This window comes from Marinobacter sp. MBR-105 (genome assembly GCF_053628895.1).
The window spans coordinates 341,650-397,442 of sequence record NZ_JBRJHG010000001.1 but is presented as its reverse complement, the minus strand read 5'-3'; the positions used below and the strand labels follow the sequence as shown (position 1 = coordinate 397,442).

Annotated in this window: 55 protein-coding genes (3 of these 55 cut by a window edge); 20 read left to right on the top strand and 35 right to left on the bottom strand. The window is 57.0% G+C overall.

The window, feature by feature from the left end; translation table 11 throughout:
- Positions 1–16, top strand: the final stretch of a protein-coding gene (locus ACSSVV_RS01910) for a uracil-DNA glycosylase family protein (protein ID WP_454105477.1). The gene continues 635 nt to the left of window position 1, outside the view; 16 of the gene's 651 nt are visible here — the last part of the coding sequence; the start codon falls outside the window, past its left edge; it ends in the stop codon at positions 14–16.
- On the opposite strand, the gene glpD is transcribed toward ACSSVV_RS01910, so the two are convergent.
- From glpD to ACSSVV_RS01885, 5 genes are all read right to left on the bottom strand, one after another.
- A protein-coding gene (gene glpD, locus ACSSVV_RS01905; RefSeq protein WP_454105476.1) for a glycerol-3-phosphate dehydrogenase crosses the window boundary here: on the bottom strand, positions 1–1,487 show its 5' portion. The gene continues 55 nt to the left of window position 1, outside the view; only the first 1,487 of its 1,542 coding nucleotides appear in the window; it begins with the start codon at positions 1,485–1,487; its stop codon lies off the left edge, out of view. The genes ACSSVV_RS01910 and glpD overlap by 71 nt on opposite strands.
- An 84-nt stretch (positions 1,488–1,571) precedes the next feature.
- On the bottom strand, positions 1,572–2,822 hold the full coding sequence (locus tag ACSSVV_RS01900; protein WP_022991788.1) for an ABC transporter substrate-binding protein: 1,251 nt from the start codon (positions 2,820–2,822) through the stop codon (positions 1,572–1,574).
- Between the two features lie 196 nt (positions 2,823–3,018).
- Entirely contained in the window at positions 3,019–4,743 is a 1,725-nt protein-coding gene (locus ACSSVV_RS01895; RefSeq protein WP_022991789.1) for a diguanylate cyclase domain-containing protein, read from the bottom strand.
- A gap of 80 nt (positions 4,744–4,823) precedes the next feature.
- Positions 4,824–6,623 carry a PHA/PHB synthase family protein gene (locus tag ACSSVV_RS01890; RefSeq protein WP_454105475.1) on the bottom strand — a complete coding sequence of 600 codons (1,800 nt, stop codon included), beginning with the start codon at positions 6,621–6,623 and terminating at the stop codon, positions 4,824–4,826.
- A 72-nt stretch (positions 6,624–6,695) separates the two neighbouring features.
- Positions 6,696–7,052, bottom strand: coding sequence for a phasin family protein (locus ACSSVV_RS01885; RefSeq protein WP_454105474.1), 357 nt, complete (start codon positions 7,050–7,052; stop codon positions 6,696–6,698).
- Positions 7,053–7,197: 145 nt separating this feature from the next.
- On the opposite strand from ACSSVV_RS01885, the gene ACSSVV_RS01880 reads away from it, so the two are divergent.
- From ACSSVV_RS01880 to ACSSVV_RS01855, 6 genes are all read left to right on the top strand, one after another.
- Positions 7,198–7,518 (top strand): TraR/DksA family transcriptional regulator, encoded by a 321-nt coding sequence (locus tag ACSSVV_RS01880; RefSeq protein ID WP_113879042.1) that lies wholly within the window; start codon positions 7,198–7,200, stop codon positions 7,516–7,518.
- 30 nt (positions 7,519–7,548) lie between these two features.
- Positions 7,549–9,012 carry an SLC13 family permease gene (locus ACSSVV_RS01875; RefSeq protein WP_454105473.1) on the top strand — a complete coding sequence of 488 codons (1,464 nt, stop codon included), beginning with the start codon at positions 7,549–7,551 and terminating at the stop codon, positions 9,010–9,012.
- Between the two features lie 188 nt (positions 9,013–9,200).
- Positions 9,201–10,001, top strand: coding sequence for a C39 family peptidase (locus ACSSVV_RS01870; RefSeq protein WP_011785280.1), 801 nt, complete (start codon positions 9,201–9,203; stop codon positions 9,999–10,001).
- 55 nt (positions 10,002–10,056) lie between these two features.
- Positions 10,057–11,067, top strand: a complete 1,011-nt coding sequence (locus ACSSVV_RS01865) for a hypothetical protein (protein WP_011785279.1) — start codon at positions 10,057–10,059, stop codon at positions 11,065–11,067.
- A 39-nt stretch (positions 11,068–11,106) separates the two neighbouring features.
- On the top strand, positions 11,107–12,732 hold the full coding sequence (locus tag ACSSVV_RS01860; protein ID WP_141066863.1) for an OmpP1/FadL family transporter: 1,626 nt from the start codon (positions 11,107–11,109) through the stop codon (positions 12,730–12,732).
- A gap of 27 nt (positions 12,733–12,759) precedes the next feature.
- On the top strand, positions 12,760–13,833 hold the full coding sequence (locus ACSSVV_RS01855; RefSeq protein ID WP_454105472.1) for a MalM family protein: 1,074 nt from the start codon (positions 12,760–12,762) through the stop codon (positions 13,831–13,833).
- 9 nt (positions 13,834–13,842) lie between these two features.
- On the opposite strand, the gene ACSSVV_RS01850 is transcribed toward ACSSVV_RS01855, so the two are convergent.
- From ACSSVV_RS01850 to ACSSVV_RS01840, 3 genes are read right to left on the bottom strand one after another with little or no spacing between them, the layout of a single operon-like run.
- Positions 13,843–14,877, bottom strand: a complete 1,035-nt coding sequence (locus ACSSVV_RS01850; protein ID WP_011785276.1) for a polysaccharide deacetylase family protein — start codon at positions 14,875–14,877, stop codon at positions 13,843–13,845.
- A gap of 38 nt (positions 14,878–14,915) precedes the next feature.
- Positions 14,916–15,584 carry a DNA-J related domain-containing protein gene (locus ACSSVV_RS01845; protein WP_227501065.1) on the bottom strand — a complete coding sequence of 223 codons (669 nt, stop codon included), beginning with the start codon at positions 15,582–15,584 and terminating at the stop codon, positions 14,916–14,918.
- Between the two features lie 19 nt (positions 15,585–15,603).
- Positions 15,604–16,260, bottom strand: a complete 657-nt coding sequence (locus tag ACSSVV_RS01840; protein WP_011785274.1) for a TetR/AcrR family transcriptional regulator — start codon at positions 16,258–16,260, stop codon at positions 15,604–15,606.
- A gap of 73 nt (positions 16,261–16,333) precedes the next feature.
- On the opposite strand from ACSSVV_RS01840, the gene ttcA reads away from it, so the two are divergent.
- Complete coding sequence (gene ttcA, locus ACSSVV_RS01835) at positions 16,334–17,242, top strand: tRNA 2-thiocytidine(32) synthetase TtcA (protein ID WP_011785273.1); 909 nt, start codon at positions 16,334–16,336, stop codon at positions 17,240–17,242.
- Between the two features lie 3 nt (positions 17,243–17,245).
- On the opposite strand, the gene ACSSVV_RS01830 is transcribed toward ttcA, so the two are convergent.
- The 9 genes from ACSSVV_RS01830 to ccoN form a co-directional block, all read right to left on the bottom strand.
- Positions 17,246–17,935, bottom strand: a complete 690-nt coding sequence (locus tag ACSSVV_RS01830; protein WP_454105471.1) for a sulfite exporter TauE/SafE family protein — start codon at positions 17,933–17,935, stop codon at positions 17,246–17,248.
- An 11-nt stretch (positions 17,936–17,946) separates the two neighbouring features.
- Positions 17,947–18,183 carry a cbb3-type cytochrome oxidase assembly protein CcoS gene (gene ccoS, locus ACSSVV_RS01825; RefSeq protein ID WP_454105470.1) on the bottom strand — a complete coding sequence of 79 codons (237 nt, stop codon included), beginning with the start codon at positions 18,181–18,183 and terminating at the stop codon, positions 17,947–17,949.
- Between the two features lie 36 nt (positions 18,184–18,219).
- Positions 18,220–20,667 carry a heavy metal translocating P-type ATPase gene (locus ACSSVV_RS01820; protein ID WP_454105469.1) on the bottom strand — a complete coding sequence of 816 codons (2,448 nt, stop codon included), beginning with the start codon at positions 20,665–20,667 and terminating at the stop codon, positions 18,220–18,222.
- Positions 20,664–21,179 (bottom strand): FixH family protein, encoded by a 516-nt coding sequence (locus tag ACSSVV_RS01815; protein ID WP_014421197.1) that lies wholly within the window; start codon positions 21,177–21,179, stop codon positions 20,664–20,666. The genes ACSSVV_RS01820 and ACSSVV_RS01815 overlap by 4 nt, the downstream gene beginning before the upstream one ends.
- A 51-nt stretch (positions 21,180–21,230) precedes the next feature.
- Positions 21,231–22,664 (bottom strand): cytochrome c oxidase accessory protein CcoG, encoded by a 1,434-nt coding sequence (gene ccoG, locus ACSSVV_RS01810; RefSeq protein ID WP_023009981.1) that lies wholly within the window; start codon positions 22,662–22,664, stop codon positions 21,231–21,233.
- Between the two features lie 131 nt (positions 22,665–22,795).
- Positions 22,796–23,686: a cytochrome-c oxidase, cbb3-type subunit III gene (gene ccoP / locus ACSSVV_RS01805; RefSeq protein ID WP_023009982.1), complete on the bottom strand. Its 891-nt coding sequence runs from the start codon at positions 23,684–23,686 to the stop codon at positions 22,796–22,798.
- Entirely contained in the window at positions 23,683–23,868 is a 186-nt protein-coding gene (locus tag ACSSVV_RS01800) for a CcoQ/FixQ family Cbb3-type cytochrome c oxidase assembly chaperone (protein WP_011785266.1), read from the bottom strand. The genes ccoP and ACSSVV_RS01800 overlap by 4 nt, the downstream gene beginning before the upstream one ends.
- A gap of 4 nt (positions 23,869–23,872) precedes the next feature.
- Positions 23,873–24,481 carry a cytochrome-c oxidase, cbb3-type subunit II gene (gene ccoO / locus ACSSVV_RS01795; protein ID WP_011785265.1) on the bottom strand — a complete coding sequence of 203 codons (609 nt, stop codon included), beginning with the start codon at positions 24,479–24,481 and terminating at the stop codon, positions 23,873–23,875.
- A gap of 14 nt (positions 24,482–24,495) precedes the next feature.
- The gene (ccoN, locus tag ACSSVV_RS01790) at positions 24,496–25,926 is read right to left on the bottom strand and encodes a cytochrome-c oxidase, cbb3-type subunit I (RefSeq protein ID WP_454105468.1); all 1,431 of its coding nucleotides are present in this window, start codon (positions 25,924–25,926) and stop codon (positions 24,496–24,498) included.
- A 234-nt stretch (positions 25,927–26,160) separates the two neighbouring features.
- Here ccoN and ACSSVV_RS01785 point away from each other — a divergent pair, with 234 nt between their 5' ends.
- Positions 26,161–26,808, top strand: coding sequence for an alpha/beta family hydrolase (locus ACSSVV_RS01785; RefSeq protein WP_454105467.1), 648 nt, complete (start codon positions 26,161–26,163; stop codon positions 26,806–26,808).
- Here ACSSVV_RS01785 and ACSSVV_RS01780 read toward each other — a convergent pair.
- Complete coding sequence (locus ACSSVV_RS01780; RefSeq protein WP_454105466.1) at positions 26,781–28,670, bottom strand: sensor domain-containing diguanylate cyclase; 1,890 nt, start codon at positions 28,668–28,670, stop codon at positions 26,781–26,783. The two genes, ACSSVV_RS01785 and ACSSVV_RS01780, sit on opposite strands and share 28 nt — an antisense overlap.
- A 131-nt stretch (positions 28,671–28,801) precedes the next feature.
- Between ACSSVV_RS01780 and rlmM the strand changes: the two genes are divergently transcribed.
- Positions 28,802–29,878 carry a 23S rRNA (cytidine(2498)-2'-O)-methyltransferase RlmM gene (gene rlmM, locus ACSSVV_RS01775; protein ID WP_454105465.1) on the top strand — a complete coding sequence of 359 codons (1,077 nt, stop codon included), beginning with the start codon at positions 28,802–28,804 and terminating at the stop codon, positions 29,876–29,878.
- A gap of 9 nt (positions 29,879–29,887) precedes the next feature.
- On the opposite strand, the gene ACSSVV_RS01770 is transcribed toward rlmM, so the two are convergent.
- A complete protein-coding gene (locus ACSSVV_RS01770; RefSeq protein WP_011785260.1) occupies positions 29,888–30,181 on the bottom strand; it encodes an antibiotic biosynthesis monooxygenase family protein in 294 nt (97 codons plus the stop codon).
- A gap of 84 nt (positions 30,182–30,265) precedes the next feature.
- Between ACSSVV_RS01770 and tusA the strand changes: the two genes are divergently transcribed.
- The gene (tusA, locus tag ACSSVV_RS01765; RefSeq protein WP_454105464.1) at positions 30,266–30,511 is read left to right on the top strand and encodes a sulfurtransferase TusA; all 246 of its coding nucleotides are present in this window, start codon (positions 30,266–30,268) and stop codon (positions 30,509–30,511) included.
- Between the two features lies 1 nt (position 30,512).
- Here tusA and dsbD read toward each other — a convergent pair whose 3' ends face one another.
- Entirely contained in the window at positions 30,513–32,390 is a 1,878-nt protein-coding gene (gene dsbD, locus ACSSVV_RS01760; protein WP_454105463.1) for a protein-disulfide reductase DsbD, read from the bottom strand.
- Between the two features lie 146 nt (positions 32,391–32,536).
- On the opposite strand from dsbD, the gene ACSSVV_RS01755 reads away from it, so the two are divergent.
- From ACSSVV_RS01755 to pdxB, 3 genes are read left to right on the top strand one after another with little or no spacing between them, the layout of a single operon-like run.
- Positions 32,537–33,100, top strand: coding sequence for an elongation factor P hydroxylase (locus ACSSVV_RS01755; RefSeq protein ID WP_413540198.1), 564 nt, complete (start codon positions 32,537–32,539; stop codon positions 33,098–33,100).
- Positions 33,097–34,368, top strand: a complete 1,272-nt coding sequence (locus tag ACSSVV_RS01750; RefSeq protein WP_014421207.1) for a DEAD/DEAH box helicase — start codon at positions 33,097–33,099, stop codon at positions 34,366–34,368. Before ACSSVV_RS01755 ends, ACSSVV_RS01750 begins: the two co-directional genes overlap by 4 nt.
- Before the next feature lie 23 nt (positions 34,369–34,391).
- On the top strand, positions 34,392–35,546 hold the full coding sequence (gene pdxB / locus ACSSVV_RS01745; protein WP_454105462.1) for a 4-phosphoerythronate dehydrogenase PdxB: 1,155 nt from the start codon (positions 34,392–34,394) through the stop codon (positions 35,544–35,546).
- 62 nt (positions 35,547–35,608) lie between these two features.
- Here the strand turns inward: pdxB and htpX are convergent, their stop codons facing one another.
- From htpX to ACSSVV_RS01730, 3 genes are all read right to left on the bottom strand, one after another.
- On the bottom strand, positions 35,609–36,490 hold the full coding sequence (gene htpX / locus ACSSVV_RS01740; protein ID WP_023009991.1) for a protease HtpX: 882 nt from the start codon (positions 36,488–36,490) through the stop codon (positions 35,609–35,611).
- Positions 36,491–36,583: 93 nt separating this feature from the next.
- Positions 36,584–37,057 (bottom strand): hypothetical protein, encoded by a 474-nt coding sequence (locus ACSSVV_RS01735; protein WP_228223442.1) that lies wholly within the window; start codon positions 37,055–37,057, stop codon positions 36,584–36,586.
- A gap of 12 nt (positions 37,058–37,069) precedes the next feature.
- Positions 37,070–38,284, bottom strand: a complete 1,215-nt coding sequence (locus tag ACSSVV_RS01730; RefSeq protein WP_011785252.1) for a pyridoxal phosphate-dependent aminotransferase — start codon at positions 38,282–38,284, stop codon at positions 37,070–37,072.
- Between the two features lie 255 nt (positions 38,285–38,539).
- Between ACSSVV_RS01730 and ACSSVV_RS01725 the strand changes: the two genes are divergently transcribed.
- Together ACSSVV_RS01725 and ACSSVV_RS01720 are read left to right on the top strand one after the other, a co-directional pair.
- The gene (locus ACSSVV_RS01725; protein ID WP_023009992.1) at positions 38,540–39,025 is read left to right on the top strand and encodes a glutathione peroxidase; all 486 of its coding nucleotides are present in this window, start codon (positions 38,540–38,542) and stop codon (positions 39,023–39,025) included.
- Between the two features lie 2 nt (positions 39,026–39,027).
- Entirely contained in the window at positions 39,028–39,495 is a 468-nt protein-coding gene (locus tag ACSSVV_RS01720; protein ID WP_228223443.1) for a MarR family winged helix-turn-helix transcriptional regulator, read from the top strand.
- Here ACSSVV_RS01720 and ACSSVV_RS01715 read toward each other — a convergent pair.
- Positions 39,446–41,794 carry a hybrid sensor histidine kinase/response regulator gene (locus ACSSVV_RS01715; protein WP_023009994.1) on the bottom strand — a complete coding sequence of 783 codons (2,349 nt, stop codon included), beginning with the start codon at positions 41,792–41,794 and terminating at the stop codon, positions 39,446–39,448. The two genes, ACSSVV_RS01720 and ACSSVV_RS01715, sit on opposite strands and share 50 nt — an antisense overlap.
- 44 nt (positions 41,795–41,838) lie before the next feature.
- Positions 41,839–42,609, bottom strand: coding sequence for a hypothetical protein (locus ACSSVV_RS01710; RefSeq protein WP_454105461.1), 771 nt, complete (start codon positions 42,607–42,609; stop codon positions 41,839–41,841).
- A gap of 227 nt (positions 42,610–42,836) precedes the next feature.
- On the opposite strand from ACSSVV_RS01710, the gene ACSSVV_RS01705 reads away from it, so the two are divergent.
- Complete coding sequence (locus ACSSVV_RS01705; protein WP_011785247.1) at positions 42,837–43,847, top strand: LysR family transcriptional regulator; 1,011 nt, start codon at positions 42,837–42,839, stop codon at positions 43,845–43,847.
- Here the strand turns inward: ACSSVV_RS01705 and ACSSVV_RS01700 are convergent.
- From ACSSVV_RS01700 to ACSSVV_RS01665, 8 genes are all read right to left on the bottom strand, one after another.
- Positions 43,836–44,804 (bottom strand): GNAT family N-acetyltransferase, encoded by a 969-nt coding sequence (locus ACSSVV_RS01700; protein ID WP_454105460.1) that lies wholly within the window; start codon positions 44,802–44,804, stop codon positions 43,836–43,838. The two genes, ACSSVV_RS01705 and ACSSVV_RS01700, sit on opposite strands and share 12 nt — an antisense overlap.
- 3 nt (positions 44,805–44,807) lie before the next feature.
- The gene (locus ACSSVV_RS01695; RefSeq protein ID WP_454105459.1) at positions 44,808–45,959 is read right to left on the bottom strand and encodes a ribosomal protein uL16 3-hydroxylase; all 1,152 of its coding nucleotides are present in this window, start codon (positions 45,957–45,959) and stop codon (positions 44,808–44,810) included.
- 14 nt (positions 45,960–45,973) lie between these two features.
- Entirely contained in the window at positions 45,974–47,341 is a 1,368-nt protein-coding gene (purB, locus tag ACSSVV_RS01690) for an adenylosuccinate lyase (protein ID WP_023009996.1), read from the bottom strand.
- Positions 47,342–47,420: 79 nt separating this feature from the next.
- A complete protein-coding gene (gene hflD / locus ACSSVV_RS01685) occupies positions 47,421–48,041 on the bottom strand; it encodes a high frequency lysogenization protein HflD (protein WP_023009997.1) in 621 nt (206 codons plus the stop codon).
- On the bottom strand, positions 48,038–49,216 hold the full coding sequence (gene mnmA / locus ACSSVV_RS01680) for a tRNA 2-thiouridine(34) synthase MnmA (RefSeq protein WP_454105458.1): 1,179 nt from the start codon (positions 49,214–49,216) through the stop codon (positions 48,038–48,040). The genes hflD and mnmA overlap by 4 nt, the downstream gene beginning before the upstream one ends.
- 48 nt (positions 49,217–49,264) lie before the next feature.
- The gene (locus tag ACSSVV_RS01675) at positions 49,265–49,714 is read right to left on the bottom strand and encodes an NUDIX hydrolase (protein ID WP_454105457.1); all 450 of its coding nucleotides are present in this window, start codon (positions 49,712–49,714) and stop codon (positions 49,265–49,267) included.
- Positions 49,711–50,319: a pseudouridine synthase gene (locus ACSSVV_RS01670; RefSeq protein WP_022991057.1), complete on the bottom strand. Its 609-nt coding sequence runs from the start codon at positions 50,317–50,319 to the stop codon at positions 49,711–49,713. Before ACSSVV_RS01670 ends, ACSSVV_RS01675 begins: the two co-directional genes overlap by 4 nt.
- Before the next feature lie 159 nt (positions 50,320–50,478).
- Positions 50,479–50,790: a cold shock domain-containing protein gene (locus tag ACSSVV_RS01665; RefSeq protein WP_014421222.1), complete on the bottom strand. Its 312-nt coding sequence runs from the start codon at positions 50,788–50,790 to the stop codon at positions 50,479–50,481.
- A gap of 431 nt (positions 50,791–51,221) precedes the next feature.
- Here ACSSVV_RS01665 and clpS point away from each other — a divergent pair, with 431 nt between their 5' ends.
- From clpS to ACSSVV_RS01650, 3 genes are all read left to right on the top strand, one after another.
- On the top strand, positions 51,222–51,581 hold the full coding sequence (gene clpS / locus ACSSVV_RS01660; protein WP_011785238.1) for an ATP-dependent Clp protease adapter ClpS: 360 nt from the start codon (positions 51,222–51,224) through the stop codon (positions 51,579–51,581).
- Positions 51,582–51,599: 18 nt separating this feature from the next.
- Complete coding sequence (gene clpA / locus ACSSVV_RS01655; protein WP_022991058.1) at positions 51,600–53,870, top strand: ATP-dependent Clp protease ATP-binding subunit ClpA; 2,271 nt, start codon at positions 51,600–51,602, stop codon at positions 53,868–53,870.
- A 210-nt stretch (positions 53,871–54,080) separates the two neighbouring features.
- Entirely contained in the window at positions 54,081–55,124 is a 1,044-nt protein-coding gene (locus tag ACSSVV_RS01650) for a putative solute-binding protein (RefSeq protein WP_454105456.1), read from the top strand.
- Positions 55,125–55,186: 62 nt separating this feature from the next.
- On the opposite strand, the gene infA is transcribed toward ACSSVV_RS01650, so the two are convergent.
- Together infA and ACSSVV_RS01640 are read right to left on the bottom strand one after the other, a co-directional pair.
- Entirely contained in the window at positions 55,187–55,405 is a 219-nt protein-coding gene (infA, locus tag ACSSVV_RS01645) for a translation initiation factor IF-1 (RefSeq protein WP_014421226.1), read from the bottom strand.
- An 81-nt stretch (positions 55,406–55,486) separates the two neighbouring features.
- Positions 55,487–55,793 carry the end of an arginyltransferase gene (locus tag ACSSVV_RS01640; protein ID WP_014421227.1) on the bottom strand. The gene runs 407 nt beyond the window's last position, so only the last 307 of its 714 coding nucleotides appear in the window; its start codon lies beyond the right edge, outside the window; it ends in the stop codon at positions 55,487–55,489.

Sequence of the window (55,793 nt, the reverse complement as noted above, 5' to 3'; positions counted from 1 at the left end):
TATTGTTCCGGGTTAATGTACAGGCCCTGTTTTGTCCGCCGCCAGAGCAGGTCCTCTGGTGTGATTGCCCATTCGTGGGTCATCAGATAATCCACCTCGCGACGAGACAGGGTATCGGTAAACCAGTGGCCGAGATCGTCCATGCTCTGACAGCCTTCCAGAATCTGGTAGCTGCTGGTTCCATAGCTTCGCACAAACCGATGGATTACAGCATCGTCCAGCCAGGGGAAATCGGCCGCGAGTTCGGTGGCCAGTTGCTCCTGAGTGTTGAAGTCGCCGCCGGGCAACACGGCCGTTCGGGTCCAGGATCGGCCGGAGCCGGGGAAATAGCGACTGACCTGATCGGTCACAGCTTCGGCGAGCTTCCGGTAGGTGGTGATCTTGCCCCCGAATACCGAGATCAAAGGGGGCAGCGAGTCCTCATCATCAACCTCGAATGAGTAGTCGCGAGAGGCAGACTGTGCGGTGCCACCCTCGTCGTCCATCAGCGGCCGAACACCGGAGTAACTCCAGACTACATCGTTGGCGGACAGTTGCCGGCGGAAATATTGGTTGACGATCGACAGCAGATAGTCGGTTTCCTCTGGGGAAATCCGTGCCTGCGACGGATCGCCCACGTAATCGACATCGGTGGTGCCGATCAGGGAGAAGCGTTCCTCGTAGGGGATCACGAAAACAATGCGCTCGTCCTGATTCTGAAGAATATAGGCTTCGGTATCCTGATTGAGCCTGGGTACCACGATGTGGCTGCCCTTGACCATGCGGATCTGCTTGGGAGCTGGCATAGACAGGCTTTCACCGAACAGGCTGCTGACCCAGGGGCCGGTGGCGTTAACGACCACCTTGGCGCGGATGTTGTACTGCTTGTCCCTGTGGTGATCGTCCAGGGTGGCGTGCCATTGCCCGTTGCGGCGCTCGGCGCGGCTACAGCGGGTGCGGGTCAATATGGTTGCGCCTTTTTCAGCGGCCTTGCCAGCAGACAGTACCACCAGCCGGGCATCATCAACCCAGCCATCCGAATACTCGAATCCACGGCTGATGTCGGGTTTCAGGGGCGAGTCCGGGCCAAAGGTAATAGACCGGGAGCCGGGCAGCAGTTCGCGCTTGGCCAGATGATCGTAGAGGAAAAGGCCGGTACGGATCATCCATGCTGGTCGCAGGTGGGGCTGATGGGGCAGGCGAAAACGCATCGGCCACATGATGTGGGGTGCGTTTCGTAGCAGGGCCTCCCGCTCACCGAGTGCTTCCCTGACCAGCCGGAATTCGTAATGCTCCAGGTAGCGCAGGCCGCCGTGGATGAGTTTGCTGCTGCTCGACGAGGTGGCGGAGGCAAGGTCGTTCATCTCGCACAGAACGACCCGAAGCCCCCGGCCTGCGGCGTCCATGGCAATCCCGGTGCCGTTTACGCCTCCCCCGACCACCAGTACATCGCATTGAGTGGGGGGAGTGTGAGGGTTGCCTGAAACCAGTCCTTTGTTATTTGCCACTGCCTGAGTGCTCCTGATAATCGCCCATAACGCCTGTGATGGAACGATTATCAGGAAACTGCCTGGCCCGGTAAAGCGATCCGGTCACAGGCGGGTGGGCTTACCAGCCTCTTTGCGGCGCTGCTCCCACTCTTCGCGGGTTTGTGCGGCTTCATCACCGGGCAGGAAGTCGATGATCTCGAAGTAATCAGAGCTGAACTGGTCTGCCACCACGGTTTCACGGGGTTTGATCCGAACCACGTAGACGGTCTGGACATTCTGGTGGTCGAACTCGCGCCAGTACTGTTCGTCTTTCAGGAAGCTGTAGCGATGCCCCTCAAGGGCCCGGATAACGGCGTCTGTGTTGGTGCTGCCGGCCCGTTCGACAGCCTCCTTGTACTGGTAAACGATACTGTAGGCCGAGGCCGCGGATGATGAAGGGCGCATTTCATAGCGGCCTGAGAAGGCCTCAACAAAGTCTTTACCGCGCTGGTAGTTGTTCTCGTAGGGCAGGTTCCAGACCCAGGGGGCGGCACCAACAACACCTTCCATGATGGTCGGGCCAACCTGTCTGACCATCCCCAGTGTCAGGTTGGGCACAACGATCTGCATTTTTTCCGTCACACCCATTTCATAGGCCAGGTTCAGAGCCCGGACCATGTCATCGCCGAACAATACCATCATCAATACCTTGGCATCGCTCTCCTGGGCCTGTTCCAGCGCTGCGCGGAAATCATTGATCAGCGCCCGGGGGAAGGGGGTTTTTACACCCTGGTGCACGTCGGTGTTTTCGGTGTTGGAAAACTTTCGTACCGATTCTTCCACCGACCAACCCCAGGTGTAGTCTGACGTGATGTAGAAAAACTTCTGGTCGGCGTGGTTGCGATTGAGATACTGGCTGAGTGCTTTGGCCGTCATCCAGGCGTTGTAGGGCTCCCGGAACATATAACGATGCCCCTCGGTGCCGGTGGTGGCGTTGGAGTAGGTGAGGGTGCCGAAGTAGATGCGGTTGCGATCCCTGGCGGCTTTCCCGGAGGCAATGGCAACGGCACTGGAGACACCACCGAAAACCATCTGCGCGCCTTCGCGGTCAATCAGTTCGGCGGTATTTTTTGCGCCCTGGTCTGGTTCACCCCGGGTATTGCGAATCACCAGTTCGAGGGGCTGGCCCATAACGCCGCCGGCCTGGTTGATTTCATCTACCGCCAGATAGGCGCCAAGCCGTTGTTGAAGGCCCTGGTCCTTGTATCTTCCTGTCTGCGGGTAATTCAAACCTATCTTGAGGGTATCGGCGAGGACGGTCGTGCTGGATAATAGCAGGACAGTCGCAAAGATCAGCGCGTTCCTTGGTCTCATTTACGTTGGCCTCCGTAACGGCAGCACAGCGGGTGTGGCTGCGTTGCAAACAGTTATTTTGATTGTTTATTGGGCAACTCAAGTGTCAGCGGATACTGCCCGGGCAACAATGGGACTAAAGTTGAAGTTCTGGTAACAATTTGTAGGGGCTTGATATAAAACAGTAAAGATGGGAGTTGGGAGGGGCGGCCAGAGTTCAGGCGCTCTGGCAGACTTCTGGGTTGAATACCTTGTAACGGTTCCGGCCATCCCGCTTGGCGCGATACATGGCAATGTCAGCGCCGTTGATCAGTTCCTGTACGGTCGTGCCATCTTCGGGATACAGACTGATGCCAATGCTTGAACCCACGTTTATCGGGTTGCCGTTGATCTGATAGGGCCGTTTGTTTGCTTCAATCAGCCTGTCGGCCACGGCAAACACGTCGGATAGCCGTTCCATCTCCGGTAACAGCACAATGAACTCGTCGCCCCCCAGTCGGGCGAGGGTGTCGTCTTCCCGCAGACAGTCTTTTACCCTGGCGGTGAACTGAAGCAGCAGGTCATCTCCGACAGCATGGCCCAGGGTGTCGTTCACTTCCTTGAAACGGTCCAGATCCATAAACATCACTGCAAGCAGCATTTCCTTGCGATGGGCATGGCGAATGGCGTGCTCCAGCCGGTCTTCCAGCAATCGTCGGTTTGGCACACCGGTGAGGGCATCGTAGTAGGCTAGCTGTCGGATCTGTTCCTCGTTCCTGCGATTTTGCGTGATATCCGTGAACAGGCCCGCGTAATGTGTGGTATTGCCGTCATCGTCGGTGATTGCCGTAATGGTCAGTAGTTCCAGATAAAGCTCACCGGTTTTTCGGCGATTCCAGATTTCTCCGCGCCAGTAGCCGTGGGTTTCCAGGGAATTCCACATGCGCCGGTAGAACTCGCTGTCGTGGCGCCCGGATGAAAGCAGATCCGGTGACCGACCGATGACCTCTTCGGCAGTATAACTGGTCAGTTGGGTGAATGCCGGGTTGACGAATTCAATGCAGACGTCTTTGTCGGTCACCATTATGCCTTCAAAAGACGATTCAATGACCCGCTCCGCCAGTTGCAGGGTTCGCCTCGATTTGGCCAGGGCCTGATCCCTTTGTTCGAGGGCTTCGCGAAGATCGTCCAGATACATCTGCTCAGCGCCGGTCAGCATGTCGTGGTAACCGATCAGGCCGGTAACCTCTCCAAGCTGATTGACCACGGCAAGATGGCGGATGCGATGATCTATCAGCAGATCGCGGGCGTGAATCAGCGGGTCTTCTTCGTTTACGGTGAGCAGAGGCCGGGTTGCCAATTCATTGACCAGGGTGTTGCTGGTGTGGCGTGCAATAAACCGGACCATATCCCGCTCGGTCAGAATCCCCAAACCTTCTTCGTCGCAATCGACCACCACCGCATCGGCATGATGGCGATGCATGTAACTGGCCACTTCCGCCAGAGACTGGTCGCCCCGAACCACCAGTGGCGGGCGCGGTACGGCCGCCCGCACTTCCCGCAGTCGCAAGTAGGGTTCCAGGCCCTGGTTGAGGGCCAGGTCGGTCTGGGACAGGATTCCGACCGGTTTGCCGCTACTGTTGGTCACCAGAAAATGGCGTTTTCCGGTATCGCGTAAACGAACCGCGGCTTCACCGGCATCGAGTGTCTCGGGTAAGGACAGCACAGGTGAGCTCATCACTGTACTTACCGGCTGTTGGAATGTTTCAGGGTCTGTAAAGTCGATCGCCAGGGCGTCATGCTCGGTCCAGATACCAACAACCGTTCCGCCGTCGGTAATCAAAATGGAACTGACCGAGGTTTCGGACATCCGGGCAGCCGCATCGGCAATGGTTGTGTCCAGCCCACACTGAAGCAGGACGCCCGTGTGCATAATGCGTGATATCGGAAGCGGCTGCCCCATGGGCACTCCTGTTATTCTTGGTCGGTCTGTTGCGAAGAATTCGGTAAAAGTGAACCTTCGCTCATTTATATTGAAGTCTATCAACCCCCGGCTTCCGATGCCTTAACTTTTACGTAGCTTCCAGGCGCGTCCTCAATCGCCTCAAGCGGGCCTTCCCCGGGCTGACGGGGCTGAACTTGCTCTCCCTCGAATGTCGCCAGCCATTCACGCCAGTGTGGCCACCAGGATCCAGGGTGATGTTCTGCGCTATCAAACCAGTCATCCGGCGAGCCTGGCAATTGGTTATTGGTCCAGTACCCGTATTTTTCCTTGTAAGGGGGATTAATGACCCCGGCAATATGGCCGGAACCGGACAGAACGAATCGCACATCGCCGCCGTAAACCCCGGCGCCCCGATAAGTCGTTTTCCATTTAGCGATATGGTCCTGGCGGGCGGAAAGGAAGAAGGAAGGTACCCTGATGGCGGAAAGATCAATGCTTTCACCCGCAATCGTCAGGGCATCCGGCTGCACCAGCCGGTTATGCAGGTACATTTCCCGAAGGTAGTAGCTGTGCATTCTGGCGGGGAGGTTGGTGCCGTCGGTATTCCAGTACAGCAGGTCGAACGCTTTGGGTTTCAGGCCTTTGAGATAGTTGTTGGTCCAGTACGACCAGAACAGATCGTTTTCCCGCAGCAGATTGAAGGTAAAGGCCATGGCCCGGCCATCCAGATAGCCTTTGCGCTCCATGGTGCGTTCGATGCCGCGGATTGAGTGATCGTTAATGAAAACGCCGATGCCGCCAGGGTCTGAAAAATCCAGCAGGGTGGTCAGATAGGTGGTGCTGACGATCGGGTTACGTTGCTTTTTCGCCAGCCAGGCCATCGTGGTTCCGAGCAGGGTGCCGCCAATGCAGTAGCCGATGGCATTCATCTGTTGCTCGCCGGTCGCTTCAGTGACGGCATCAATGGCAGCCAGCGGGCCTAACTCCATGTAGTCGTCCCAGCCCCTGTTTTTCTGGGCTGGCCCGGGATTCCGCCAGGAAATCACAAACACCGTCTGGCCCTGGTCTACCAGCCAGCGAATGAAGGAATTGCGTTCGGTGAGGTCGAGAATGTAGTACTTGTTGATCCAGGGAGGAACGATCAGAAGCGGGCGCTGGGCCACGGTGTCTGTTGTTGGCGAGTACTGGATCAATTGCATCAGTTCATTCTGGTACACCACTTTGCCAGGTGTTGTTGCCAGGTTGCCGCCCACCTCAAAGGCTGAACGGTCGGTCATGGCGACGTTGAACAGGTTCGGGTTCTGCCGTAGATCGTCTACCAGGTTGCGGGCGCCGTCCACCAGGTTCATGCCCTTGCGTTCCCAGGTTATCCGCAGAACCTCGGGATTGGTCAGCGGGTAGTTGGATGGCGATAGCGCGCTCGTCAGCTGGCGGGCGTAGAACAGCATCTGGTCACGACCCGGGCCGGGCAGACCCTCCATGCCTTCAACCCAGTTCAGAAAGGCTCGGGAGTTGATCAGATAGGCCTGTTGGAGCACATCGAAGGACAGATGCTTGTGCCAGTCCTCCGCCATGAAGCGCCGGTCGTCTGGATCTGGCTCGGCAACCGGTTCCATCGGTTTGCCGGTAATTCTGGTCAGGGTATAGCGAGCCAGCCCCAGGTGTTTGCGGGCAAGATCAATTTCAGCACTGGCGAACCGCAGCGGGTGTAGCAGCAGATCCTCGGCCATGGTCCGGTAGGCGTCCGAGATTTCGCTCAGTGTGGAGAGTTTGGTGTCCTCCATCATGCCGGTGTCACCGAGCCACTTTTCCAGCTGTTGCTGGCCCTGGCGGACGTTGTCCTCAAAGGTCTTCACCAGATGGGTGGCGGTTTTGCTCACGAAATCCAGACCGAACATGGGGCTCTCCTGCCTCTGAATAAAAAAAACGGCCGGAATGAGTGCCATTCCGACCGGTTTTGGTGTTGCTTGTCAGGCTGCCGATTTGGAACCGCTGGCCTTGGCGGCTGGTGCTTTCTCTTTGGCTGGTTCGCTCGATTCCTGTTCGAAGACCTTCTGCACCTGATCACGGGTTTCGCTGAAGTAATCCTGCCAGGCTTTCCAGTCCTGGGTGAACTGGTCGCTCAGGGATTTGAGGGTCTCAGCCTGGTCGGTGGTCAGTTGCTTCAGCCCATCCAGATCGCGAACTTCGGCGACTTTTCGAGCCTGGTCCATGGCAACATCGGCATAACGACGAAACGCATCCATCTGCATCTCGGCGGCCTTGCTGAACTGGGTGAAAAGGGTTTCGTTGAGGCGGTTGGCCTTGTTGATCATATCCTGATTCATTCGTTACAACTCCTTTGTAGTGATTGTCGGAACAGGTAGTTTAGCTCAGCTTCGATGACATGATTTTGACAGGCGTCAAACCGGCTTTCACCCTATCTCCTAGTCTATAGTTAATCTGATAACAGATAGATCCGGGAGACATCCGATGGCAAACCGAAAATCCGAGCTGGAAACCCTGAAAGCAGACCTTGAAGCCAGGCTGTCCCGCTACCAGGCGCATCAGCGCCGGGAAGCGGGTGCATTGGAAAAGGATTTCGAAGAGCAGGCGAGCCAGACCCAGAACGATGAGGTAGTGGATTCCCTGGAAGCGGAAACGCGGGCGGAACTCCAGCAGATTGATCACGCCCTTGAGCGGATTGATCAGGGAATCGGCGACGAGTGCGAGCAGTGCGGTAATGACATTGACCCCAGGCGGCTTCAGGTATTGCCATATACCACGGTTTGTGTAGATTGCGCGGCAGACTGACAACCTCAACACAAAGCTACAGGATGAACAATGGCTGAAGTGCAACGCAACGACGGATCCCGTTCCGGGCTGCCGAAGAGTCAGGTAATCGGCCTGATTCTGGGGGCGGCGTTCCTCGTGGCAACGCTGGTCTTGCCTGCACCGGGCTCCATGGGCGCTGATGCCTGGGCGGCGTTGGGGCTGATGCTGTTGATGGCGACCTGGTGGTCCACCGAGGCGATACCGATTCCGGCCACAGCCCTGTTGCCCATTGTTCTGGTGCCGGCGCTTGGTCTCGGCACCATAGGACAGGCCACGGCACCTTATGCCAATCCGATCATCTTCCTGTTTCTTGGTGGGTTTACCCTGGGCCTGGCGATGCAGCGATGGAATCTTCATCGGCGTATTGCCTTGCTGACGCTCAAAGCCATGGGCGATCAGCCCAAGCGACAGATTGCCGGCTTCATGCTGGCGACGGCTTTTTTGAGCATGTGGGTGAGTAATACCGCAACCGCCATCATGATGTTGCCCATTGGCTTGTCCGTGGTAGCTATGATGGACAACTCGAACCCGGAGGGTGTTCGGAAGTATGCAACAGCGCTGCTTTTGGCCATCGCCTACTCTGCAAGCATTGGTGGTATTGCGACTCTGATCGGGACCCCGCCCAATGCTTTGCTGGCGGCCTATCTGAGTGAAAACCAGGGCATCTCGGTAGGCTTTGCCCAGTGGATGGTACTGGGGATTCCGATCACTCTGGTAATGCTGGTGCTGACCTGGTGGTGGTTGACCCGGAGGGATTTCGGGATTGGTCAGGCATCGGACAGCGGGCAGATGATCCGAGATGAACTGGCCAAACTCGGAGTCATGAGCCGGGGAGAGCGTTTGGTGGCCGTGGTATTTGTCATCACGGCAACGGCGTGGATTTTTCGCCCGCTGTTGTCTGCCAGTCTGATGCCCTGGTTGAGTGATACCGGCATCGCGATCGCGGCAGCGATCGCCATGTTCCTTATCCCGGTAGATGTCCGTCAAGGCACGTTTGTGCTGGATTGGGATTCCGCCAACAAATTGCCCTGGGGAGTACTGTTGCTCTTCGGCGGTGGCCTGGCGATGGCGGGGGTAATCAGCAGCTCCGGTCTTGCGGAATGGATCGCCGGCAGTCTGGGCGTGGCTGGTGTATTGCCAACCATCGTCATGATGGTAATTGTGGCTTCTGTAATTATCTTCCTGACCGAAGTCACCAGCAATACCGCTACTGCCGCCGCCTTCCTGCCATTGCTGGGAGCTCTGGCCATGGCGCAGGACGTCTCTCCGTTGCTACTGACGGTTCCCGCCGCGATTGCAGCCAGCTGCGCCTTCATGATGCCGGTGGCCACGCCGCCTAACGCGATTGTCTTCTCCAGCGGCCACATGCAGATTTCGGACATGATCAAAGCGGGTTTTGCCCTGAATCTGATGGGCATTGTGGTCGTCACTCTCATCACATACGGGTTGCTGGGGCTGGTGTTCTCGCTCTGATGCTCCCCGCCACTTCATGGCTTTGCCTCCGGTCTTGAACCAGTTCTCATACCGGTTCCCGGAGGCCCCTTCTGCAGCGACAGATTTGAGGCACAGTTATCTTTAAGCCAGTTGCGATTTCGGTATCGTACGGTAACAACATGTAACCCGATAAGTTGCACGTCTAATAAAAACAGGGACTTTCCAAAATGCTGCTGGTGCTGGCCGGATCCATTCTCACGTTCACCATGGTGCAGGAAGCCACCGAGGTCGAGCCATTCGATCGTGGCACGATTGTTCTGGAGCAGAAGGTGGATGCCAGCCCTGTCGAGCTTCGATGGGACACCCGGGTCGAACCCCTGGTAGAGCAGAAATTCCGCAATATCGTTCGTCAGGCGTACGACTACAGTTGCGGCAGCGCAGCCCTGACCACGGTACTCAACTTCTATGTTGGCCGGTCTCTGACCGAACGCCAGGTGATGGAAGGTTTGCTGCACTACGGTGAGAGCGAGCGCATCGTTGAGCGCCGCGCTTTTTCCATGCTTGATATGAAGCGGCTGGTCACAGCCCTTGGCTATCCCTCTGGCGGTTTCAAGGCAGAAATCGAGGACCTGATGGAGTTGGACCATCCGGCAATCGTTCCCATTGATCACGCCGGTTTCAAGCACTTTGTGGTGCTGAGAACCATCCGGGACGGGCGTGTTTACCTTGCAGACCCGGCGGTTGGCAATATTTCCTTCACCGTGGCGCAGTTTCAGGAGAAGTGGGACGACAACGTACTGTTCATTGTCTTCCCGGGCAGCGACAAACCCCTGGATAACCTTGAGTTGAAAGAGGAAGACCTGCGCTTTGTGGATGACCAGACAATGACTCTGCTGGCCATGCAGCAGATTCCAGCGTTCCACGAGTCAACGGAGAGACGCATTCAGAACTTGCTGGAACGCCAGAAGAACAATCCGGACGGTAGCGTGGAAAATACCCGCAAACAGCTCCATTACCGTCGTCATTAATTTTCCCGGTTGTTTGATCGGGCAGGAATAAAACAAAAAAAAGTAGGGAGTCAGGATGAATCGTTGGTTTGTGCGAGGTTTTATCCTTGTTTCCGCGGCTGGTCTGCTTCCGGGCATGGCCATGGCTCAGGAAGGGAATGTGGATCAGGCGCGGGAAGCACTGGCGCGTCAGGAAGGGGATGAGGATTCTACCAAACAGCTGGAGGAAGTGTTCCAGGCTGCCGAAAAGAACTACTCACTGCAGAAGAAGGGCACCCACTCCCTGAACTATTCGTTCGATTATTCCTATACCGGCGACCAACGGCTGGATCTGGCGATATCGAACGGCTCGGTGCGTAATCTGGACGTTGTTCCATCGGCCACCCATAACTTCACAAACGCCTTTTCCTACGATTACGGGTTACTGGATAACCTGACCATCGGCACCCGTGTTCCACTGGTAGTGAAGTACGACACCCAGGACGAGCTGAACGTTTACGACTTCGGCGATATCTCCTTCACCGGACGTTGGCAGCCGTTTGCCTATGTGCCTGGCAAGATGTCGACCACCTTCTTTGGCACCCTGAACAGTAAAACCGGCGTCAGTCCCTACGAAATCGACATCAACGAGCAGTTGTCCACCGGCAGTGGCTATTACTCCGTGGGCGGTGGCCTGAGTATGTCGAAGGTACTGGACCCGGTGGTGGTCTTTGGCTCGGTCAGCGCAACCTACAACCTCACGGTCGACGGTCTGGAACAGGTTCGGGGCGCCCGGCTGCTGCAGGAGGTGGAACCAGGGTTCGGCTTGTCCGGTTCTCTGGGTTTTGCCTATTCCCTTTCCTATGACATCTCTCTCAGTGTGTCTGGCCAGCTCAGCTACAGCGACGAGACGGTGCTGACCTTCTCCAACGGTGACCAGGCCGTGGCCCAGGACCAGATGACTGGCTTCCTCAGTATGTCGCTGGGCACCCGTCTCAGCGATATGACCATTGTGAATACCAGCCTCGGGATCGGTTTGACGGAGGACGCGCCGGACTTCTCCCTGGGTGTATCCCTGCCCATCAATTTCTCTGGCCTCAAAGAGTGATTGAAATCGAGGACGTTTCAAGGGAAGGGGAAGGATTTCATGGGACAAGCTAGTCACAAGCGACATCTTCTGGCCGCCGCCATGGTCGCAGGCGTTTCCTGCGGGGCCCAGGCACAGATGACGCAGAACCTGACGATACACCCGAAGGCGCTGGCACTGGGTAACGCCGTTACAGCAGATCCCCCGGGACTGATGGCCATTCACTACAATCCAGCAGGCCTGACCAAACTTGACGGGCGCCAGCTTGAGGTGAACCTCCTCAGCATCTATCTGGATATCGACGCCGACTTCTACGCAGATGAAGACTACGAGGTATTCGGAATCAGCGGGCTCGAAAAGGACCCTTTAACCGGAGAGCAGCGCGACCCGATTGCGAACAGCAGTAGTCATACCAACAACGTGGCGCTTTATGTGCCGGGTTACGGCATTCTTCGGATGCCCCCTGGCCCCGCCGTTGCGCCGTCAGCCGGCATCAGTATAAAACCGCCGGGGTCGAAGCTGACGTTCGCCAACGCTTTCTATCTGCCGATGGCGGCGGGCTTCTACCGGGATAAAAACGACCCCGGTCGCTACCAGCCCCAGGCGGCCACCCTCCAGCGGACAACCTACCTGTCACCTACCATTGGATATGAAATCAATGATGAATGGTCTGTGGGTGCGGGCATTCATCTCTCGCATTTCGGCTTTGCAGCGGACCAGTACATGCGGGCACCAAACCTGCTGATGGGGGTGGCAGAGGTTCTGCAGGATGCCTTTAACTGTGAAAGCGGTGACGAGCCCCTGCAGCCCTGGCTTGCGTTGTGCGGCGGTAATGTCGGCCCCTGGGACGATATCGGGGCCATGAGCCTGAATCTGCAGGAAACCATCTCACCCACCTACGCCCTGGGCGTTATGTGGGAGCCGACGGACTGGTTCCGCTGGGGGGCCAGTTATACCTCAGAAGCCGACATGAACCTCAAGGGGCAGTTCGAGATACAGTACACCGATGACTGGTCCGGATTCTGGCAGAGTGTGAATGGCTCTATTCTGGGCGCCATATCATCAGCCATTCTGAGCCTGCCCTCAGGTGCACCGCGGGAGGCGGGCAATGTCAGTATGGATCTGGTTTACCCACAACATTTTCAGACCGGTATCAGCGTGGATGTTCATCCCAAGCTGACCGTGAACGCGGATGTGGGCTGGACGGATTTTGCCCAGTGGGATGCCTTCAATTTCCAGTTTGATCGTAACCTCGAGTTCCTGAACGCGGCACGCATTCTGTCGCCGGACAATGCCACCTCGGATACCCTGCGCTTGCCGTTGGGTTTCAAGAGCCAGTGGAACTGGGCTTTTGGTGTTGAGTTCCATGCATCATCTCGTCTGGATCTGCGGGCTGGGGTGGAAATCCGGGACTCGGTTATTCCGGACGACCAGCGCTCGATTATGGCGCCATTCGGGGGCGCGAACCTGTACAGTATTGGCATGGGGTACAAGTGGGACAAGGACACGGAAATTGATATGAACCTGTCGTATCTGCAATCGATTGAGACCATTCCGGCCGACACCAGTTGCAACGTGAACTGCGACAACATCACCAACATCATCTATAACCCCTATGCCGACCTCACCATCAAGACTTCCCTGCGGGTGGTGATGGCAGGCTTGAGTTTCCGAACCAAATTCTGATCCTGGCAGGGCTGACAGGGGGTTGTGATGGGACTTGGCCGATACCGTGGCCTACCGGGCTATATGTTTGCGCTCGTGTTGCTGGCAGGTTGCCAGACCGGAAGCAGCGGCGTTGCCGAGCGGGAAGGCTACTTTTCCTGGGTGGATGAGCAGGGCAGGGTGCGTTATTCCCGGATTCCCGACGCCCAGCGCGAAGACATTACCCCAAGTAAGCCGGATGCCAAGTCCGTCGCCATCTCAGGCGAAGCCACCGGGTCTGAGGCTTATCGGCCGACCTCTGGCAGCGACCGGGGCGCCGCCGCAAAGCTGGAAGAAAACCTCGAATACACCACCGAGAATTATCCGGATGGTGAGGAGCTGGCGAAAAAAGGGTTTATCCGGCCTGGCCAGCGGCAACCCTATTTCACATGGCGTGATGCCGACGGCATTGTCCGTGTCAGCTATTACACCCCGGATATGCGAACCGAAGAGCAGAAACAGGCGGATCAGGCGCCGGTCATGCTTAGCGATGCCAGCGTATACCTGCCGGTCACTGTAGATGACCATACGCCGGTTGAGGGCTATGATCCCGACGCCTTTGCCATACTGGGGATTGAGGAAACGGATTCGTTTTTCCGGGTATTTGCCGAAAGCTGTTGCCAGACCCTGCCAGCCCGGGATTTCCTGCAGTGGCAGGAAGGCCGTGAGTTTGGTGTTGATTTTGAGGAAGACACGCCCCGCCACCGTTTCAGTACGGGTGATTCGCCCTATCGGCTGATTGCCCTGCCATCCAGTACCTTTGTCCCCGGGTTTGTGATGCGGCTGCGTTCCTACGCCCACAATGGCGTGCTGGTACCAAGCCTGGCATTTCTCGACAAGGACTTTCAGCCCGTGCGGATTGTGACGGACCTGGTTATGAACTACGAACCGGAAAACTGGCGCCGTCGCGGGTATCTGGAAAGCTGGGTGCCGGCGTTTCCCGGCCAGGGCGAGCGCTGGCTGGTGGTATTCACCCGCCCGGAAGACCTGGCTGGGCAAACGGTGACGGAAGCGGGCGACACGCCCAAAGCGATTCCACACGTTGAAACCGGAGAAATTGGCATCACGACATTTGAGGAGTGATGGCGACCATCAGTCTTCCGGTGCGTCCAGATTCAACCACTGCTGGGACAGCCAGTAGAAGCTGCCGTTACCCGCCGGATGGGTACAGTTGTATCGGAACCGACGGCTGTTGATGGCTTTGGGTGCCTGCACCTCTATGCTATCTCCCACCACTTCAAAATTGATTCGACCGAGTCCGGACGCGAAACAGGTAAGCCGGGAGGGGCTGATGGCATCGGTGGGCGTAAACCTCAAACGCGGCGGATTCTGCTCGAACACCCCGTCGGGCAGGTCTTTGGCCGGTACCGGAAAAGCCTTGCTCATCAGTTTGTCTTTCAGACTGCCCAATTGGCCGTAGGCATTGGCCATGGGGAAACGGGGCAGACGGGTTTTACCTGAGTATTGTCCGATAGCTCCCGATTGTTGCCCGTATCCAAGCCAGCCTCTCTCGCTGAGCTTCTGTTCCAGGGCTTGATCGAATTCGCCGTAGGGATAGGCGAACAGAGGTTCCTCCACGCCAAGACGGTTCTTCAGCTCTTGCTGAGCCTCGTCCAGGCTGCTGGTAATCCGGTTTTCCCATGCCTCTTCGGGTTCACCCCGTCTGCGTGCCAGGTGAGCGTGATCCGTACTGTGATTGGCGATGGTCGACAGCTCGTTGTCTGCCATTGTGCGGAGTTGCTCCCAGGTCATGTAACCCTTGGCGCCCACTGCGTCAGTATTGACGAAGACAGTGTATGGAAGCCCGAGCCTGTCCAGTACCGGCGCAGCAAAGGTATGGACGGATTCATAGGCATCATCGAAAGTAATGGCCACTTCATTGGTGTCAGGGTGTTCGCCGGCCAGTGCCGCCCTGGTGCCGGCTTCCAGCGGCACCACGTCAAGGTCAAGATCCCGGATCATGTTCATCTGCGCCTCAAACAATGATCGGGACGTGCTGGTCGCCGGAGGTGTACTGTCATCCACGTGGTGATACTGCAGAACCACCAGGTCGGCCTGAGCCTGTGTTCCGGCCAGCAACAGGGCACTGATCAGGGGATACGCAATCAGTTTGTTTATTCGAAGCATGGTCTTGTTTCCTGACACACGGGATCTCGTAGGATGATTTAGGCGTAATGGGCTTTCAGAACCGAGAAGGCCTGATTCAGTTGTTGGATTTCTCCGGTATCACCGCCCCGGTCCGGGTGCGCACGCATCACGAGTTTACGGAAGCGCTTCTTGACGGTAGCGAACTGCCCCGGTAATTCATCGAAACCCAGCGTCCTGGCCGCCTCGGCGGCTTCCGAGTGCTCGGGCCGGGACAGGGTGTTGCCGGCCCAGAAGTTGTCCATCATTTCCTGAATGGCGGCTTCGGAGAGAAAGTACTGTGACAGATCCAGATAGAACTCACGCAGGGCGTCGGTAGAATCCGGCAGTGCCGTTGATTCGGTGCGCGTCACCATTTGCCCGATACTGAGCCGAAGCGGAGAGATATTCAGGCTCTCGCCCTCCAGGGCAATCTGATCGCGCAGACGGTAGAGTACGTGGAACAGCAGGAAGTGCACCGGGTACAGCCGATCGGGCTCGTGAAAGTCGACGGTGCCAATCAGGCTCCAGCGCTGGCCCTGCAAGGCCCGAATCAGCTCCAGCTCGGATAGCCCGGCTGGGCCTGCGGCCCGCAGCTCGTGCTCCACGGCAACCAACAGGTGCTGGACCTGTTGCTGTAGCCAGCTGCGCTCTTCACCACGGGCTTCGGGTGAGTCATCGAATCTCTGGTTATCTGCGGAGATGGTCATGGCCATCATGGTATGCCAGTCAGCCTTCGCTTGAAAGCCTGGTCAGGGCCGGGAAGCCGCCCACAAACAGCTGGGTGGAAAACTCAGCCGCTGTTCTGGCTTCGTCCTGGGCGAGTTCCGGCTTCTGGTGTGCCCGCCTGGCCACCAGCATGCTGGTGTCGTAGGCCACGCCAAAAAACGCGGCGCAAAGATAGTCCGCATCGACTGCCGGCAGCAGCCCACGGGTCATGGCGTTGCGAACGTCTTCCTCAAGGGACAGCATGGTCAGGCCCAGAATATCTGAGCCGAACAGGTTTCTCAGGGCGCGCTGATTCTGATGGGCCAGTTCATACACCACCGGATCTTTCGCGGTGGCACTGTAGAGCGCCAGATAGGCACGGTAGACAAATTCCTGGGTTGAGGATGCAGATTGTCGCTGCTGGCTCATGTCGTTGTTGAGCGAGGTCAGGAAATCGCTGAGCAGGGCCGCGAAGATATCCTGTTTGCTGGAAAAGTAGTTGTAGAAGGTGCCGGCGGCGAGACCGGTTCTGCGGACAATGTCCCGAATGGTGGTGTTGTCGTAACCGTGTTCCTGAAAACAGTCTCTGGCCGCCCTGAGAATGGCATGACGATTTCGGATACGGTTGAGCGCGCGCTTGCCCGTGGCTTGTGGTGAAGTCAATTTCAACATATCCATGTTGCTATCCTGTCCCTGATGGTTTGTGGCGCGTATAATTGCCCGCTCACTTACCTTGTGAGCGTGAAAACGAATGCCCGAAGCAATGACTGCCAGCCCTGAGAAGACACCGGCTTCTGATTACGAACGTCGCCAGAAACTGGAGCTTAACAAATTGCAGAAACGTCTGCGCCGTGAAGTTGGGCAGGCGATTGCTGATTTCTCGATGATTGAAGCCGGAGACAAGGTGATGTGCTGTCTGTCCGGCGGCAAAGACTCCTACGCCATGCTCGATATTCTGCTCAATCTGCAGAAGAGTGCGCCAGTGCGTTTCGAACTGATTGCCGTGAACCTGGACCAGAAACAACCGGGTTTCCCCGAGCATGTCCTGCCGGACTATCTTGAGTCGATGGGTATCGAGTATCACATCATCGAGAAAGACACCTACAGTATTGTTAAGGAAAAAGTGCCTGAAGGGAAGACCACTTGCGGGCTGTGTTCACGTCTGAGACGGGGCATCCTCTACAATTTCGCCGAGGAGCATGGTGTAACCAAGATTGCCCTGGGCCATCACCGGGATGATTTGCTGGAAACCCTGTTCCTCAACATGTTCTACGGCGGCAAACTCAAATCCATGCCACCGGTGCTCCACAGCGACGATGGCCGCAATACGGTTATTCGTCCTCTGGCCTATGCCCGGGAGAAGGATATTGCCCGTTACGCGTCACTTCGGGAATTTCCGATCATTCCCTGCAATCTATGCGGCTCCCAGGAAAACCTTCAGCGACAGGTCATCAAGGAAATGTTCCAGACCTGGGACAAACAGCATCCTGGCCGTCTGGAAACCATGTTCCGGGCCCTTTGCAATGTCGAGCCGTCGCACCTGGCCGATCCGGAATTATATGACTTCAGGGAAGGGCGGCGTCTTGGCGGCAAGCGTCAGGCCGTTCAAACCGCGGAGCCCCAGCAGGATTTTGGCCGGCTGGATGTACTGAATCTCTGATCGTCAGTGATTCAGCAGGGCCTGGAAAGGCAGCGTCCAGAGGCCAAACAGGATTAACAGCAGGCCACTGAGCTTGCGGAAGCTCTGGTTGCTTTTCAGGCCTCTTATCCAGTTGGCGGCGAAGCCCGTCGCCAACATCGACGGCAGGGTTCCAAGTCCGAAGAACATCATCGTGAGAGCGGCGCTGCTGACGGTTGGTTGGAGCGCCGCCCATCCCAGTGTGCTGTAAACAAGGCCGCAGGGCAGCCATCCCCACAAGGCACCGAGAGCAAGGGCCTGGCCGCCATTGTGAACCGGCAGCAATTTGCGGGTAAGCGGCGACAGGAAGCGCCATGCCGGCGCCCCCACCCGTTCAACGTAGCGAATACCCTGCCACCATTGCCCCATAGACAGCCCCATCATGATCAGCAGCAATCCGGCCAGGGTCATCAGGGCCAATCCGGCACCTCGCCACTGGCTGGCGGCGCTGGTGCTGAGCAGGGCAATCAGGGTTGCGATCAGGGCGTAGCTGGCAATCCTGCCAAAGTTGAATGCCAGCAATAGCAGGGTCTGCCGAAAGCGGAAGCCCTGGCCGACGGGCAAGGCCATGGACAGTGATGCACTGATGCCACCGCACATGCCCAGACAATGGGTGCTGCCGAGCAGTCCTATCAGGAAGGCACTGGGGTAGCTCAGATAGAGTTCAGGCTGCATCCGCTATCCTGTCAGCCCTTGTCGGTATCGTTATCGGTTTGCTCCGCTTCGTCTTTCTGGCCGTCAGGTTTCGACTCGTTACGGCGGGCTTCCTTGGGAATCATATCCTTGTCATCGTCGTAGAGAATGCGATGAGCGGGGCCGTCCATGTCATCGTACTGCCCGTTCTTGACGGCCCAGGAAAACAGAAGGACGCCCAGCGCCACTAGGATGAGCATAAGCGGAACCAGTATCATGACAATCTGCACGATAACCTCCTGTTCATAAGTGTATGGCCCAAGGTATCAGGCTGCTTTCGGTGCGCCAAGGGTGGCCTCCGGATGCGCTGTGCTCTTGTTGGACCGGCTGAGTCGTAAGGCGTTCAGCACAACGATCAGTGAGCTCAGGGACATGCCGATGGCAGCAAGCCAGGGGGCCACCAGGCCCGCTGCGGCCAGGGGCAGGGCGCAGACATTGTAGCCGAACGCCCAGATCATATTCTGACGGATGATTTTCCGGGTTTGCTTGCTGGTTTCAATCGCGGCGACCAGGGAATTCAACTGGCCATTCAGCAGTACCGCGTCGGCTTTCAGTTGAGTCAGGTCTGCCGCTGTACCCATAGCCACTGAAATACCGGCTCCGGCCATGGAGGGCAGGTCATTCAATCCGTCACCCACCATCATCACCCGGTGCCCGTCCGCGCGAAGCTGTTCCAGTACTTCCAGCTTCTGCTCCGGTGAGGCTTCACCAATGGCTCGGTCAATGCCCAGTGCATGAGCCACCTGTTGTACGTGGCCGGAGCGATCCCCACTAAGCAGCAAGGTCTCGATTCCGGATTTCCGTAACGCTTGCAAGGCTTGTGACGCGTCTTCCCGTATCTTGTCATCCAGCCGGAAGCGTGCCAGCCATTCCTTGTCTGTCGCGAGCCAGATTTCCATGCCTTGGGCGTCTTCACCTTCTGGCGCAATTGCTGACGTGTGCTCGGCGACAAAGGCTTTGTGCCCGATGTAGACCGCCCGGCCATGGTAAAGCCCGGACAAGCCACCGCCCAGGTGGTTACTCACCTGGCTGACGGTTAGCGAAGGCTGCTCGTGGAATACCCTGGCAATCGGATGTTCTGAATGCTTCTCCAGCCCTGCGGCGATCCGGATGCAGGTGTCCTGATCCAGACTGCCGAACACCGATTGATCGGTCAGGCTGAGTTCTCCCCGGGTCAGAGTCCCGGTTTTATCAAACACCACGGTATCGATGGTGTTCATGGATTCCAGGGTGTGACCGCGAGTAGGCAGGAAACCAAGCTTTCTCAGGCGCACCGTGGCAGATGTGATCGCCGTTGGCGTAGCCAGCGACAGGGCGCAGGGGCAGGTAACCACCAGTACGGAAAGCGTGATATCGAAGGCGTTGTCGGCGCCGGCCAGCCACCAGCCTGCCCAGACCACTGGTGCCAGTATCAGCACGCGGCCAACGAACTTGCCCGCAATGCGATCGGCCATTCGGGCCACCGGCGGCTTTTCGGACTGTACGCGATCCAGAACTCGCAAGATGCCGGACAGCCGGGTCTGGGCCCCGGCATGGGTGACGCGGATGTCGAGCGGATTTTCCCCATTTACGCTGCCGGCATGAACGGTGTCGCCCGGCTTGCGGGTTTCTGGAAGGTATTCACCGGTGAGAGCGGCTTCGTTCAGGGTAGACTCCCCCGAGACGATTTTGCCATCCACAGGTAGCGTTTCCCCTGGTCGAACCCGGATCACATCACCCGGTTGTACCTGGTGAATGGCGATGATTTCTGCCTCACCGTTCAGGACCCGCGCCGCGACAGAAGGCTGGAAGCCCGCAAGGGCATTACCGCTCAGCCCGGCGCGATAGCGAGCCTGAACTTCAATGTATCTGCCCAGCAGCAGGAAGAAGGTGAACATACATACGGATTCAAAATACACTTCCTCGCCGCCGATCAACGTGATCCAGGCGCTTGCGCCGTAGGCAAGCCCGATGGCGATGGCCACCGGTACGTCCATGGTCAGATGACGGGAGAGCAGGTCCCGGCGGGCATTGGTAAAGAATGGGCGAGCACTGTAGAACACCACCGGCGTGGCAACCAGCAGACTGAACCAGCGGAAAAAATCCACAAAATCTGTGGAAAGATCACTGACCAGCTCAAAGTACAGGGGAAAGGCCAGCATCATGCTCTGGAAGGAACCGATCCCGGCCACCGCCAGACGAATGAGCATCGAGCGGTGCTCTGCCTTGAGCGCCTGTTCGGCTTCGTCTGCCTGATAGGGGCGGGCGGTGTAGCCAAGTTCGTGGATGGCAATCAGAAGGTCGCTGAGACGTGCCTTGTCCGATGCCCAGACCAGGCGAGCCCGCTGTGTGGTGTGGTTTACGGTAAAGCTCTGCACGCCTGGCTGCTGCTTCATGTGATTCTCAAGCAGCCAGATGCAGGCGGCGCAGGTAATACCGCCGATCAGCAGCTGTGCCTCCTGGCCAGCCTTGACTGGTGCCACAAAGGCTTGCTGGACCAGGGAGTGATCCAGTTCCCGGATACGATCGAGTTCTGACCGGGTCAGCTCTCTTGGCGTAACGGCGGGTTCGGTGCGAAACTCATAGAAACCGGTCAGACCCTCCTGGTGGATGGTCTGACACACAGCCTTGCAACCCTGGCAACAAAAATGCCTTTGCTGTCCCTGCAGTTCCAGGGTGATCGGGGGTTCGCCATCCGCTGGTTCTCCGCAATGGAAGCAGTTCAGGGTGGTCACCCTTGGGCGTCGCCTTCTGCGTTAATGCGTATAGGGGTGGAGGAAGGAAGCCTTACCTCACCCTTTACCCGCCAGTCGTTGTCTGGCCCCTGAAGGTCGTAGTACCAGCGACCACTGACATCCTCAAGGAGCTGGCCCCGGTATTGACCAGGAGCAACCTGGGTAAACTGGATGGTTTTATCCTGACCAGACAATGTCGGGTGATACAGGTTGAACACCAGATACGGGTAATCGGCGGCACCATTCACGGTGCTCAGATCCAGTGTTGCAGAACGACCATTCAGGCTCAGCGTACCCGCCATCTTCAGATCGGCCGCCTTTTCATCACGGGCAATGGACATATTGATGCCACGGCCCTGTTTGGAGTAGTCGTCGGTTACCAGCGAGTTGTCCATGCTGGACGATACTGTCAGGGCAGTGATTCCCCACATGATCGACGCCAGCGGAAAAATGGTCAGGAACCAGAACCACGGCTGGCGATACCAGGGGGCAGGTGTTGCGTTATCAGTCATTACGGTCTTGTCTCGGTTTATGGCTTCAGAGCCGGTTGTCGGGCCCTCTTGTTAGCGGGGCCTTGGACCAACAAACCGGCTTTCAGTTTCAAGTTTAATCAAGGAATCCGGTTGGGACTCGGCGTAGAAACGAATGTCGTTATTGGTATCCACCAGCGCTTCCGGTGGCACATCAACAACCGTGGGCAAGGAGAGGTTCTCGCCACTACTCACCGTTACCATGGTGTCTGTCAGAATACGCATGTCTTCAAGGCCGTCCACAGACAGGCTGAAGGTTTGCGGTACTTCTGACATGTTCTGGATCTTGACGGTATACGAGTTTTCCACCCGCCCTTCGCCGTTAAAACTGAACAGGGCGCCGCGATCCCGCAGTACATCCATCTTGGCCGGAACCCGGGTGGCAATGGTAAAGATCACCGCGCTGATCATCAGTATGAGCACGGCGCCGTAGCCAAAGGTACGCGGCCGTAGCAGTTTGGAAGTTTTACCCTCCAGTTCGTTCTCGGTGGTGTAGCGAATCAGCCCCTTGGGATAGTTCATTTTCTCCATAACTTCATCGCAGGCGTCGATACACAGGGCGCAGCCGATACACTCGTACTGGAGGCCGTCACGGATATCGATGCCGGTGGGGCAGACCTGAACACACTGGCCGCAATCAATACAGTCGCCCAGGCCAACTTCGGCGGGTTCGACGCCTTTCTTGCGGCTGCCGCGTGGCTCGCCCCGGTTGGGGTCATAGGAAACAACACGGGTGTTGGGGTCAAACATCACGGATTGGAAGCGGGCGTACGGGCACATGTACAGACACACCTGCTCCCGCATCCAGCCGGCGTTCAGATAGGTGGCGACGGTAAAGAAGGCTACCCAGAAATAGGCCCAGCCGTTGGCCTGTAAGGTAAACAGGTCAACGATCAGCTCGCGGATAGGGTAGAAATAGCCAACGAAGGTGACGCCAGTCGCCAGCGCAACAAACAGCCAGAGCGCGTGTTTGATCGATTTTTTGGCAAGTTTCTCTCTGGAGTTCGGAGATTTATCCAGTTTCATCCGCTTGTTGCGGCTGCCCTCAACCTTTTCCTCGATCCACATGAAAATAAAGGTCCAGACAGTCTGGGGGCAGGTATAGCCACACCAGACCCGACCGAACAGAGTGGTGATGAAAAAGAGTCCAAATGCTGAAATGATCAGCATGCCCGAAAGCAGGAAGAAATCTTTCGGGAAGAAGGTCACGCCGTACAGGTGAAATTCTCGGGCGGGCAAGTCGAAGTGGATCAGGGGCTGCCCGTCCAGGGTAAGCCAAACGAAGAGAAAGTACATGCCCATAAGCAGGGTCAAGCTGACATTCCGGATTCGCTGGAAAAAGCCTTTGACTTCCTTGACGTAGATTTTCTGTCGACTGGCGTACAGGTCGACGGTTTCTGGCTTTTTCTTGTTATTGGAGGAATCGCCGTTCGGGTCAACCTGTTTGACCGGAATCTCGTTGCTCATGGGTACCTCCCGGTGAGTGGTAAAGCTGGGAGCGGGCCTCGGAGGGTCAGCTGATCTTCTCAAGCCTGTACCCGCGGGCGCAGATACAGGGTTGAGAAGACCGGGCCAGGGCGAGCCTGGCCGGGTCGGATTCAGTTAGACAGGCTGTAAACGTACGCTGCCAGGATCTGAATCTGGTCGTCGGACAGACGACCGCCTTGTGCAGGCATCTGGTTCTGGCGACCGTTCATCACGGTCTCCTTGATCCACTCATAGGTGGAACCGTAGAGCCAGACATTGTCGGTCAGGTTGGGCGCACCCATGGCTTCCATACCTTTGCCTTCCGGACCGTGGCAGGCAACGCAGGCCTGTGCGAACACCTGGGCGCCAGCTTTGGCCGCCTCGGCATCTTCTTCGCGTCCACTGAAGCTCAGCACGTAGTTAACCACCTGATCGACTTGCTCATTGGTCATATTCGGCATGACGCCCTTTGCAGGCATATTGCCGTTACGACCCTGGGCAATGCTGTGCAGGATCTGGTCTGGTTGACCACCCCACAGCCAGTCGTCGTCGGTCAGGTTGGGGAAGCCCACCTGGCCGCGAGCGGCGGTGCCGTGACAGACCGAACAGTTGTTGGCAAACAGGCGCTGGCCGATCTTCATGGCGTCGTCGTTCTGCGCCAGTTCAGGAATGGCGGTGTCGCCGAACTGGGCATAGATTTCGCCGTATTTCTCTTCGGCAGCTGCCACTTCCGCTTCCCACTGGTTGGTGGATGTCCATCCCAGCAGACCCTTGAAGTTACCCAGGCCCGGGTACAGAGCCAGGTAGCCAAGGGAGAAGATGCAGGTTGCCAAGAACAGGTAGAACCACCATTTCGGCAGAGGGTTGTCATACTCCTCAATGCCATCGAAGGAATGGCCCATTGTCCGGTCGGTTTCAGTATCGGTTGTCTGGCTCTTGCGGGTGGCCCAGAGGAGCCACCAGCAGCCGAAAACGGTACCGAGCACGATCACACTGACCCAGATGCTCCAGAAGGTACTCATTGTTTCTTCTCCGTTTTTTCCTGTTCGAGAGTACGCTTTTCGACTTCGTCGTCATCGAAGGGGAGGTGTGCTGCCTCGTCGTTGGCCTTCTTGCGGTGGGCGCTGTACGCCCACCAGACGATTCCGAAGAACGCTGCCATTACCAGCAGCGTGTGAATGCCGCGTAACTCATTAATATCCATGGGATCACCGCTTCTCTGAAATCACAGTACCCAACTGCTGCAGGTATGCGACCAGCGCTTCGATTTCAAATTTGCCTTCGATCTCATTCGCTGCGTTGGCAATCTGTTCGTCGCTGTATGGCACGCCGAGCGTTTGCAGCGTCTTCATCCGGGACTCAATGGAACCGTGATCAACACGATTCTCGAACAGCCACGGGAAGGCAGGCATGTTGGATTCGGGTACCACGCTGCGCGGATCGTACAGGTGCTGGCGCTGCCAGGCATCCGAGTAACGACCACCTACACGAGCCAGGTCCGGCCCGGTACGCTTGGAACCCCACAGGAACGGACGGTCATAAACGAACTCGCCCGCAACGGAGTAGTGACCATAACGCTCAGTCTCAGCCCGGAACGGACGGATCTGCTGGGTATGGCACACGTGGCAGCCTTCACGGATGTAAATGTCCCGGCCTTCCAGTTCCAGAGCGGACAGAGGCTCCAGGCCTTCGACCGGCTCGTTCACCTCTTTGTGGAAGAACAGGGGCACCACTTCCGCAAGGAAACCGCCACTGATGGTCAGCACGATCAGCACGATCATCAGACCAAGGTTCTTTTCGACTATTTCGTGTCTCATCTGGTCTCTCTCCCTTACGCCGCCTGAACCGCAGCATTATCTTCTGCAACGGCGTCTTTCTGGCGTACGGTCATGTACACGTTGTAGGCCATGATCAGCATGCCGGTCAGGAAGATCGCGCCACCGATGAAGCGTACAAAGTAGCCCGGGTAGGAGGCTTCAAGCGCTTCCACGAAGCTGTAGGTCAGGGTGCCGTCTTCGTTCACTGCACGCCACATCAGACCTTGCATGATGCCATTCACCCACATGGCGGCGATGTAAAGCACGGTGCCTACGGTAGCCAGCCAGAAGTGAGTGTTGATCAGGGCAGTGCTGTACATGGCCTGGATGCCCCACAGTTTCGGGATCAGGTGGTAAACCGCACCGATACTGATCATGGCAACCCAGCCCAGGGCGCCGGAGTGCACGTGGCCGATGGTCCAGTCAGTGTTGTGGGACAGAGCGTTGACGGTCTTGATAGACATCATCGGGCCTTCGAAGGTAGACATACCGTAGAAGGACAGAGAAACCACCAGGAAGCGCAGGATAGGGTCAGTGCGCAGTTTGTGCCAGGCGCCGGACAGGGTCATCATGCCGTTGATCATACCGCCCCAGGACGGCGCCAGCAGAATCAGGGACATTACCATGCCTGCTGTCTGTGCCCAGTCAGGCAGAGCGGAGTAATGCAGGTGGTGACCACCGGCCCAGACGTATGTGGCGATCAGTGCCCAGAAGTGCACGATAGACAGGCGATAGGAGTAAACCGGACGGTTGGCCTGCTTGGGAACGAAGTAGTACATCATGCCCAGGAAGCCGGCAGTCAGGAAGAAGCCCACCGCGTTGTGACCGTACCACCACTGCATCATCGCATCGGTAACACCCGCATAGGCGGAGTACGACTTGAAGGCGGTGGCCGGCAGCGCCATGTTATTACCGATATGCAGTACAGCAACGGTAATGATGAACGCACCGTAGAACCAGTTGGCAACGTAGATGTGCGGAGTGCTACGCTTCATCACGGTTCCGAAGAACACCAGGGCGTAGCTGACCCAGACAACCGCAATCGCGATGTCAATCGGCCATTCCAGCTCGGCGTATTCCTTGGACGTTGTCAGGCCCATCGGCAGGGTGATGGCAGCAGCTACAATGATCGCTTGCCAGCCCCAGAAGGTGAACGCGGCCAATCCGTCGGATATCAGACGAGCCTGGCAGGTCCGCTGAACGACGTAGTAGGACGTTGCGAAGAGGGCACTTCCGCCAAAGCCGAAGATTACGGCGTTGGTATGCAGCGGCCGCAAGCGACCGAAGTGAGTAAAGGGCAGGTCGAGGTTGAGGGATGGCCAAACCAGCTGTGCTGCAATCAGCACACCCAGAGCCATACCTACAATACCCCATACCACTGTCATGATGGCGAATTGTCTCACCACCTTATAGTTGTATGTCAGGTTTGCATTTACTGTGCTCATAGCCTTACCAATGGGTTCAGGATGGGGAATTATGCGGAGGCAAGTATGGAGAAACGATTATTCCTTTGCAATGATCAAGATCAAGTTATGACATCCGTCAAATCCGCCGGAATCAGTAGGCTGGCCAGTAAGTTGCAAGTCTATTCAATATGTTTTTATTGACGCTTTAATGGCTTGCCAGATCCATTCTGTCACCGGGTTTGATCCGCAACAGGAGCGAGAGAGAGAAAATTGGTGAAAAGAATTAAGACCAAAGGCTACGGAAAAGATGCCAAAGCGGTAATGATACTCGCCCACGGTGCAGGCGCGCCCATGGACTCAATGTTCATGGAGTTGTTAGCTGAGGCTCTCGCAGGGCAAGGCATCGAAAGTGTGCGGTTCGAGTTTCCCTATATGGTGAAGCGTCGGGAGGATGGCAGAAAACGACCTCCCGATCGGCAGCCGGCTTTGCTGGCGGCATTTGAAGATCAGGTGTCCCTGGCCAGAGAGGAGCTTGGAAGTCAGGTACCACTGTTGGTGGGGGGGAAATCAATGGGAGGGCGGATGGCCACGCTTCTGGCTGCCGGGAAGTTCAGGGATATTGATGGCGTTGCCTGTTATGGCTATCCGTTTCACCCGCCGGGGAAGCTGGATCGTTGGCGGACTGACCATCTGGATAAGGTCGCGGTTCCTCTACTGGTGGTGCAGGGTACCCGGGACCCATTCGGTAAACCGGATGAACTGAAGGCGCAGGATCAGATCCCCGGCCTTACCCGGCTGTGCTGGCTGGACGGCGGAAATCACGATTTTCAGCCGCTGGCGCGGCAGCCAGAGCAACAGTCAGACCTGATTGCGCAGGCTGCTCTTTTGACGCGTCAGTTTGCCGACGATGCCGTGCTGTGACCAGGCGCTGACGCGCGATTGGCGAGTACGATCTGATCTCGCCCTGCGCCCTTGGCCTGATAGAGTGCTTCATCGGCTTTTCGGAACAGGTCAGATGGCTCCTCCCCCGTACCCAGTTCGGCAATCCCGGCGCTGAGTGTCAGATGGAAAGGCTTTTTGTCTGGAGCGATAAGGGCGGTTTCCCGCATGGCCTTGAGTATGCTGAGACAGAGCGTGCGCGCGCCTTCCAGATTGTTTCCGGGGAGTAGCAGGGCAAATTCCTCGCCACCAAAACGGATGGCTACGTCCCTTGGCCTTTTGACATGCTCATCCAGAATGCCCGCGATCTGTTTCAGGCATTGGTCTCCGAAATCGTGGCCCCAGGTATCGTTTACGCGTTTGAAATGATCGGCATCAATCAGGGCCAGAGTTAATGGGTTCCCGGTCCGACCGGCCTCCCTGCAGAGTTCAGGCAGAAGATTATCCATGTGGCGCCGGTTGTACAGGCCAGTGAGCGCATCGTTGAGGCTTAAAGATGCCAGTTTCCGATTTGCCTGTTCCAGTTCCCGCATGGTGTTGCGGAGCTGGGCGGTGCGTTCATGGACCTTCAGTTCCAGTTCGGTCCGAGCCTGGTGTTCCACATCCAGCAGTTTCTGGTTAAGCAGGCGCCAGCGCTGCACCAGGGCGTAATTCAGCAGGACCACCTGGCCTCCGAGAACCGCCTGCATCATCACTTCCCGGGCCTGATAATCGCCAAGATAGCCGAACGCAGCCATGGCATAGATCAGTGCCCCGGCAACCATTACCATCCAGGCCGCCAGATACCAGAATGCGGGCCTGTATCCCTGGCGCCAGCGAACGTAGGCAATAACCTGTAGCGCCACAATGACTGTCAAGGCCAGGGCGGTATTGATCAGGATGGACTTGGTATACGGGATCAGGAGCGTCAGTGCTACTGCGCCAACGGCAACTGTGGCCAGTGATTTCAGCGCCTTGACAGAAAGAGTGTCGGGGCCGACTTCCAGGAAAGACCAGCCAAATAGAGTCATCGCCAGCGCGCAAACGGCCAGGGTTAACGGAATGGAGAGGTTCGCCAGTTCTGAGCTCTCCGGCCAGAAGTATTGGTTGGCAAATCCACCCATGGCGAACAGGAACATCCCGATCGAGATTATATAAAAGGCGTTGTAGAAGTAATAGCGGGTGCCCGCACTGATGAACAATAGCAAGTTGAACGCCGCCAGTATCAGCAGGGCGCCGTAAAACAGGCCGTGTATGAGGGTGAGATGGTTGCTTTCTGCAATTACCTCGCCCGGTGTCATCAGGCCCAAGGGCACGTTCAGCGCGCCACTGCTATGCACCCGGATGAGGATGGAGTGGTTTTCGCCGGCATCCAGTGTGACGGGGAGCAGGAAATAACGGTAATCTATGCCCCTTGTGGCAAACGGGAACAGATCGCCGGTCGCCAGCGGAGGTCGGGCGTCTTCAGGCCTGTAACCGCTTTGGTAGCGGCTTTTTTGCCAGAACGTCACCTCGTCCAGCAGCGGGTAATGAAGCTTCAGGTACCAGAGACCGGATTCAGCGCTGCTGTTGCGGACATTAAGTTGAAGCCAGTACACGGAATCCGTGTGGCTGAATACCAGATCATGGCCCCGGGCTGATTTCCAGGCCAATTCAGCCGGTAGATCCTCCGGTGCGGTTGCAGCATGGGCCGGCTCACCCGGGCGGGCCGAGTAGAAACAGATGTGGTGGTTGATCGCACTTCGGGCGTCCGGGCTGGCGGCATCAAGAGCGGGACACGGTTCCATAGCCGCAAGCTGGCCGCTGAACAGCAGGCTAGCCGTGGCCAGAAAGCAGGCCGTAAGCAGGTTCCAGAGTTGGAGCATCTTCCACCAGGCGGTACGTTGGGAGGCAGAAAGTGTAGCCAGCGTGAACAAGTGCTGCCGTTAAACACGTTCAAGTTTTATCGCTGTCAGTGCGTCAGAATCCTGACAGTGGTCACCAACAAGGTTATGGAATGCAACAGATAATGCTGATGTGTCGCCCGGGGTTTGAAACCGAGGCGGGTCAGGAGTTGATGGATTCGGCGGCCGCTTGTGGTCTGTTCGGTTACTTTCAGCCGATCAGGAACGCAGGGCTGGTGCGGTTTACCCTTGGCGGGCCCGAATCTGCCTTTGAATTGATGCAGAGAATACCGCTGGGCGAGCTGGTCTTTGTGCGGGACTGGTTTCTGGTGATTGGCGATTGCCCGCTGCCGGCCAGGGACCGGGTTGGAGCCGTTATCGAGTTCCTCCGGGGCGCCGATTGGCAGGGCAGCCTGGCATCACGACTGGAAACCCGGCTTACGGAAGCCAATGAAGACCGCGATCTGGGCAACTTTGCCCGAAAATGGGTGGCACCCCTGTCCCGCGGACTCAGGGAGGCGGGCTTGCTGGCGCAGGACTCGGACAGTGCCAAAGGTGACCGTCTGGAGTTGCTGTTGCTGGATTTTGAAACGGCCGTTGTCGGGTTAAGCCTGGCCGATAATCGATCCCCTTTTCCGCAGGGCATACCCCGTTTGCGTTTGCCTGCCTCCGCGCCCAGCCGGTCTGCGCTCAAACTCGAAGAGGCGTGGAAAGTCTTCATTCCTGAAGATCGTTATCTGGACTACCTGGGTGGGGGGCGGAAAGCGGTGGATCTGGGCGCCGCTCCCGGCGGATGGACCTGGCAACTGGTACAGCAGGGCATGATGGTGACGGCGGTCGATAATGGCCCCATGAATCCAGAGTTGATGGCCACGGGGCATGTTGAGCATGTCCGGGCTGATGGCTACGCCTGGCGCCCGAAGCGGGCCGTGGACTGGATGGTCTGCGATATCGTCGACAAGCCCCGAAAAACTGTGTGCCTGGCGCTGGACTGGGTAGGCGGCAAGCTGTGTCGCTACACCGTGTTCAATCTCAAGCTACCCATGAAGAAACGTTATGAGGAGTGGCTGATCTGCCGGGACATACTGCTGCAGGGGCTGGCGGAGGCCGAGCTCAATTGCCGGCTCCGGGCCCGGCACCTCTACCATGACCGGGAAGAAATAACCTGCTTCATCGAGCGCCTGGACTGATCGCCGGGCTCACGGCATATCGCTGTGCTGGAGCACGGTAATGGCTTCATCCCGGTCCATCATGGGGGTGAGTTCCGCCATTAATTCCCGGCGTTCAGGAGAGCGGTACCAGCGATCCCAGTCTGCCTCTGAGCGCCAGTTTGCCAGTGTCATGCGATGGTTGGGGTCGCGGCAGTCGACCAGGGTCTCACCGGAGATAAAGCCCGGGGCACTGACGGCCTGCTGTAACACTTTTCTGGCCCGGTCTTCGTAGGCCGACTCCAGAGTTTCGGCAATATGGCGTTCAATAAGTACCCGAATCATGACAATCTCCCTTTATTTTCGCTGCTATAAACAATAATTTAGCACTGGATTCAGAAAAATCACGCTACTTGCAGGAGGTCACGCTTGTCCGATCATGATTATCACGCAGAACTGGACGCACGGGGACTGTTCTGTCCCGAGCCGGTCATGATGCTGCACAATCGCATCCTCGATGTTGAGGTTGGGCAGGTGCTGCGGGTGGTGGCCACCGATCCTTCAACCACTCGGGATATCCCGAGGTTCTGCCAGTTCCTCGGGCACGAACTTCTCGGTCAGCAGGAAGCGGGCGGCGAATTCCTGTTTCTGATCCGCCGCTGTCAGGACGCCTGACTCAGAGTTTCTGACCAATATTGGCCACGTGCTCCAGAAACTGATCCCGATCCATCTCGCCCAGTACGCGGGCGTTGCTGAGCTCTGACCCGCTCGCCTGATAGAACAGTATTGCCGGGGGGCCAAACAGGCCGAGTTCATCCAGCAGGGCCTGCTGGGCGGGCGTGTTGTCCGTCATGTCGATCTGCAGCATGGTGTAGGGTGACAGTGCCTGGATGACCTGGGGATCGCTGAACACATTGCGTTCCATGACTTTGCAGGAAATACACCAGTCCGCATAGAAGTCCAGCATGACGGGCTGCCCCCGGTCACTGGCATTGGCCAGCAATGCGCGGATCTGGTTCGGATCCTCAACACGCTGGAAGCTGGCATGTGATAGCTCGCCCGCCACTGGTCCCGGCGCCGCGGAGGCGACAAAGGGCGCCAGCGGCTTGAGCGGGTCGTTGGCGCCGCTGACGGCACCGGCCAGCAAGGCCAGGCCATAGGCAAACATAACCAGCCCCAGCCCCTTACGGGTGCGCTGCCAGCCAGCCTTGGCGGCATCGAATGCGCCCAGCTGTACGCCAGTAATAGCAATCAGCAGCCCCCACATGGTCAGGCTGAACCAGACCGGTACCAGGCGCTCAACCAGCCAGATAGCCACGGCCAGCAGCATGACACCGTAGAAGTGCTTCACCGTGGTCATCCAGTGCCCTGAGCTTGGCAGCAGTTTCCGGCCGCCAACGGCAACCAGAATCAGGGGAACTCCCATGCCCAGGCCCAGTGCCAGCAGCGCCACACCGCCGATCACGGCATCCTGAGTGGTGGAAATGTACAGCAAGCTGCCGGCCAGTGGCGCAGACACGCAGGGCGAGACAATAAGTGCTGAAAGGGCACCAATGCCGAAGATGCTGGCGACACGGCTACCAGTCAGGCGATGGCTGGCATCGTTGAGGGGTTCCCGAATAAAACGTGGTAGCTGGATTTCGAACAGGTCGAACATCGACAGCGCAAAGACCACGAACAGGCCAGCGAAAACACTCAGCACCCAGGGCGACTGTAGCTGCGCCTGGAGATTGAAGCTGGCGCCCAGCAGGCCGGTAATGACACCCGCCGCGGCGTAGGTTAATGCCATGCCCAGCACATAGCTGCCAGACAGCAATAATGCGTGGCTGGTGGTTCTTGTATTACGCCCGGAGACCATGGAGGAGATGATGGGTACCATGGGCAGAACGCAGGGCGTAAAGGTCAGCCCCAGACCGAGCAAAAAGAATACGCCGGCGATCATCCAGATCGACTGGCTGGACAGAAAGCCGGCGAGGCCGGTCGCGGTGGAGGTATCTGCGGGCGCCGCATTTCCGGTATCGGAGGTCACTCTGTTGGCAGCGGTCTCGGCAGCGTCGCCACCAGGGTAATAGAGGATGTCCCGGGTCTGCGGGGGATAACAAAGCCCGGCCTCTGCACAGCCCTGGTACGTCACCTGAAGCTCCGCTTCCCGGACACCGTCGGGCAGGGTGATGGGGACCCTGGCCTGGACCGGATCAAAAAAAACGGTGATCTCACCAAAGAATTCGTCTTCAGTCAGCGTGCCCGGTAAAGAAAAGCCGGGTTCGCCAACCTGTACACCATCAGTTACGGCATTGATCTGTATGCGGCTTTTATAGAGGTAATGGCCGGGGGTGATATTCCAGGCCAGCACCACAGCCCCGTTATCAGTGGTGTAATCAAAGGGCAGTGCTTCATCTACCGGCAGAAATTCGCTGTTACCAAACAGGCTGCCATTGCCGGACCCCAGAGCCTTGGCTCCGGGAGACGCCAGCGACAGACCCACTGCCAACACAAGCAGGAGATGGTAGGACAGATTTCGCGTAGAAGCACTGAAGGCCTGGACTGCTGACATGGATACGGTCATTTCCTGATTCTGGTATGCATGAAGTCGGTTCGAAGCCAGTGGACACCATGCTGTGGCGAAAGTTCCCACTGGTATTGGCCGCGTTAAAGTCGCACAATAGCCAACCGATGAATCACAATCCAGACGATCTTATCATGCTGTTCAATGACCTGTTCCGGGAATCATACCGGACGATTCTGGTCAGGGGCAGCGACGAACCGGAATATCTCCCTGTGAGCGAGCCCGAGGGCCTTGCCAGGGTAGTCTTTGCCCATGGTTTTTTTGCCAGTGCCCTGCACGAGATTGCCCACTGGTGCATTGCCGGTGAGCATCGGCGCACAATGTACGATTACGGATACTGGTACTGTCCGGATGGACGAACACCTGAACAGCAGCAAGCGTTTGAGCAGGTGGAGGTGAAACCTCAGGCCATAGAGTGTCTGTTTTCCCTGGCGGCCGGCTTCCGCTTTCACATCAGTGTCGACAACCTCGCCGGCGGAGGCGCTGCCGATGGAGATGCATTCCGCCTGAATGTGCTCAACCAGGCGAGCGATTACCTTGCCTGTGGATTACCCCGCCGTGCACAGCAGTTCTACGATTCGCTCTTGCAGTTTTACAGCACTGGTGCCCGGATAGATGAAACCTGGGCTCGAGTGAAGACCCGTCTGTTAACTGCAGAGCAGGAATACGATCAATCAAGGATACCTGAACCCCTATGACATCAGAACCAAAGCATACCGGCGATTTACGCTTCAGCGACCTCAATCTGGACAAGCGACTGCTGGATGCCATTTCCAAAATTGGCTTCGAGTACTGCACGCCCATTCAGGCAGAAACGCTGCCCTGGACCCTGGCCTGTGAAGACCTCATTGGCCAGGCTCAGACGGGCACCGGCAAGACTGCAGCCTTTCTGATTACCGCGATTCAGTCTTTGCTGGAAACTCCGATCGACGAGAAAGAGCGTTTTGCCTCCGAGCCTCGTGTTCTGGCGCTGGCGCCCACCCGCGAACTGGCCATGCAGATTGCCAAGGACGCCGAACAGCTGTGTCATTACACTGGCCACAATGTGGTTACTGTGGTTGGCGGGATGAACTACGACAAGCAGCGGGAGCAGTTGCAGAACGAAATTGTCGACATCCTGGTGGCTACCCCGGGCCGATTGATCGATTTCCTGGGCTCACAGGATGTTTTTCTGGATCAGCTCGACATCCTGATTCTGGATGAGGCGGACCGGATGCTCGATATGGGCTTTATCCCGGACGTCAAGCGCATCATCCGCAAGTGTACCCCCAAGGATGAGCGCCAGACCCTGCTGTTCAGTGCCACCTTCAACCAGGATGTCCTCAACCTGGCATCCATGTGGACCCGCAATGCCGAGTTTGTCGAAATCGAGCCGGAACAGAAGACTGCAGAACGAGTTGAACAGACCGTTTTCCTGGTGTCCGATAACGAAAAGCTGCCGGTACTGGTGAATTACCTGAAGCGGCCGGAAGTAGAGAAAGCGATTGTTTTTGCCAACCGTCGTGACCAGTGCCGTGATCTTGAAGAGGATCTTAAAAACCAGGGTGTGAAAGTGGCGTTGATGTCTGGCGAGATTGCCCAGAACAAGCGGCTGAAAACGCTTGACCAGTTCAAGAAGGGGCAGATCCAGGTGCTGGTTGCTACCGATGTGGCGGGCCGTGGCATCCACGTAAACGGCGTGACCCATGTATTCAACTACAATTTGCCAGACAATGCCGAAGATTACGTTCACCGCATTGGTCGTACTGGCCGTGCCGGTAAAACCGGAGTATCGGTGAGCTTCGCTGGTGAAGAGGACGCGTTTGCCCTGCCGGAGATTGAAAAATACATCAGCCAGAAGCTGAAGACGGCGGTGCCTGATGAGAATCTGACAGCCGCCATGGATAACCCGCCGATTACCCGCAAGCGGGGTGGTCGCCGGCCGCAGGGCAACAGCGGTCGCGGGCCCAGACCACGTCGTCATTGAGAGTCACTGGTGAGACCACTGTTATGCTGATCGTTGCGGACGAGAATATACCCTTACTGGATTCCTTTTTTGGCGACATCGGAGAGATTCGCCGGGTGAATGGCCGGACGCTGGCTCCGGACCAGGTAAGGGATGCCGATATACTTCTGGTCCGTTCGGTAACCCGGGTAGACCGGCAGTTGCTGGATGGTGCCCGGGTGCGGTTCGTTGGTACGGCCACGATTGGAACGGACCACATAGACCAGACCTGGCTCCAGGAACAAGGCATCGGTTTCGCCGCTGCGCCAGGCTGCAATGCCGTCAGTGTGGCTGAGTATGTGCTCTCGGTATTGTCCCTGTACGCAGAAAAGCGGGGTATTGAAGACTGGTCATCCCTGACGGTAGGGATTGTCGGGGTGGGTAATGTCGGTGGTGAGTTGGCCCGAATGCTGGAGCGGCTGGATTTCACGGTAAAGCTCTGTGATCCGCCCAGGCAGGAAGCTGAAGAAGAGCACGCAGAGGAGTTTGTGCCGCTGGCCGGGGCTCTGGAGTGTGACGTTGTAACCTTGCACACGCCGTTGACGCGAACTGGAGACCATCCCACCAACCGGATGATCGCGGGCAGCGAGCTCGCGGCGCTTGGGCAGGATCAGTTGTTGATCAACGCCGGCCGGGGCGAGGTGATAGACGGAGAGGCATTGCTTGCCCGGCTTCAGCAGGCAGACGCGCCCACGGTGGTGCTGGATGTCTGGGAGCATGAGCCCAGAATCAACCCGGATCTGCTAGACCGGGTGTGGCTGGCCACGCCCCACATTGCCGGCTACAGCCTGGAAGGCAAGATGCAGGGCACGGAGATGATCTACCAGGCCCTGTGCCGTTACCTGGGGCTGCCTGTGCGCAAGAAAGCCGGACAGTTTCTGCCGGAGCCGGCCCTCAGTAAAGTGTCCTTTACCAGCAGTGCTGATGAGGATGAGGCCGTTCAGGTTGCTTTGCGCGCCTGTTACGATCCCCGCCGGGACGATGCCCGCCTGCGGCTGACCATGCGCGGTAATCCTGAAGAGCGGGCGCAGGCCTTTGACAGGTTACGCAGGGACTACCCGGTGCGCAGGGAATGCTCGAGTCTGAAAGTGCAGTTGAAGGGTAGCAGCAAGTCGATTCAGGACAGCTTCAGGGCCATCGGGTTCAAACTGAAGATCTGACACCCTGAATGTCTTACTCGTCAAAAGAGAAGGGCGCCTGTGTGGCGCCCTTTTTCATGTGATTACAGTTTGGCGTTCTGTAGCGCTGCAATTCGGTCCTCCAGCGGCGGGTGGGTCATGAACATTGCTGCCAGACCTTCGCGGGCGCCCCGGTTGATACCGAATGCCTGCAGGGTGTCCGGCATCTGATCCGGAACCTCACTTTCCTTTTTCAGGTGCGCCAGGGCGCTGATCATGGCGCCTCGCCCTGCCAGTTGGGCACCGGCAATGTCGGCACGGTATTCCCGACGACGGGAGAACCAGAACACGATGGTGCTGGCCAGGATGCCGAGCACGATTTCTGCCACGATGCTCACGACAAAAAAGCCGATACCATGGCCGTTCTCATTCTTGAAGATGACCCGGTCCACGAACGAGCCGATCACCCGCGATGCGAAGATAACAAAGGTGTTTACCACGCCCTGGATCAGCGTCAGAGTCACCATGTCGCCATTGGCCACATGGCCAATCTCATGGCCCAGTACGGCCCGGATCTGGTCCTTGTCGAAGCGGCTTAACAGCCCCTCGCTGACCGCCACCAGAGAGTCGTTTTTATTCCATCCGGTGGCAAATGCATTGGATTGCTGAGCAGGGAAGATCGCTACTTCGGGCATGCCGATGCCGGCTTTCTTTGCCAGCTCCGCGACGGTTTCAACCAGCCAGCGCTCCGCTGGCGTGCGAGGCGAGTCAATCACCCGGGCTTTGGTGCTCCACTTCGCCATGGGCTTGGAGAGAAACAGCGAGATAAACGCACCAGCGAAGCCGAACACCGCCGCAAACGCCAGTAGCGAGCCGTAGTCGATGCCTTGTTGTGCCAGATAACTATCGACCCCCAGCAGTCGCAGGGTAAAACTGGCAACCAGAATAACGGCCAGGTTGGTGGCCAGAAACAACAGAATACGCATGGTTTTTTCCTGTATCAGCTTACCGGGAAACGTATTGCCTTTCTGACCGATATATGTGGATCCGGTTCAGCGGTTCAAGAACCTTAACGCCATTTAATGAACGGGTTGCAGGCCTGAATCGTTGAAGAAGGTTGATTGCACCGCCAGACTGATGCGGCTCGAACTGCCGCTTTTCAGGGCGGAGCGCAGCAGATGAATATAGGTGGACAAGTCTTTCTGAACAGAAGGCGGCAATTCGGGTTCGTTTGAAACCGCCGACAGTTCCCCCAGAAGCGCCTGCGGGGCCGGGGCGCTGAGCCGAACAAATGCCTCCCGGGTCAGCACCGCCTGATCCAGAGCTTCCTGGCGAATGGTATCCACGTAACGGAGCAGGCCTTCTTCGGACAGCCAGAGCAGGGCACCGAAACAGGCCATATGGCGCTTGCTGTGCAGGCCGAATTCGTCGGGCTCGTCTGGCCCGGCGATATCCTCCACGAACAGGTTTACCCGCCGGGGAAACGACATGTAGAGCTGAACCAGAGCAATTGCAACGTCCTTGTAGAATTCCTCGACATGAATGTCTGCCATACTGACTCCGGTTTACTGGCGATAGTGTTCAAGGAAATTGCCCAGACGGCCCATGGCATCCGACAGCGTGTCCGCTCTGGGCAGGAAAACAACCCGGAGATGCTGCTTGTCATCAATGTTGAAGGCCGAGCCCTGAACCAGAAGAATTTTCTCCTGAAGCAGCAGATCCAGAACCAGCTTCTCGTCATTCACCACCGGGAAGTGCTTGGGGTCCAGCCTTGGGAACAGGTACAGCGCCCCTTTGGGCTTGACGCAGCTCACCCCGGGAATGTCGTTCAGCATGCGCCAGGCGGTCTCGCGCTGCTCGTACAGACGCCCGCCCGGTGCCACCAGATCGTTGATGGACTGATAGCCGCCCAGAGAGGTCTGGATTGCCAGTTGGGCCGGTACGTTGGCGCAAAGGCGCATGTTCGACAGCATGTCGATGCCTTCGATCAGATCCCGGGCCTTGTGTTTGGCTCCGCTGATGATCATCCAACCAGAACGGTAACCGGCCGCCCGGTAGTTCTTGGACAGACCGTTGTAGGTGAAAAACAGCACATCGTCCGCCATCGAGGCAATGGATGTGTGCTGGGTACCATCGTAGAGAATCTTGTCGTAGATCTCGTCCGACAGGATGATCAGATTGTGTTCCCTGGCCAGTTCCAGAACCTGCTGTAGCAGTTCCTCTGAATACACGGCACCGGTCGGGTTATTCGGGTTGATCAGCACAATAGCCCGGGTCCGACGGGTAATCTTTTTGCGAATATCGTCAATGTCCGGGAACCAGTCCTGTTGTTCGTCGCAGCGGTAATGCACCGGCTTGCCGCTGGACAGCGTGACGGCGGCGGTCCAGAGCGGGTAGTCCGGGGCCGGAATGAGTACTTCGTCGCCGGTGTTCAGCAATGCCTGCATGGACATCACAATCAGCTCGCTGACGCCATTGCCCAGGTAGATGTCATCAATATCGACTTTGGCGATGCCCCGCTGCTGGCAATAGTGCATCACGGCCTTTCGGGCCGAAAACAGGCCTTTGGATTCCACGTAGCCCTGGGCCTGGTGCATGTTGTAGATGACGTCTTGCTGGATTTCTTCCGGCACGTCGAGCTCGAAGGCTGCGGGATTGCCGATATTCAGCTTCAGAACGCGGTGCCCTTCTTCTTCGAGCCTGCGGGCCTCACGCAGAACCACGCCACGAATTTCATAACAGACATTGTCGAGCTTGGCGGATTTGAAAAAGTTCTGCATGGGAGCCTGGGTCCTTCGCTAAGGTTCTGAACGAAAGCCTTATTCTAGCGGAGGGACGCCTCGGGGTAACAGGGGCAATTGTGTGGAATTGTGGCCAATTCAGGATAGTTTACGGACCGTCTTTGAAGTGATGTGTCATCAGGCTGACCCGAACGGACAATTTGCGGTGTTGTTGTGGGAAATTATATTGTGCACAATGTAAATCAGTCGTTCATACAAATCGGCCGGAGCCGGCCAATACAGGAGAGATATTTCATGGCGAGCGAAACCATTTACAGCTTCAGTGCCAAAGATATCAAAGGGCAGGAAGTTTCAATGGACGATTATCGGGGCAAGGTTCTGCTTATCGTAAATACGGCCTCAAAATGTGGTTTTACGCCCCAATTTGAGGGGCTGCAGTCGCTCCATGACGAATTGGGGGAGCGTGGGTTTGAGGTGCTGGGTTTCCCCTGTAACCAGTTCATGAATCAGGATCCTGGTAACGACGATGCCATCAGCCAGTTCTGTTCCCTGAACTACGGTGTCAGTTTCCCCATGTTTGCCAAGATTGAGGTGAACGGTGACGGCACGCATCCGCTGTTTCGGTTCCTGAAACGTGAGGCCAAAGGCCTGATGGGTTCTGAGAAAGTAAAGTGGAATTTCACCAAGTTTCTGGTTAACCGGGAAGGTCAGGTTGTGCGGCGCTATGCGCCAACGGCGAAGCCGGCCGACATCCGCGCCGATATCGAGAAACTGCTCTGACCATGACAGATAACGATCAGATACTGGCGCTTGATAACCAGATCTGTTTTGCACTGTATGCAGCGAACCGGGCGGTGACTGCCAGGTACCGGCCGTTACTGGAGGAGCTGGGGCTGACCTATCCCCAGTACCTGGTCATGCTGGTGATGTGGGAAGCGGACCGTGAGGGAATCAAGCCGCGGGTCAGCGACCTGGGGGCCAGATTAAGACTGGACTCGGGCACATTGACGCCGCTGCTTAAACGCCTGGAGCAGCGGGATCTGTTGCAACGGGCTCGGCTCGCCGAGGATGAGCGGGTGGTTCGGCTGAGGCTGACCAATGCCGGACGGGCGCTGCGGGCCAAGGCGGCGAACGTGCCCGGCCGCCTTATGTGTGGTCTGGATATTGAACCAGAGCGATTGCTGTCACTGCGACAAGAGCTCAGGAGTCTGTTGGAGGTTCTGGAGACAGCGGAGCCCAGCGAGCGATAACCGCTCTGAGTTCGTCACGATTGTAGGGCTTGGTGATGTAGTCATTCATGCCCGATGCCAGGCAATCCTCCCGATCGCCCTGCATCACATTGGCGGTTACCGCAATGACGGGTAGCGTCTGCCATTGCGGGTTCTGGCGGATAGCACGGGTTGCTTCGTAACCGTCCATAACCGGCATCTGGCAGTCCATCAGTACCAGGTCGTAAGTTTTGTTTTGCAGTGCCTCAAGGGCTCTGCGCCCGTTCTCCGCGTGATCTACCCGGTGCCCCAGTTTCTTCAACAGGCTGCTGGCCACCAACTGGTTGACCTGATTGTCTTCCACCAACAGAATGTTTAGAGCCGGTATCGGTTGCTGGCCTGTGCCAAGGGATCGATCCGGGCGTGTTGATTGCCCACCCGAATCCAGTCCGCCGGCTGCGCAGAGGCATCGGAACAGGTCGTCCCTTCGCAGCGGCAGTGCCACGACGCAGTGTCTGGGGTGATTGCTGGTTGCGGTTCCGGACTGATCGGCCAGAATCACCCCTTCTCCTCGCCAGTCATTGGCAAAGGCAAGGCTTTCCCGGGGCGAATTTGCGGCATCAATCAGCAGGATTCCTTCCGGATGTCGACTGGCACTGCGCACCGGTATGTTCCAGGAGCGCAACTGGGACTCGATGGCCAGTCTGTGAGGGTTGCTCTGGGGCAGGGCCATGGCAATACCAATATCGCTCAGGCGTCGTAGCACGCCTTCTGCGATCTCCGGTTCATCGCCCTGGTGTACCGGAAGCGGCAGGGTGACGGTAAAGTGGGTTCCGGCGCCTTCCTTGGAATCCACCAGAATCTGGCCATGCATTCGCTCCACCAGTTGCCGGCAGAGTGTCAGCCCAAGCCCGGTTCCGCCGTAGAGGCGGGTGGTGTCAGTATCGGCCTGGGAAAACGGTGAGAATATCCGGTGCAGGCCTTCTCTCGACATACCGATCCCGGTGTCGATGACTTCCAGTCGCAAGCTGCCCCCGGACCAGCTGGTGCGAATCTTTACGGTGCCTGCATCGGTGAATTTGATGGCATTGCTGAGCAGATTGTTCAGAATCTGGCGGGTACGGGTGGGGTCTCCCAGAAAATGTTCTGGCAAATCCGGCGCGGTCTCGTTAACCAGGTTAATGCCTTTGCGCCGGGCTTGTTGAGCGTGCAGGGTTGCGCATTCTTCAATCAGTTTTCTCATGCTGAAAGGAATGCTTTCCAGGGAAAGTTTGCCAGCCTCTACCTTGGAGATGTCGAGAATGTCGTTGAGCAGGCCAAGTAAGCTCTCACCGGCATTCAGAGCGATTTCCAGGCGATTGCGTTGACCGGCGTCTTTCTCGCTTTCCAGTGCCAGACCCAGCATGCCCAGAACACCGTTGAGTGGTGTGCGAATTTCGTGGCTCATGCTTGCCAGAAAGTTGGCCCGGGCGCGAGCTCTGCGAACAGCGTCTTCCTTGGCGCGGACCAGCGCCCGGTTACCGCGCAGCAAAGCTTCATTTTTTTCCGAAATCTCCCGGGTGCGGTCCTCCACTTCCCGTTCCAGCTGGCTGGAATAGTTTTTCATGGCGCTTTCGGCGGATCGCAGCTTGGCCACGCTCACTTCCATGTTTTCCAGGTGCTGGTTGATGATGCCCACCATGGTGCCGATTTCATCACCTTTGTGGTTTTCCGGAATCGGAAGCCGGACTTTCTCCGGAGAACTTGCCCGCACCTGACTGAGGGCGTTGATGACGTTCATCATGGGCCGGGTCAACACAAAATAGAAAATGGCGAGCAGTACACCGGAGAGCGCAAGGCTTTTCAGCAGCCCGATAATCAGGGTATTGGTCGCCCGGGTGAGAAACTGTATGCCGTAATGATAGGTGTCGATGGTTACAACAAGCTGGCCCAGAGGCAGATCCGCCAATTGCGGCACCTGCAGTTCCTCATTGAACACGCGGCTGGCGCCAAACAGCAGATCGCTGATCCAGCGATAGCGGGAAACCGGGCTGCTCTGGCTGGCCGCAGCCATGGTCTGGCCATCGCTGTCAATAATTCGGGCGTCTATGGTGGCAGGGTGTTGCAAGAGGCCGTCGAGCAGCTCCTCCGCGAGCCGGACATCAATGTTGTAGGCAATCTGGGAGGCCGGGCTCTGGCTGATTTCAATCAGGGCGCGAACTTCGCGATCCATCGATTCCCGGGCGGTGAAGTAGTCCAGGGTGATCTGGATCAGGTTCAGTACCAGGCCCAGCACCATGGCGACCAGGACCGTGTCCCGGGTGAGGCGATAGGAGAGCCGTTGCCTGATTCTGTTAAACACGATGTTGCGTCATCCTTGAGATATGGGCGTTTACGAAGCTGCGTTCAGTCGTCGTAATCCGCTTTTTTCTTCCAGGTGTCGTCGTCCTGCAGAAAGTTGTCCCATTCCTTGTCGAGCTTGGAATGGTTTTCCTCATTCATCTTGCCTTCTGTGCTCATTTCCTCAAGTTCCTTGATGCGGGTACGGAAGCTCTTCACCGCTTTCATGGCAAGAGGGTTGTCCCGGGATTTGCCCATCTCAGTACTGGCAAGGTGATAAGCGTGAATGGCCTTGCGGATCTGGTTCTGGCGAATGAAATCGCGGGCCTGGAAAACGTGCAGGTCGGCGTGGGTTTTGTGCACCAGAAACAGAACATACTTCAGATTCTTCTTGGCGGTGGCAGAGTCTATCCGGCCGGCTTTATGCATAGCCTCAATCAGCTTGAACAAAGCCTGTAACAGCTCTTTGATATAGCTGGATTTTTCTGGCGTGTCGATTTTTACCGGTGGGCGCTGGTCGTTCTTTTCCAGAATCTGCTTCTTGGTTTGCGTAATGTTCTCCAGCCACTGTTTTACCGGCTGATCACTCTTCAGCGCGGTCAGTTCCTGGCAGGCGTCTTCCATGCGCTTGAGCAGCAGCAGTTTAAGGTCTGGCGTGAGGTATTGGCCGGGAATCTCGGTAAGCAGGCGGTAGGCCTTGTTGTAGGCATCTTCCTGAGCCGTCATTTTGCGAACGCGTTCGATCCTCGCTTTTTCCCGCATCTGGCTGAAAACGATAATAACCAGGGAAACGGTGACGATCGCGGCGAGCAGCAGCACAATGGTAGTGGTATCCATGGTGTGGGGTTAGGCTCCGGATTGAATGAACGTCTGGCCCGAGGGCTTGTTTTATTGGTTTTGATATTATTCGGTAACGCTCTGAAAGCCTAGCAGAAATATGCTATCCCGTCCTTTTCTGGTTGTAATCAGGGCGGAAGGTTCATTTATTACGTGAATTTCCAGATTCCTGTATATTACGGAAATGAATAATACACCCTGCTGCTGACGGTGAGGTCTGGCTGCCTATGGACATTTCCCGCGTTGATCTGAACCTGCTTGTGTACCTGGATGTGTTGTTGCGGGAGCGCAATGTAACCAAGGCGGCCAATCACCTTGGCATCACTCAGCCGGCCATGAGTAACGGTTTGCGGAGGCTGCGGGACCTTTTTGGCGATCCCCTGCTGGTGCGAACCAGTGAAGGCATGACGGCCACAGAGCGGGCCAGGGAATTGCAGCCACTGGTTCGCGGGATTCTATCGGATATCGAGCAGGCGGTGCAGGAAAAAACACCGTTTGCGGCCGGTGAGAGCCAGCGGGTGTTCCGGATCATGGCCAGTGATTACGCGGAATCCTGCCTGATGCCAAGGGTGTTGCGCCGTATCCGACAGGAAGCACCGCATGTCACGCTGGATGTTTTGACGCCCAGTGATGTCAGTTTTCTGGATGTGGAGCAGGGTCGTCTGGACATGGCGATTAACCGTTTCGACAAGATTCCCCAGTCGTTTCACCAGAAAACCCTCTGGACGGAATACTTTGCGTGCCTGATGAACGCCCGGAACCCAATCCTGAAAGAGCCGTTTACACTGGATACCTATCTGGACGCCAGTCATATCTGGGTTAGCAAGACCGGTTTTGGTGTCGGGGTGGGGGTGAATCCGAAGGATGTTCAACGCCTGGGCTGGGTGGACGAGGCACTGGGCAGAATGGGGCGCAAGCGCCAGATTTCCGTGTTTACGCGCCATTATCAGGTGGCGATGCTGCTGGCGGAACAACACGATCTGATCGCCACGCTGCCATCGAGAGCAGCCTGGCTGCAAAAAGATAATCCAAATCTGGTGGTTAAGGTGCCGCCTTTTGAGATTCCGCCCTTTGAACTCAAGATGGCCTGGAGCCCGCTGCTGCAGCACAACTCGGACCATCAGTGGCTGCGCAAACTGATTGTGGAAGTGGCGGAAGAAGTGGATGAGGAATTTGCGCCATTCGGGGCCAGTTTCGAGTCACCTCAGGCGGTTCAGGTGTCCCACTCAGAGCGGTAGTTCGCGTAACTCCAGAGAGGGGCGCGCGGCGTCCCACATTTTCTGGAACGCCTCTTCCATCAGCCGGACCCGCCGGCCGGCGGAAAAATCGGCAAAGCCCTCGGTCTTGTCAAAGCTGTGTCGGTACAACACGCCCTGGCGGTCGACCAGCAGGAAGGGCTGATCCTCCATGGGGTAGTCCTCGTTCACCAGCCGGAGCTCAATGCGGCTGGTGAGTCGGCGCATCAGTTCTACCAGTTGGTGTCGTCGTTGCACTAATGGCTTGTCGTCGTGAATCAACAAACGGACCTCGCTCAGTCGATGCCGACGGGCGAGGGCAGAGACCAATTCCCGCAGTCGATGCCTGTCGTAGAATTCATGGTCCAGAATCCGGTCGTAAACCCATAGGCGCTGGCCAGCCTGGCCAACCAGGGAATCCATCAGGTTCATGAAGGATGAGGGCTGGTCAAACAGCCAGGATTCCTCATCGGCTCCCAGGATTAACGGGTTGCTGCGTCCTGCACCGGCCCAATGGGCGAGATCCGGTGCCAGACAGCGCATGTCGAGGTGCGGAATGCCGGCATCCTCATAGGGGGTAAGCGAACAGATGTGGAAGCCGCATCGTTGGTAAAAACCAGTGGCATGTTCCTGGGCTGAGAGCCGGAGTTCCTGGTATCGGCCGGCAGACTCGGCGATCAGGTGCCTGAGCAGGGCTTCTCCAACACCTTTGCCCCGGGCTTCCGGTAACACGGCCATGCGGCCGATGTAGCCGGTTTCTTCCAGGGCGGAAAACAGGCGGGCGGTGGCCACGGGTTGGTTGGACGCATCGACGGCAAGATAATGATCAGCAATCTCGTCGGTGTCATCCCACTCAAGCTCTGGCGGCACCTTCTGCTCATCGATAAACACCCGCTGGCGAATCTCGCGAACCGCCCCGGGTGCCAGTTGCCAGCTGTATTTGCGAAATCTCAGATCCATGGCTTACTCGAAATAGATCGAGCCCTGGTTGTAGAGGTTGGTCAACAGCCCCAGCAACGCTTCGTCGCCGGCAAATTCTGCCAGTGTCGCCATGTCAATACGGGAGCGGGCGCAGAGCAGGGGAGCCAGCGGACGGGCGTCGCCCTTGAGCAGGAATTGTTCGCCATCAACAAACAGAGCGGTCTCGTTGTCCAGCTCATGGTAGGCGAAACGGGAGCCTTCATTCCAGCGCAGTTGTTCACCGGCCCGAATGGCTTCGGCCAGATCTTCGGCCTCCGCCGGCTCCTCGGCTGGAACGACGATGTCCATGCTTTTGGGGGCGGTAGCGAACTGCCCGAACCAAAGGGCCAGATTACGCCGATCACCGAGTTGCTCCCGAATTACCGCGTCGAGACGTTCAACCACGTCGGCGCCGATAGTCCCGGGGTTCTCCTGAACCTGAAGGTCAGGGTCATCCAGATGTTCAGCCGCTTTTTCCTTCTGGCTCAGGTAGTCGGTAAAGCTGGTCAGTACGTCGTCGACCGTAGGTGCCCGAAAACCCACAGACAGGGTAATGCAGTCGTCTTCCGCCACCCCATGATGGCCAACGCCTGGTGGCAGGTAAAGCATGTCACCCGGCGCCAGGGTCACAATTTCTTCGCCGTCCCAACTGCTCAGAATCCGTAAGGGTGTACCTTCTACCCGTGGCGATCTGTGGTCACAGTGTCCGCCGAAGGTCCAGCGGCGGTGGCCCTGGGCCTGCAGCAGAAACACGTCATACATATCGTAGTGGGGCCCAACGCTACCGCCTGTCGGTGCGTAGCTGGCCATAATGTCGTCCAGCCGCCAGTTAGGGATGAACCGGAAGTTGTCGAGCAGATCAGCAATTTCCGGTACCCAGTGGTCCAGGCCCTGGACCAGCAAGGTCCAGTCCTGCTCCGGCAGCTCGCTGAAACGATCCGGAGTGAACGGGCCATTGTGAAGCTGCCAGGGTTTTCCGGCATCGTTCTCGATGACGATGCGGGATTCAACGGCTTCTTCGCAGGCCAGTCCGGCCAGCTCATCCTGGCTGACCGGGCACTGAAAACCGGGAAACGCCTGGCGGATAACCAGTGGCTTTTTCTGCCAGTAGTCGCGCAGAAATTCATTGGCTGTCAGCCCGCCAAGCATATCCATGGTGTTGCTCCTGCCTAGATGTCTTTGGCCTGGTCGATCGCGTTACCGATGTAGTTGTCCGGGGTCAGGGCGCGCAGCTCGGCCTTCGCCTGTTCCGGGATCTCCAGGGTTTCCACGAAATTCTTTATGACTTCGGGCGTCATGGCCTTGCCGCGGGTCAAGTCCTTGAGCTTTTCGTAGGGTTTCTCGATGTTGTAACGGCGCATCACGGTCTGAATCGGCTCCGCCAGTACTTCCCAGGCGTTGTTCAGGTCTTCGTTCAGACGGGCCGGGTTGATTTCCAGCTTGCCCAGACCTTTGAGGGTGGCTTCGTAGGCAATCAGGCTGTGGGCAAAGCCAACGCCCAGGTTGCGCAAAACGGTGGAGTCGGTCAGGTCACGCTGCCAGCGCGAAATCGGCAGCTTGGCTGACAAATGGCCGAAGAGGGCATTGGCGATGCCGAGATTACCTTCAGAATTCTCGAAGTCGATCGGATTCACCTTGTGGGGCATGGTAGAAGATCCGATTTCACCGGCCACCGTTTTCTGTTTGAAATAGCCCAGGGAGATGTAGCCCCAGATGTCCCGGTCCAGGTCGATCAGGATGGTATTGAAGCGAGCAATGGCATCATAGAGTTCGGCGATGTAGTCGTGGGGTTCGATCTGGGTCGTGTACGGGTTCCAGTCGAGGCCGAGGCTCTCAATGAATTCTTCGGCGTTGGCAGCCCAGTCCACGTCCGGGTAGGCAGACAGGTGGGCGTTGTAGTTACCCACCGCACCGTTGATCTTGCCCATGATTTCCACTTCGCGGATCTGCATCAGCTGGCGGCGCAGGCGATAGACCACGTTGGCCAGTTCCTTGCCGACCGTGGTCGGGGAGGCGGTCTGACCGTGGGTGCGGGACAGCATGGGCTGTTCAGCGTGCTCCCGGGCCAGCTCGGCCAGCTTTTCGACCAGGTTTTCCATGGCCGGCAGCAGGCCGTGATCCAGGCCTTCGCGCAGCATCAGACCATGGGACAGGTTGTTGATGTCCTCTGAGGTGCAGGCAAAGTGAACAAATTCGGTCACCGCGTGCAGCTCAGGCACGTCGGCAATTTTTTCTTTGATCAGGTACTCAACCGCTTTGACGTCGTGGTTGGTGGTGCGCTCGATTTCCTTGATTCGCTCAGCATCGGCCAGACTGAACTCGTTGACCATCTTGTCCAGAAACGCATTGGCTTCGGCGGAAAACGCGGGCACTTCGGTAATCGCCGGATGGGCAGCCAGTTTCTGCAACCAGCGGATTTCGACGGTTACCCGGTTACGGATCAGGCCGTATTCACTGAAAATACTGCGAAATACACTGACTTTGCTGCCGTAGCGGCCATCGACCGGAGAAATAGCGGTCAGGGCGGTGAGTTCCATCGAAAACCTCTCAGTTCATCAAAGAAAAAGCGGGACAGGAAAATGAAGCTGCTAATGATACACCAGCCGGCTCGCTGAATCAGCGCAGCAACTCCCGGGCATGGCTGATGACCTTCTTGCGGGTGAAAATGAGTTGCCAGCGGTGGCCGCCACTTTGCCTCCACAGCACGGCAGATCGGATGCCGGCCAGCAACAGGGCCCGTACCTTGTCTGCATTTTCATTACGCTGGAGTATCTGCGGGTTGCCGGTTACCTGAATGCGCAAACGGAAGGTGCTGATGGTGTCGGCATAGATCGAGGCGAGATTGCCCAGAAGGTTGCTGTGACTGTAACCGAAATGGCTGGCGGTATGCCGGGCCTGCTCGATCCTGTTCCCGATAACGTCCAGCATGTCCGGGGAGCGTTTGAGTTTGGCTTCAAGCTGGATCAGGTTGAACACGTACCGCAGGATTTCTACGTCCTGAGGTTGGCCGTGCTGGGCCAGTACCGTTGAAAGTACCGTCAATCCTTCCCGTATGTCAGACAATTCGCCGCCGTAGACATCCAGCGTTGAGGCCGGGTTGGTGGCAAACAATGAGCGAATACAGGTTTCCAGGCTGTCTTCATTGCAGTTGCCGTTATGGGCAATCTGCTGCACCAGGGTCGCAGCCTGACACAGGCCGGCCAGCGCCAGGGTCTGGTCATGCAGGGAGCGGCTCATGTGTCAGATCCTTCACTTGCCAGGCGCTCAAGTCTTGCAGGTAAAGCTTCGTTATCGCGCCAGGTTTGCTCAATAACACCGCCACCCAGACACACATCACCCTGATAGAAGACCACGGATTGGCCGGGAGTTACGGCACGTTGGGCATCGTCGAAGACGACCTTCACGCCACCGTCGATGACGGTAACCTCGCAATCCTGATCCGGTTGACGGTAGCGGGTTTTCGCCTTGCAGCGGAACTTCTGTGCCGGAGGTTCGCCGGCAACCCAGTCAACAGGGCCCGAGACCAGTCCCCGCGAAAACAACAGTGGGTGATGCTTGCCCTGGACGGCAATCAATACGTTCCGGTTGAGATCCTTTTCTGCCACATACCAGGGGTCGTCGCCAAACTCCGCAAGACCGCCAATGCCAAGGCCCTGACGTTGCCCTATGGTGTGATACATCAGGCCTTGATGTTTGCCAATCACCGTGCCGTCGGGCGTTTCAATGTTGCCGGGCTGAGCGGGCAGGTACTGTTTCAGAAAATCGGTAAACTTCCGTTCCCCGATAAAACAGATACCCGTGGAATCTTTTTTATCGTGAGTAACGAACCCTTGCTCTTCAGCAATCCGGCGAACCTCCGGCTTTTCCAGTTCGCCCACCGGAAACAGGGTGCGGGCGATGCGCTGGCCGGAGACGGCATGGAGGAAGTAACTCTGGTCTTTGTTGGGGTCCAGCCCCTTGAGCAACTGGGCCTTGCCGCTACCATCGTTGAGCGGGCGCTGGCGTGTGTAATGGCCGGTCGCGATATAGTCGGCGCCCAGAGTAACGGCGTAATCCAGGAATGCCCGGAATTTTACTTCCTTGTTGCAGAGGATGTCCGGATTGGGGGTTCGGCCGGCACTGTATTCCGACAGAAAATGCTCGAATACCCGGTCCCAGTACTCCGCAGCGAAGCTGGCGGTGTGCAGTTTGATGCCGATGGCGTCGGCAACTGCCTGAGCATCTGCCAGATCGGTCATTGCTGTACAGTATTCGGTCCCGTCGTCCTCGTCCCAGTTTTTCATGAACAGGCCTTCCACCTGGTACCCCTGATCTTTCAGGAGCCAGGCAGCAACGGACGAATCCACGCCGCCGGACATGCCGACGATCACGCGGGTGTGCTCGGGGGATTGGGGCTCAGTATTCTGGGTCATTTCGTCTGGGAACCGGTCAAAAGCGCGAATTTTAACATCATCCGGTGATTACGTCTGTCCATCCACAACCACATCAAGGGGGAATTTGCGTCCGTTTCGGTAATCCTCGATGCACTGGAGCACCAGCGGGCTTCGAAGCTGGTCACCGAGTTCCCGGATTTCCTCCGGCGTCAGCCAGTGTGGGCCGATGATGCCGGTATCCAGCTTGTCGGTGGCGTGCCGGAGGGCTTTGGCGGCATAACAGAACCGGTAGTAGGTGACACCATTGGCGGGGGCCTTGTAGGTGTAGATGCCGAGGAAATAAACCGGTTCTATCTCCCACCCGGTCTCTTCCATGGTTTCCCGGCGTACGGCATCCAGAATGGCCTCGTTCTCCTCGATATGGCCTGCGGGCTGATTGAAAACCACCTTCCCGCCACTGACTTCCTCAACCAGAAGAAACCGGCCCTGATCGTCTTCAACAACCACCGCCACGGTGGCATGGGGTTTCCAGGTCATGATCGGTGACGCCTCCTTTTGGGCCTGGTTGATAGTTTCGGGGGAGTGTCGGGCAGATTGACCGTAACACTTCGGTATTCGCCGGGCTTCAGGTTATCCAGGGTCCAGTCCCCGATGCGGACCCGGATCAGTCTCAGGGTAGGGTAGCCTACCGCCGCCGTCATTCTGCGTACCTGCCGGTTTTTGCCTTCGGTAATCGTCAGCGCCAGCCAAGTGGTAGGGACATTCTGTCTAAATCTCACCGGCGGGTTGCGGGGCCACAGGTCGGGTGTTTCAAGTCGATCCGCTCTGGCCGGCCGCGTGATCCCGTCTTTCAACACTACGCCTTTGCGAAGCTTTTGCAGGGCCTCGTCTGTGAGCTCACCTTCGACCTGAACCCAATAAGTCTTGGGCATTTTGTTGGTGGGCGATGCGATACGATGCTGTAATGCGCCCTCGTCGGTGAGCAGTAAAAGCCCTTCGGAATCGTAATCGAGTCGACCGGCCGGATAAACGCCGGGTTGGTCAATCCAGTCGGCTAGGGTAGCTCTGGGATGGCTGGCGCGCTCGTCGGTAAACTGACTCAATACGTGAAACGGCTTGTTGAAGAGAATCAGCTTCGCCATAGGTGAAGTCCTGTGCCGGAAATGCGCGAAAGCGCCAAGACTACTGCAATCACCGTTGATTAAAAAGCACGAAGCCTGCCCGCCGGTAGAACCGGCGGGAAAAGGAAGGAAATGCCAGGCTGCCCGGCGTTGGCTGAAGTTCTCAGGCAACGCCTGGCATCAGCCGTTTACAGCACGGGGCGTGTAGCTCTCGTTGCTGTTGCTGGATTGAGCCGCCTGATCCGACGAATTCGATGCCGTTTTTGCCCCGGTCTCTCTGGACGGAACCTCGTCCGGGACAATGTTGATGGCGTGAACGCCCTTGTCGCTGGGCTTCTTGTCGAACGTTACCGTCTGACCGGCCTTGAGGGTTTTGTAGCCATCCATCTGGACTGAGGAGAAATGGGCAAACAGGTCATCGCTGCAGCCATCTTCAATGATGAAGCCGTATCCCTTGGCATTATTGAACCATTTGACTTTGCCTCTTGGCATGATGAACTCCCCTGTTCCTTTGCTGTCACTTTGGGAGGCGCTGACTGCTCCTCTGTTTTGGTGCCCGTGTATGGCGGGCGAGTTCCAGAGGCTTGGCAGGTGCTCCCTTATTATTGGTTTTGTGTGTTGAATTCACAGCGCCCTGGTGGCGCCGGAACTGTTGCCAACAACGTGAAACCGGTATTGGATGTGGCTTTGGGTTACACGCTGAAGCATGAGTTTACATTCTTTAACAATGCACATTAACTGTCGGCCAAACCGGCGCCCGAGTCAAGTGCCGGATACTGCGGAACAGGTGGTTCTGGCAGGTCTGGAAGCGGTATCATGTTCGTATTGATAAACAACGCACGCTTGTGGGCAGTGTTGGCTTGAAAACACGCTGCCACGCATCCACATTTAAGTCAGGAACCGAATAACCGGTATATGGAACCATGCGGACAATTGAGAATTCTCTACTAGTATTCAATCAGGGGGAGGATGAACAACCCGGTCGCCATGAGGGGGTCAGTGTTGCGCCGGAGAAGCCTGCCCTGAAGCGCCCGGCGCGTTACCGGGTTGTGCTCCTGAATGATGATTACACACCCATGGATTTTGTGGTGGACGTACTGATGAAGTTCTTCGCCATGAACGAAGAAAAGGCGACGCAGGTGATGCTGCTCGTCCATACGCAGGGAAAAGCCGTATGTGGGGTATATACCCGAGACATCGCGGAAACAAAGGCAGCACAGGTGAACCAGTATTCCTCGGAATGCGAACATCCGCTCCTTTGCGAGATTGAACGTGCGGACTGACAGACGTTGGGGTGGCCCATGCTGAGTAAAGATCTGGAAATTACGCTGAATACGGCCTTCAAAAATGCGAGGGACAAGCGTCATGAATTCATGACGGTAGAGCATTTGTTGCTGGCCCTTCTCGACAACGAATCGGCAGTGGGTGTCCTGAAAGCCTGTGGTGCAGACCTGAAGCGCCTTGAGGAAGAGTTGGTAGAGTTTGTGGACTCCACCACCCCCCTGATCCCTAGCTCCGACAGTGAGCGCGAAACCCAACCCACTTTGGGGTTCCAGCGGGTACTGCAGAGAGCGGTATTCCATGTGCAGTCGTCTGGCAAGAAGGAGGTAACCGGAGCAAACGTACTGGTAGCCATCTTCAGTGAGCAGGAAAGCCAGGCGGTTTATGTGCTGAAAAAACAGAATATTGCCCGGATTGACGTGGTTAATTTCGTATCCCATGGTATCTCCCGGGTTCAGGGAGCAGAGGACCAGGAAGGCGCGGATCACGCTGCCCAGGACGAAGCAGCGGAAGAGGGCGGTCATTCCCGTCCGCTGGAGAGCTACGCCACTAACCTCAACGAACAGGCACGGCAGGGTCGTATTGATCCGCTGATTGGCCGTGAGCATGAGGTTGAGCGGGTGGTACAGATTCTGGTTCGCCGCCGCAAGAACAACCCCTTGCTGGTGGGCGAGGCCGGCGTTGGCAAGACAGCCATTGCCGAGGGTCTGGCCAAGAGGATTGTGGACGGGCAGGTGCCGGAGATTATCTCGGATGCCGTCGTCTACTCACTGGATATGGGCGCGTTACTGGCCGGTACCAAGTATCGTGGCGATTTTGAAAAACGCCTCAAGGGCCTTTTGAGTGACCTGAAGAAGCAGAATCATGCCATTCTGTTCATCGATGAGATCCACACCATCATCGGTGCCGGATCTGCGTCGGGCGGCGTGATGGATGCCTCCAACCTGCTTAAACCTATGCTCAGTTCAGGCGAACTCCGTTGCATTGGTTCGACCACGTTTCAGGAGTTCCGCGGTATTTTCGAGAAAGACAGCGCCCTGGCGCGTCGCTTCCAGAAAATTGATGTCAACGAGCCGAGCGTTGAGGACACTTACCAGATCCTCAAGGGTCTCAAGCCGAACTTCGAGAAACATCACGATCTCAAGTACACCGACAAGGCGTTGCGGGTAGCCGCAGAGCTGGCAGACCGGTACATCACCGACCGGCACCTGCCGGACAAGGCCATCGACGTGATCGACGAAGCCGGTGCACGGCAGCGGCTGCAGCCGGAAGACAAGCGCAAGAAGACCATTGACGTGACCGACATCGAAGACGTGGTCGCCAATATTGCGCGAATTCCGCCGAAGAATGTTTCCACCAGCGACAAGGATCTGCTGCGCAATCTTGAGCGCGATCTGAAAATGGTGGTGTTCGGTCAGGATCCGGCGATCGAATCCCTGTCAACCGCCATCAAGCTGGCTCGGGCAGGCCTGAAAGCGCCTGAGAAGCCGGAAGGTGCCTTCCTGTTTGCCGGGCCGACCGGTGTCGGTAAAACGGAAGTCACCAAGCAGCTGGCGAAGGTGCTGGGCATCGAGCTTGTTCGCTTCGATATGTCAGAGTACATGGAGCGTCATACCGTCTCACGCCTGATTGGTGCGCCTCCGGGCTATGTCGGCTATGACCAGGGCGGTCTGCTGACCGAAGCGGTCAACAAGCATCCGCACTGCGTGTTGCTGCTGGATGAGATCGAGAAGGCGCATCCTGAAGTCTTCAATCTGCTGCTGCAGGTGATGGACCACGGCACCCTGACGGATAACAATGGCCGTAAGGCGGATTTCCGCCACGTGATTCTGGTGATGACCACCAACGCGGGCGCTGAAAGCATGGCCCGTCGCTCGATCGGCTTCAATGAGCAGGATCACAGCACCGACGGCATGGAGGTGATTAGCAAAACCTTCACGCCGGAGTTCCGCAATCGACTGGATGGCATTATCCAGTTCGCCGATCTGCAGAAGGACACCATCACTCACGTGGTGGACAAGTTCCTTACCGAGCTTCAGGCGCAGCTGGACGAGAAGCATGTTGTGCTTCACGTTGATGATGCGGCCAAGCTCTGGCTGGCGGAGAAAGGTTATGACGTAACCATGGGTGCCCGACCGATGGCGCGGCTGATCCAGGACAAGATCAAGCGCCCGCTGGCGGAGCAAATCCTGTTCGGTCGGTTATCGGAGCACGGCGGTGATGTATTCATTCAGCTCAAGGACGACGAGCTGACCTTTGATTATGAGGACGAGCCGGCCGAGGCGGTCTGACCTCACCGAGCCTCATGAAACCGCTGGCCGGGCTACCCGTCCAGCGGTTTTTTTGTGTCCGATCGTTCCTGACCCTGAATACCCGTTGGCCATATTCTGCATAAAACATTGGCGGAACCGTCAATTCATTGGTCGTGAACATCTGTCATTTTTGTAGGTGTCCGCGGCCCGACTCGCGGTATGCAAACAACAATAAGGATGCAGCCGTTGATGACTAAGAATATCCCTTCAATTTTTGCGTTATTGGCCTTTGTTTCTATTGCTGTGGCAAGTCCTGCAAAAGCCTCAACTGACCCCAAAGCGTTCTGCGTGTTTGATGTTGCCGGGGCCAGCGGATTTGTTTACCAGTTGCTTCGGGAGTATCAGCGAAGTGCACTTCAGAACAGAGTGCTTCTGAACATGCAGCCCTATACCGATGAAGATGCGGCGGTCAGGGATTTTCGGGAAGGCCGATGTGATCTCGTTGCCGTAACCGATATGGGAGCCCGGAACTTTAACGATTTTACCGGCTCGATCAGCGCAATCGGTGCCATACCATACTACGAAGATCTCCGGGTTCTGTTGTACGGCCTGTCGCGACCAAGGCTCGAACCTTATTTAACGCAGAATGGCTATCAAATGCTCGGAGTGGCGCCAATGGGCGCTGCTTATCTATTCGTGAAAGACAGGGCGATTGACCATGTCGATGCTCTCAAGGGCAAGCGCTTCAGTGTTTTCCAGGGACATCACGATGCCCGCCATATGGTGAGTTACGTTGGTGCTGAGCCGGTTGAGGCCAGAATTTCCAATTTTGCCAATCTGTTCAATTCCGGCGCGGTGGATATCAGTTATGCACCTGCGGCGGCGTGGGAGGTGTTGGAGATGTTTCGCGGCGCGGGTGAAAACGGGGGAATAGTTCGTTACCCTGTTGGTCAGGTGACAGTGCAGCTCTTTGCCAGGGAAGGGACCTTTACGGACGACTTTGTTCGTGATTCCCGAAAGACGATGGCCCGCTTGTATCCCGAAGCCATCCGGATCATCCGGCAGTTCGAAGAGCGGGTCCCCGAGGACAGATGGATCGAGATAGCTGCCAAAGATAAGCGGGATTATCAGGAAATGCTCAGGCAGGTCCGGCTCGATCTGTTGTCTTCATCGGACCCGGAATCCCGGTTAGCGGCTGCGGTGTATCACGAGGACATGATGACCATACTGAGAAAAATCCGCTGCTACACGAACCCTGGGGGTCGTGAGTGCTCGGATCAGAACCGGGAATAACGGATGGTATAAATCAAAAAAGCCCCGCATTTGCGGGGCTTTTCAGATGTCAGCCTGGCCGATTAACGGGCGCGGTATACGATGCGGCCCTTGCTGAGGTCGTAGGGAGTCAGCTCAACCTTGACCTTGTCACCAGTCAGAATGCGGATGTAATTCTTGCGCATTTTTCCGGAGATGTGTGCAGTCACAACGTGGCCGTTGGACAGCTCAACGCGGAACATGGTGTTGGGAAGGGTGTCGATAATAACGCCTTCCATTTCAATGACATCTGATTTCGCCATTCAGTAGAAACCTCGTTCGGAATACTTTTCGGTGATTTTAAATTGCGCAATTCTGCCTGAATTCTCCACGTTTGGCAAAACTCAGTCGGTCGACATCTCGCGCCAGTGGCCATCCCGCAAGGCCTCAATGGGCTTAAAGCGGGTTTTATAGTTCATTTTCCGGCATTCTTTTATCCAGTACCCCAGATACAGATGCGGCAATTCCCGCCGTTTGGCTTCCTCAATCTGCCAGAGCACGGCAAAAGTGCCCAGGCTCCGGTGTTCCAGTTCCGGGGCGAAGACGGTGTAGATGGCCGAGAGGCCATCATCCAGCAGGTCGACGGCTGCCAGTCCCACCAGGTCACCATCAAGAGACATTTCGAGGAACCAGGAGTCGGTAGCCCCCTCC

What these genes read in the sequence shown, in the direction of transcription:
- ACSSVV_RS01900 (WP_022991788.1), bottom strand. Translation starts at nt 2,822, where the DNA reads ATGAGACCAAGGAACGCGCTGATCTTTGCGACTGTCCTGCTATTATCC.
- ACSSVV_RS01895 (WP_022991789.1), bottom strand. Translation starts at nt 4,743, where the DNA reads ATGGGGCAGCCGCTTCCGATATCACGCATTATGCACACGGGCGTCCTG.
- ACSSVV_RS01890 (WP_454105475.1), bottom strand. Translation starts at nt 6,623, where the DNA reads ATGTTCGGTCTGGATTTCGTGAGCAAAACCGCCACCCATCTGGTGAAG.
- ACSSVV_RS01885 (WP_454105474.1), bottom strand. Translation starts at nt 7,052, where the DNA reads ATGAATCAGGATATGATCAACAAGGCCAACCGCCTCAACGAAACCCTT.
- ACSSVV_RS01880 (WP_113879042.1), top strand. Translation starts at nt 7,198, where the DNA reads ATGGCAAACCGAAAATCCGAGCTGGAAACCCTGAAAGCAGACCTTGAA.
- ACSSVV_RS01875 (WP_454105473.1), top strand. Translation starts at nt 7,549, where the DNA reads ATGGCTGAAGTGCAACGCAACGACGGATCCCGTTCCGGGCTGCCGAAG.
- ACSSVV_RS01870 (WP_011785280.1), top strand. Translation starts at nt 9,201, where the DNA reads ATGCTGCTGGTGCTGGCCGGATCCATTCTCACGTTCACCATGGTGCAG.
- ACSSVV_RS01865 (WP_011785279.1), top strand. Translation starts at nt 10,057, where the DNA reads ATGAATCGTTGGTTTGTGCGAGGTTTTATCCTTGTTTCCGCGGCTGGT.
- ACSSVV_RS01860 (WP_141066863.1), top strand. Translation starts at nt 11,107, where the DNA reads ATGGGACAAGCTAGTCACAAGCGACATCTTCTGGCCGCCGCCATGGTC.
- ACSSVV_RS01855 (WP_454105472.1), top strand. Translation starts at nt 12,760, where the DNA reads ATGGGACTTGGCCGATACCGTGGCCTACCGGGCTATATGTTTGCGCTC.
- ACSSVV_RS01850 (WP_011785276.1), bottom strand. Translation starts at nt 14,877, where the DNA reads ATGCTTCGAATAAACAAACTGATTGCGTATCCCCTGATCAGTGCCCTG.
- ACSSVV_RS01845 (WP_227501065.1), bottom strand. Translation starts at nt 15,584, where the DNA reads ATGACCATCTCCGCAGATAACCAGAGATTCGATGACTCACCCGAAGCC.
- ACSSVV_RS01840 (WP_011785274.1), bottom strand. Translation starts at nt 16,260, where the DNA reads ATGGATATGTTGAAATTGACTTCACCACAAGCCACGGGCAAGCGCGCG.
- ttcA (WP_011785273.1), top strand. Translation starts at nt 16,334, where the DNA reads ATGCCCGAAGCAATGACTGCCAGCCCTGAGAAGACACCGGCTTCTGAT.
- ACSSVV_RS01830 (WP_454105471.1), bottom strand. Translation starts at nt 17,935, where the DNA reads ATGCAGCCTGAACTCTATCTGAGCTACCCCAGTGCCTTCCTGATAGGA.
- ACSSVV_RS01815 (WP_014421197.1), bottom strand. Translation starts at nt 21,179, where the DNA reads ATGACTGATAACGCAACACCTGCCCCCTGGTATCGCCAGCCGTGGTTC.
- ccoG (WP_023009981.1), bottom strand. Translation starts at nt 22,664, where the DNA reads ATGAGCAACGAGATTCCGGTCAAACAGGTTGACCCGAACGGCGATTCC.
- ccoP (WP_023009982.1), bottom strand. Translation starts at nt 23,686, where the DNA reads ATGAGTACCTTCTGGAGCATCTGGGTCAGTGTGATCGTGCTCGGTACC.
- ACSSVV_RS01800 (WP_011785266.1), bottom strand. Translation starts at nt 23,868, where the DNA reads ATGGATATTAATGAGTTACGCGGCATTCACACGCTGCTGGTAATGGCA.
- ccoO (WP_011785265.1), bottom strand. Translation starts at nt 24,481, where the DNA reads ATGAGACACGAAATAGTCGAAAAGAACCTTGGTCTGATGATCGTGCTG.
- ccoN (WP_454105468.1), bottom strand. Translation starts at nt 25,926, where the DNA reads ATGAGCACAGTAAATGCAAACCTGACATACAACTATAAGGTGGTGAGA.
- ACSSVV_RS01780 (WP_454105466.1), bottom strand. Translation starts at nt 28,670, where the DNA reads ATGCTCCAACTCTGGAACCTGCTTACGGCCTGCTTTCTGGCCACGGCT.
- rlmM (WP_454105465.1), top strand. Translation starts at nt 28,802, where the DNA reads ATGCAACAGATAATGCTGATGTGTCGCCCGGGGTTTGAAACCGAGGCG.
- ACSSVV_RS01770 (WP_011785260.1), bottom strand. Translation starts at nt 30,181, where the DNA reads ATGATTCGGGTACTTATTGAACGCCATATTGCCGAAACTCTGGAGTCG.
- dsbD (WP_454105463.1), bottom strand. Translation starts at nt 32,390, where the DNA reads ATGTCAGCAGTCCAGGCCTTCAGTGCTTCTACGCGAAATCTGTCCTAC.
- ACSSVV_RS01755 (WP_413540198.1), top strand. Translation starts at nt 32,537, where the DNA reads ATGCTGTTCAATGACCTGTTCCGGGAATCATACCGGACGATTCTGGTC.
- ACSSVV_RS01750 (WP_014421207.1), top strand. Translation starts at nt 33,097, where the DNA reads ATGACATCAGAACCAAAGCATACCGGCGATTTACGCTTCAGCGACCTC.
- pdxB (WP_454105462.1), top strand. Translation starts at nt 34,392, where the DNA reads ATGCTGATCGTTGCGGACGAGAATATACCCTTACTGGATTCCTTTTTT.
- htpX (WP_023009991.1), bottom strand. Translation starts at nt 36,490, where the DNA reads ATGCGTATTCTGTTGTTTCTGGCCACCAACCTGGCCGTTATTCTGGTT.
- ACSSVV_RS01735 (WP_228223442.1), bottom strand. Translation starts at nt 37,057, where the DNA reads ATGGCAGACATTCATGTCGAGGAATTCTACAAGGACGTTGCAATTGCT.
- ACSSVV_RS01730 (WP_011785252.1), bottom strand. Translation starts at nt 38,284, where the DNA reads ATGCAGAACTTTTTCAAATCCGCCAAGCTCGACAATGTCTGTTATGAA.
- ACSSVV_RS01725 (WP_023009992.1), top strand. Translation starts at nt 38,540, where the DNA reads ATGGCGAGCGAAACCATTTACAGCTTCAGTGCCAAAGATATCAAAGGG.
- ACSSVV_RS01720 (WP_228223443.1), top strand. Translation starts at nt 39,028, where the DNA reads ATGACAGATAACGATCAGATACTGGCGCTTGATAACCAGATCTGTTTT.
- ACSSVV_RS01710 (WP_454105461.1), bottom strand. Translation starts at nt 42,609, where the DNA reads ATGGATACCACTACCATTGTGCTGCTGCTCGCCGCGATCGTCACCGTT.
- ACSSVV_RS01705 (WP_011785247.1), top strand. Translation starts at nt 42,837, where the DNA reads ATGGACATTTCCCGCGTTGATCTGAACCTGCTTGTGTACCTGGATGTG.
- ACSSVV_RS01700 (WP_454105460.1), bottom strand. Translation starts at nt 44,804, where the DNA reads ATGGATCTGAGATTTCGCAAATACAGCTGGCAACTGGCACCCGGGGCG.
- ACSSVV_RS01695 (WP_454105459.1), bottom strand. Translation starts at nt 45,959, where the DNA reads ATGGATATGCTTGGCGGGCTGACAGCCAATGAATTTCTGCGCGACTAC.
- purB (WP_023009996.1), bottom strand. Translation starts at nt 47,341, where the DNA reads ATGGAACTCACCGCCCTGACCGCTATTTCTCCGGTCGATGGCCGCTAC.
- hflD (WP_023009997.1), bottom strand. Translation starts at nt 48,041, where the DNA reads ATGAGCCGCTCCCTGCATGACCAGACCCTGGCGCTGGCCGGCCTGTGT.
- mnmA (WP_454105458.1), bottom strand. Translation starts at nt 49,216, where the DNA reads ATGACCCAGAATACTGAGCCCCAATCCCCCGAGCACACCCGCGTGATC.
- ACSSVV_RS01675 (WP_454105457.1), bottom strand. Translation starts at nt 49,714, where the DNA reads ATGACCTGGAAACCCCATGCCACCGTGGCGGTGGTTGTTGAAGACGAT.
- ACSSVV_RS01670 (WP_022991057.1), bottom strand. Translation starts at nt 50,319, where the DNA reads ATGGCGAAGCTGATTCTCTTCAACAAGCCGTTTCACGTATTGAGTCAG.
- ACSSVV_RS01665 (WP_014421222.1), bottom strand. Translation starts at nt 50,790, where the DNA reads ATGCCAAGAGGCAAAGTCAAATGGTTCAATAATGCCAAGGGATACGGC.
- clpS (WP_011785238.1), top strand. Translation starts at nt 51,222, where the DNA reads ATGCGGACAATTGAGAATTCTCTACTAGTATTCAATCAGGGGGAGGAT.
- clpA (WP_022991058.1), top strand. Translation starts at nt 51,600, where the DNA reads ATGCTGAGTAAAGATCTGGAAATTACGCTGAATACGGCCTTCAAAAAT.
- ACSSVV_RS01650 (WP_454105456.1), top strand. Translation starts at nt 54,081, where the DNA reads ATGACTAAGAATATCCCTTCAATTTTTGCGTTATTGGCCTTTGTTTCT.
- infA (WP_014421226.1), bottom strand. Translation starts at nt 55,405, where the DNA reads ATGGCGAAATCAGATGTCATTGAAATGGAAGGCGTTATTATCGACACC.